This window comes from Vogesella sp. AC12 (genome assembly GCF_024437575.1).
In the GTDB taxonomy this organism is placed as follows: Bacteria; Pseudomonadota; Gammaproteobacteria; order Burkholderiales; family Chromobacteriaceae; genus Vogesella; species Vogesella indigofera.
The window spans coordinates 1-55,579 of the sequence record NZ_JANFNU010000011.1; the positions used below are offsets into that span (position 1 = coordinate 1).

Consider the following 55,579-nt stretch of genomic DNA (forward strand, 5'->3'; position numbering starts at 1 on the left):
GTAGGACACCGCCAGACGCCCCTTAAACAAAGCCCAGCTTGAGACATCAAGCTGGGCTTTGTGCTTTGTGTGCGGCAGACGCAGCAAACGTTGCTGCCACCATTCAATCTCCCGTCTTCTCATACAGCTGATCCAACGGGGTCGCCCGCGATGCGCGTGGCCGAGGCCTGCACAACGCCGCTGCGGCCAACCTTGATGGCCTGGTCGACTGAACGCCGTCACCGCGTTCAGCGGTTGAACAGTCCCTTGGCGAGGTCCAGCCCTTTGATTGCTCGTGATGAGCTTTACCTGCCAAGCCTCCTCTTGGGGTTAGGGGGAATCCGCCTGAGCTGCGTGCTAGCTGTCGCACCGCAACCGCCTGTCGGAGCCAGGCCGCGCTTGTCGGCCGCTATGGTTGCGGCTTGGTGAGCAGCAGCCTGTCCATCTCGTTCTCATTGAATACGCTAATGCCGTGCCCTTGCAGCAGGGCAGCCGTCACGCCGCTGCCGGGCTGTAACTGTTGGTCGAAGCGGCCGCTATGGATCTGCCGGTTGCCGCAGGACGGGCTATTGGCCTTGAGCAGTGCCTGCCGGCAGCCGTGGCGGATGGCGCTGTCGAGAGCCTGTCGCGCGCCGTCGATGAAGGCGCGGCTGACATCCTGCCCTGTCTGTGTGATAACGCGGGCGCGGCCGTCGAGTACGTCACCACCGTCACCGCCACTGATTTCGGCCGCTGGACGTGGCGTCGGCAAGCCGCCCTGGCACTCCGGGCAGATGCTGAGCAGCTGATAGCGACGGGCCAATTCGAATAGCAGCGGTGATGGCATGGCCTTGCCGTGGCCGTCATACCGTACCGGTTGTCCCAGCAGGCAGGCGCTGACCAGAAGTGGCGGCTTGTTCATCATTTTTTCCCTTGTTCCTGAAGCAGGCTGGCCAGTACCTGTGTGCCATGCCGGATCGCCTGCTGGTCGACGCCGGCGTAGCCCAGTACCAGGCCTTGCTGCTGCGGCGTCGCCAGATAGTGGTGCGCCAGTGGCCGCAGCCAGACGCCCTGTGTCGCGGCAGCCTGACTCAGTGCCTGCTCCTGCACGCCGGCTGGCAGGCTGGCCACCAGGTGCATGCCGGCTTCGCCGGGCGACAAAGCCAGCCGCTCGGCAGCGGAGTCGGCCAGTGCCTGGCGCAGTAGCTGTTGCCTCTCACGATACAGTTCGCGCATGCGGCGCACGTGGCGGGCGAAGTGTCCGGCGGCGATAAAGTCGGCCAGCGCCGCCTGCACCGGATACGGCCCTTCCCGGTACAGGCGGGCATTGGCGCTGCGAAAGGCGTCGATCAACGCATCCGGCACCACCAGATAGCCAATGCGCAGGCTGGGGTACATTACCTTGCTGAAGGTGCCGACGTAGATCACCCGCTCGTCCGGTGCCATGCCCTGCAGCGCCGGCAGCGGTTGCGAGCGGTAGCGGAATTCGCTGTCGTAGTCGTCCTCTATGATCCAGGCCTGTGCCTGTTCGGCGTGCTGCAGCAGGGTCAGTCGCCGCGACAGGCTCATCACCACCCCGGACGGATACTGGTGCGACGGTGTGGTGTAGATCAGGCGTGGCGGGCGCGGATCGGCGACTAGCTGCGGCGCCAGACCTTCGGCGTCGACCGGTGCCGGCAGCAGCGTCAGGCCGGCGCCGCGGAACGCGGCATGGGCGCCAGCATAGCCGGGCTCTTCCACCCAGGCGATGTCGCCAGGGTCGGCCAGCATCCGGGCTGTCAGTTCCAGCCCTTGCTGCGCGCCGTGGGTGATCAGGATCTGTTCCGGCCGGCAGCGCACCGAACGCGACAGCTGCAGGTACTCCGCCAGTACCTCGCGCAGTGCCGGCAGGCCGCCGTCGGCGGTGTAGTTGAGCATGGCCGGATGAGCTTGCCGCTGGTGGCGCGACAGCAGCTGCTGCCAGCAGTGATGCGGGAACTGGCGGATCTCCGGCACCCCCGGGGCGAAGGCACCGCTCAGCCCCTGTGGCAGGCGGCAGCTGGCGAACAGGCTGGCGCCGCGCGCCGACAGTCCCAGGGGCAGGCGTCGTGCCGGCAGTGGCGTCTGCTGCCGCTGGCAGAACAGGTCGGTGACATAGGTGCCGGCCCCGTGGCGCGTGCTCAGGTAGCCTTCTGCCTGCAGCTGTTCATAGGCGTTCAGCACCGTGTTGCGGCCAACCTTGAGGCTGGCCGCCAGCTCGCGACTGGCCGGTAGCAGCGTGTCGCCGGCCAGGCGCCCGTCGCTGATCCATTGTCGCAGCAGCCGCATCAGCTGCCGTGACAGCCCTTCCTTGCTGTGCCGCTCCAGGCTGGCGGCCAGTGCCTCGCTGATCCATGCTGCTTGCAAAGTGGTTCCCCTTCACTGTCATAAACTGGCCCTTGGACGGGGCCGTGAATGTTTTTACCATGAAGTGGTCGGGATACCAACGGAGCGGAAGCAGAATGGATCAAATCGCGTTTTATCAGGCCAAACTGGCGTACGAGATCGATAGCTGGGATGTGGCGGAGCAGCAGAAGCAGGGCAAGGCGCTGCTGCTGGTGGATGGCCGCTCGCCGGCGGCCTATGCTGCCGAAACCCTGCCCGGTGCCATCAGCCTGCCGCATCGCGGCATCGATGCCGCCAGCACCGCACAGTTGCCGCGCGACGTGCTGCTGGTGGCCTTCTGCGACGGCATCGGCTGCAATGCCTCCACCAAAACCGCGCTGAAGCTGGCCGAGCTGGGCTTTATGGTGAAGGAGCTGCAGGGCGGGCTGGACTGGTGGAAGCGTGACGGCTACCCCACGGTGGCTGGCGGTGCCAGCTGCGACATCAACACGGCCGCCGATTGCGGCTGCGGAGGCTGAACATGAGCATGAAATACGACCAATACGGCCGCGCGCTGGGCGTGACGGTGGACAACTGGCAGGGTGCCACCCCGCCGCAGCGCGTCACCCTGCAGGGGCGCAGTTGCCGCGTGGAGCCGTTCAGCCGCCAGCAACATGGTGCCGGGCTGCGCGCGGCGCTGGAGCTGGATGTGGACGGCCGCGACTGGGCCTACCTGATGCTGCGCCCGCAAAGCGATGCCGACTGGGATAACTGGTTCGGCATGATGGAAGACAGCCGCGACCCGCTGTTTTTCGCCATCGTCGATCAGGCCAGCGGCCAGGCGATCGGCAGCTGCAGCTATCTGCGCATCGACGCGGCGGGCGGGGTGATCGAAATTGGCTGGCTGCGTTACTCGCCGCTGCTGCAGCGTAGCGTGGCGGCCACCGAGGCGATGTACCTGCTGATGCGGCAGGCGTTCGACTGGGGCTACCGTCGCTACGAATGGAAATGCAACGCGCTGAATGCGCCGTCGATGCGTGCCGCGCCGCGGCTGGGCTTTACCTTCGAGGGTATCTTCCGTCAGGCGCGGGTGAACTGGGGGCTGAACCGCGACACCGCCTGGTTCAGCCTGCTGGACAGCGAGTGGCCGGCCAATCGTGCCGTGCTGGAAGCGTGGCTGGATGCGGCCAACTTCGACGCCGACGGCAAACAGCGCCGCAGCCTGGACGAGTGCCGCCGCAGCCTGGCCGCGCAGACACAGCAGGACGGCGTGCGGCTGGCGACGCTGGCGGATCTGCCGCAGCTGGCTAGCCTGTTCGACGGCTACCGCCAGTTCTACGGTCGCCATGCCGAGGCCGAGCTGTCGCATGCCTTTATCCGCCAGCGGCTGCTGCAGGGCGATACCACCATTCTGGTGTACCAGCGCGCCGGTGAATTGCTGGGCTTCACCCAGCTTTGTCCGCTGTTCAGTTCGGTTTCGGCGGCGCGGGTGTGGTTGCTGAACGACCTGTATGTGGCCGAGCACGCGCGACGCAGTGGCGCGGGGCGGGCGCTGTTGCAGGCGGCGGCCAGCGTGGCCGCGGCACAGGGCGTGGTCAGGCTGGATCTGGTGACCGCCGTCGACAATGCCGCGGCACAGGCGCTGTACGCCAGCATGGGCTGGCAGCGCGATGTGGTGTTCCAGCGTTACCAGCTGGCACTAAATTAGCCTAACTGTTAGCTATGCTTCTGGCGTCGGAGTAAAATCGGCGGTTTTACAAGGCAGTATCGACGCCAGACGCATGAAATCCCATCCGCGCAATGTCCCGATCAAGGGCGATCCATTCATTCCCAGCCGTTTCATCTTTGGTGACGCCGTCGAAGAGAAGGGGCTGGAACCTTACGAATACGTGATTCATACCCAGGAACCGGTGTTCGTCTGTCGTCTGGTGGGCATGGACCTGACGCCGTTTGACGGCCGCGACCAGGACGGCTTCCGCAGCGTGGTGCTGTACGACGAAAGCCATCACCTGACGCACTACGTCACCAACTCCGGTTTCCGCCTGTTCGATTTCAACTTCTGGGGCGAGATCCCGACCGCCGCGCAATTGCAGAAGATCTGCGACGAGGCGATGCAGGTCTACCAGCGACTGCAGAAAGCCTATATCGACCGCGAGGTAGCACCGAAGGAGCGTGATTTCCGCCTGGTGCCGACCGAGCCGCTGCCGCCGGCGGAGCGGCAGGCGCGTATCGCCGAGCTGGTCGCCCTCAGTCGCGACGCGGTGCAGAACCCGGTGAAGCGCATCCAGCTGGCGGCCCTGGTACAGCAGGCGCTGTCCGGTGGCGACCAGGCGGTGTTTACCGAGTCGCAGCTGGCGCTGCAGGCCGAGCCACCGGCGCGCAAGCTGCTGCTGGATTGCGCCCACGACACCATCGCCTTTCCCGAGGTGATGCGGCCGGACGGCAATGTCGCCTCCTACGAGCTGTGGGCATTCCCGGTGGTGTTCTCGCGGGCGCAGGGCGGGGTGTGGTGGCACTTTCCGTTGCTGGAGCAGGTGGAGCCGCAGCTGGCCGAGGCGCTGACGCTGGCGCCGGAAACCATCCTGTGGATGTCGCCGACCATCTTCACCGTCGACAGCCTGGCCGAGCGCAGCTGCCAGTCGCTGGTGCATCTGGCGCCGACCATGGACGCCGGTTGCGACCTGGCGCTGCACGATGTCGCCGCCTCGCGCGCCAGTTTCGAGGCCGCCTCCACCGTCAACGAGCCGCAGCTGGTGCTGGCGTGGCTGCCTTTCATCGTCGAGCGTGGCAAGTTGCCGCTGGCGCAGGTGCGTCGCCACGCGCGCGAGGCGCTGGACGCCACCATGCCGCTGGTGCAGCAGGCGCTGTCGGCGGAAATGGTGTACGGCGAGGCCGAGCTGTTCATGCCGCTGCCGTGGTGGGAGGCGCTGGCCGCCGGTACCGCCGCCTACAACCGCAAGCGTTTCGCGCTGACCATGGCGGTGCTCTCCGGTAGTGAACTGCCGGACGGGCTGCACGCCGAGGCGGAATACCAGCCGGAACACCAGGCCTACGATGTGCGCCTGCTGGGCGGCTCGCAACAGCTGCTGGCCCATACACCGTGGCTGCTGACGCCGGACCTGAGCCCAGATCGCAGCCTGGTGTGGCAGGACCTGCAGTCCTGCCTGCAGCAGGCCGGGATTCCGGTCACCGAGCACGCGCCGAAGCTGCATTGAGCGGCGCCGCCGCCTGCCATCGCCAACCGTTGCCGAGGGGTATCGAGCCGGGTCATGTTCAAGAGTGTGCTGTTGTCGACGCTGCGCCTGCGCCTGCTGGTGCTGGGCGGCCTGTTCCTGGCGCTGCTGCTGCTGCTGGCCGGCGGCAGTGCCTATGTGCAGAGCCGCAGCGCGCTGCGCGAGGTGCAGGCGCGCAGCCTGGAAGCCTTGGCCGCAAGGTTGGCCGCCGATGTCGACGACCGCGTGCGCACGCGGCAGGTGCTGCTGGAGCAAGCTGCGGCCAACTTGCAGCTGGCGCCAGAGCAGTTCGAGCAGCAGGGTGCAGAGCTGATTGCCCGCTTCCGCTACCTGAAAGGCATGTTCAACAGCGTGCTGCTGTACGACCGCAAGGGCAACGTCATCGCCGACTATCCAGGGTTGCCGGGACGGCTCGGCCTCAATGTCGCCGATCAGGACTACTTCCGTGCCACCCGCGACTCCCTGCGGCCGCAGGTGTCGGAGCCGGTGCCGATGAGTGGCGGGCTGAAGCGCACCGTGATCGTGTTCACCGCCCCGGTGTTCAGCGCCGAGGGCCAGCTCGCCGGGGTGCTCGGCGGCAGCCTGGAATTGTATTCGCCGGAGTTCTTCGGCGAACTGAAAAACATCGCCATCGGGCAGGGCGGTTTCCTGACCATCCATAGTGTACGCAGCCAGCTCGCCATCCTGCACGCCGATGCCGGCGACAGCATGCCGGTGGCGACGGCCGAACCGTTGCTGCAGCGTGCCCTCGGCGGCGCCGCTGGCCAGGCCGCGGTGGGCGACAGCCATGGCGTGCCGGCGCTACAGGTCTACCAGCGGCTGCGCAATGTGCCGTGGCTGCTCGGGGTGGTGCTGCCGCTGCACGAGGTGATGCAGCCAGCGCGCGTGCTGGGTGGTCACTACCTGTTGCTGCTGCTGGTCGCGCTGCTGCTGTCGCTGCCGCTGGCGTGGTGGGGCATGCGCCGCCTGCTGCGGCCGCTGGGCCGGTTGCAGAACCAGCTCACGGTACTGCAGCGTGACCCGTACGCCACGACAGTGGCGCTGGGCTGCAGTGAGCTGCAGCGCATCGCGCACGAGGTGGCGGCCGCCAGCCGTCGCCGCGCCGACTGCGAGCAGCAGCTCGCCGCGCGCGACGCCCTGTTCAGCACCCTGAACGAGGTGTCGCCGATGGGGGTGCTGGTGGTGGATGCGCAGGCGCGCCTGCAATCGCTCAATCCGGCCAGCATGCGTGTCGCCGGCTTGCCGGCGGCGGAGATCGGCAACTGGCTCGGCCGCCACTGGCTGGACGAGATCCACCCAGACAGCCTGCCGCAGGTGGCTGGGCAGTGGCAGCAATTGCTGGCCACCGGCAGCGGCTTCGAGCTGCTGTGCCGGCTGCGGCATCGCGACGGCTGCCGGGTGATGGTGGAGCTGCGCTTCAGCGAGCTGGCCACCAGCGGCGGCGAACGCCGCTTCCTCGGCCTGGTCAGCGACGTCAGCGCCCGCGAGGAGGCGCGCGGCCACCTGCAGGCCGAGCGCGAGCGCAGCCTGCTGCTGCTGGGCTCGATCAGCGACGCGGTGGTGCTGACCAACCGCATGGACGAGGTGGAGTACGCCAACCCGCCGGCACTGGCGCTGTTCGGGGTGCCGGCCTCGGATGTGCTTGGCCGCCTGCTGGGCGTGTTCATGAATCTGGTCAGCCCGGAGACCGGACTGGCGGTGCCGCTGCGCGACATCGAGCGCGACGCCGCCGGCAAGACGCTGGCGCTGGATCTGCTCAGCCGCGACATGCGGGTGCAGCCGGTGCTGCTGACGCTGTCGGTGATGGCCGGCAGCGGCGCGCTGCAGGGTTACAAGGTGGTGGTGCTGCGCGACGACGGCGAGCGGCAGCAGCGCATGCAGCAGCAGCGCTGGGAGGCCAGCCACGACGTGCTGACCGGGTTGCGCAACCGCCGCGGTTTCCTTGCCGCGCTGGGCGAGGTGCTCGACGACAACCGCGTGCACTACCAGCCGCACGTGCTGGCGATGATCGATCTCGACCACTTCAAGGCGGTCAACGACAGCGCCGGCCAGCAGGGCGGCGACCTGCTGTTGCAGGATGTGGCGCGCATCATGCAGCAGCAGGTGCGCAGCAGCGACATCGTCGCCCGCCTCGGCGGCGACGAGTTCGCCATCCTGCTGTGCCACTGCGAGCTGGAAGTCGCCGAGCGCATGCTGCGCGAGCTGCTGCAGGCGATCGACGCCCACATCGTCTACCTGGGCGAGCGCGCGTTCCGCATCAGCGCCAGCATCGGCGTGACCATGATCCAGCCGCAGGACGAGCGGGCGCAGCCGGTACTGTCCCGTGCCGACGACGGCTGCTACCAGGCCAAGCAGCGCGGCCGTAACTGTCTGGTGCTGCACGCCGGCAAGCTCTGACGCCGGCGCCGCGGGTTTGCGGCGCACCAATGACAAAGCCGGTGTCACGGACACCGGCTTTGTTGTGCACAAGGTTGGCCGCAAGCGGCCAGCCCGTTTACGCCTTACTGGTCGATGCCGCCCAGCAGCACGTACTTGATTTCGAGGTAGTCTTCGATGCCGTACTTGGAGCCTTCGCGGCCGAGGCCGGACTGCTTCACGCCGCCGAACGGTGCCGCCTCGTTGGACAGGATGCCGCTGTTGACGGCGACCATGCCGTACTCCAGGCCTTCGGACACGCGGAAGATGCGGCCGATGTCGCGGGCGTAGAAGTAGGACGCCAGGCCGAACTCGGTATCGTTGGCCATCTGGATTGCTTCGGCTTCGGTCTTGAAGCGGAACACCGGTGCCAGTGGGCCGAAGGTCTCTTCCCTGGCGACCTTCATCGCCGGCGTCACGCCGGTGATCACCGTCGGTTCGAAGAAGCTGTGACCCAGCGCATGGCGCTTGCCACCGGTCACCAGCGTGCCGCCCTTGGCCAGCGCGTCGGCGATGTGCTCTTCCACCTTGCTCACCGCGTTCTGGTCGATCATCGGACCTTGGGTGATGCCGGCTTCCAGGCCGTTACCGACGTTGAGCTTGGCCACCGCGGCGGCGAATTTCTCGGCGAAGGCGTCGTACACGCCGTCCTGCACCAGGATGCGGTTGGCGCAGACGCAGGTCTGGCCGGCGTTGCGGTACTTGGAGATCATCGCGCCCTCGACGGCGGCGTCGAGATCGGCGTCGTCAAACACGATGAACGGCGCGTTGCCGCCCAGTTCCATCGACACCTTTTTCACCGTTTCGGCACACTGGCTGATTAGCTTGCGGCCAACCTCGGTGGAGCCGGTGAAGGAGAATTTCTTCACCGTGTCGCTGCCGGTGAGCACGCCGCCGATTTCGGTGGAGCCGCCGGTCAGTACCGAGAACACGCCGGCCGGAATGCCGGCACGTTCGGCCAGCACCGCGATCGCCAGTGCCGACAGCGGGGTCTGGCTGGCCGGGCGTACCACCATCGGGCAGCCGGCGGCCAGTGCCGGGGCGGCCTTGCGGGTGATCATCGCGTTGGGGAAGTTCCACGGCGTGATCGCGGCGGTGACGCCGATCGGCTCCTTGCTCACCAGGATGCGCTTGTCGGCACCGGTGGACGGGATGGTGTCGCCGTAGATGCGCTTGCCTTCTTCGGCGTACCACTCGATGTAGCTGGCGCCGTAGGCGATTTCGCCCTTGGCTTCCGCCAGCGGCTTGCCCTGTTCCGAGGTCAGGATCACCGCCAGGTCGTCCTGGTTGGCCATCATCAGGTCGAACCACTTGCGCAGGGTGGTGGCGCGTTCCTTGGCCGATTTCTTCTTCCAGCTCTTGAAGGCTTCGGCGGCACCGGCCACCGCGCGTTCGGCTTCGGCACGGCCCATTTTCGGTACGTGGGCGATGATTTCGCCGGTGGCCGGGTTGCTTACCGCGATGGTCTGGCCGTTGTCGGCATCCAGCCACTCGCCGTTGATATAGCACTGCTGGCGTAGCAGCGACGGGTCTTTCAGGTTCAGCATGGTGTGGTGTCCTTGTAGGCGATGCGGCCAACGTTGCGTGTCGCAAGGTTGGCCGCAGGCTATTTCAACGAGTGCGATCAGGCCTTGATGGCGGCAACCAGTTTCTGCAGCGCTTCATCGAAGATAGCGTCTTCGATGGTCAGCGGGAACAGGAAGCGCACCACGTTACCGTATACGCCGCAAGTCAGCAGGATCAGGCCGGCTTCCAGTGCCTTGGTCTGTACCTTCTTGGTGAAGTCAGCATCCGGCTCGTGACTGCCAGCCTTGTTGAATTCCACCGCGATCATCGCGCCGAGGCCGCGTACATCGGCGATCTGCGGGATGTCGGCCTTCAGGCCGTTCAGCACTTCCTTCAGCTGGCTGCCCAGCTTGTTGGCGCGTTCCAGCAGTTTTTCTTCCTGGATGGCATCGATCACCGCCTTGGCCGCGGCCAGGGCCAGCGGGCTGCCGGCGTAGGTGCCGCCGAGGCCGCCCGGTGCCGGGGCGTCCATGATCTCGGCCTTGCCGACCACGGCGGACAGCGGGAAGCCGCCGGCCAGCGATTTCGCCAGCGTGGTCAGGTCCGGGGCAACATCGTAGTGGTCCATGGCGAAAAACTTGCCGGTACGGGCAAAACCGGCCTGCACTTCGTCGGCGATCATCAGGATGCCGTGCTGGTCACAGATGCGGCGGATTTCACGCACCCACTCGGCCGGGGCGGAATAGAAGCCGCCTTCGCCTTGTACCGGTTCGAAGATGATGGCCGCCACGCGGCTGGCTTCGATGTCGTACTTGAACAGTTTTTCGATGCTGGCGATGGAGTCGGCCACCGACACGCCGTGCAGTTCATTCGGGAACACGCCGTGGTACACGTCGGACGGGAACGGGCCGAAACCGATCTTGTACGGCGCGACCTTGCCGGTCAGTGCCATGCCCATCAGCGTGCGGCCGTGGAAGCCACCGCCGAAGGCGATGATGCCGGGACGGCCGGTGGCGGCGCGGGCAATCTTCACCGCGTTTTCCACGGCTTCGGCACCGGTGGTGTAGAACGCGGTTTTCTTGGCATGGCTGCCAGGGGTCATCGCATTCAGTTTTTCTGCCAGCTCGATATACAGCTCGTAAGGCACCACCTGGTAGCAGGTGTGGCTGAACTTGTTCAGCTGTTCGGCAACGGCCGCTTGCACCTTGTCATGCAGGTGGCCGGTATTGAGTACGCCGATGCCGCCGGCGAAGTCGATGTAGCGCTTGCCTTCGGTGTCCCAGATCTCGGCGTTCTTCGCGCGCTCGGCGAAGAAAGAACACATCACGCCCACACCGCGCGGGGTGGCATTGGCTTTACGCTGCATCAGTTCTTGCGGACTCATGAATTTCTCCTTTAGACGGCCCTGCCTTATCTGCTGGAGATGAGCTCGCCCAGCACTGGCTAGAGTATTGGCTCATTCTATGCTGGTGTTTAGTAAAAAGCTACGGGTGATCGATAAGTTAAACATGTGTCGTCGCAAAATTACCAATCGCGCCTGGCGCAAGGCGGAGTGACGCCGCGCGCCACACTGCGGCCAACTTGTTGCGATACCTCCTTCTGATTTTTAATGCCAATTAAAAATCATATGGCATTATTTGTTGAGGATTAGCCGAGGAGGGGGCAGACATGTCGCGGGTTGGTGGCTTTTCACTATTGCAACTATTGATGACGCTGCTGCTCGGCGGCATCGTGCTGTCGTTTGCCATTCCGGCGTGGAGCGGCATGGTGCGGGACCGGGTGCTGCAGGCTTATATCAGCCGCCTGAACGTGCTGCTGTTGCGCGCCAGGAACGATGCCCTGCTGCGGCAGCAGCCGGTGCATGTCTGTGCCGTCAACATGAAGCTGAATCAGGATCCGCAGGGCTGTTTTGCCAACCCGCCGCTTAGCGCCGGTGAGCGGCTCTGGAGCGAGGGGGTGCTGCTGTACCAGGACCGGGCGGGTGGCCGGCTGGCGCTCTACGACTCCAAGGAGGCGTTGCAGGTGCTGCCGCTGAAGGCCACACCGGCGGCGCCACAGCTGCTGGTATCGGTGCCGCGCTTCGAAGTCGGGGAGTGGGGCGGACTGAAGAACGTGCAGTCGGTGCGCTTCACGGTGCAGGATCAGCACGGCGGCTGCCAGCAACTGCTGGTGTCGGTGCCGATGCGCATCCGCGCACTACCATGCTAGTGCGGCACGGTTTCACCCTGCCCGAGTTGCTGCTGGTGCTGGCATTACTCGGCATCCTGTCGGCGGCCGCCTTGCCGGCGTATCAGGGCTATGTGCAGCGCAGCCAGCGGGCGCAGGCGATCGCCCTGCTGCAGGAAAATGCGATCTTTCTGGAAGAGTTTTATCATCGCCACGGCAGCTACAAGCTGACGTCGACGCGCTGGCCGACGCTACCGGCCCCGGTTTCGCCACCCGGCGGGGTAGCGCAGTACCAGCTGGCATTCGGCTCCTTGCCACGCAACACCGACGACGGTTACTACGTGCTCCGCGCCACGCGCTTGCAAGTGATGGATGAAACGGAGGTGATTTCCCTGACGCAAACCGGGATCATCAAGCGGTGTGTCCGACGTGACGGCGTGGAGCAGTGCGAGCTGGTGCACTAGGTCGCGGCAAGTGATGGTGGCTCGCTACCGGGTTGGGGGGCGTGATGTTGAATTGGCGATGAGCGCCTGTCCGCAGCTTGCAGCCGTAGCGCGGCAGACAGGCTGGGCTGGATTAGTGGGACGTGCGGGTGTTTGCCGCTTGCTCTGCGTGCGGAGCGGCGAGGCGGCTCAGTGCGCGTGCTGCTGGAACAGCGGATAGTCCGGCGCTAGGCTGCGGCCAACGTGGCAGATGTGCGCCCACTCCGGGCGGTGCGCCAGTTTGGTCTGCAATTTCGCGGCCAGCTGGCAGTAGTCGTGGCTGCTTTCCAGCAGGAAGTAGGTGTGCAGTAGCAGGATGTGCGCCGGCAGGTTGTCCGGCTCGGTCCGGATGGTGTGGCGCAGCACTTGCCGTGCCCGTTTGTAGCGCTGGTAGGTGAGATACACCTCGGCTTCGCCGACCGGATCAATGCCGCGCTGCCGTGGCGGCACGAAGCGCAACTGATGCATCAGCTCGCCCGGATGGGCAATGTCGGCAACGGTATCAAAGGCTTTGGCGACATCGGCAAGTAGGCGCAGCATGGTGATCTCTCCTTGTTGGAGCGACCATTTTGCAGTGCGCTACCGGCCGCGACAATTCGTAGAAATGCGTAGTGGTATTTACGGGGTGCTGCCGACAAAACGGCTGTTCAGGGTTTGCTCCAGGATTGCGGCAGGCAGCTTTGCGACAACAGCATGGCCCAGCGACTGCAGCAGCACGAAACGGATCTCGCCGCCTTCCACTTTTTTGTCATGGCCCATCAGCTCGATCCAGCGTGCGGTGCCCAGCGCCGGCGCGATGGTTGGCAAGCCGGCCTGCTGCAGTACCGCCTCCACCCGCGAGACCTGCGCTTGATCCAGCCAGCCCAGTTGCTGTGACGCTTCAGCCGCCAGCAGCATGCCGGCACCGACGGCTTCACCGTGCAGCCAGGTGCCGAAGCCGAGGCCGGCCTCGATGGCGTGGCCAAAGGTGTGGCCAAGGTTGAGCAGGGCGCGCATGCCCTGTTCTTTCTCGTCCTGCGCCACGATATCGGCTTTCATCTTGCAGGAGTGTTCCACCGCGTAGGCCAGCGCCTGCTTGTTGCGCTTGCGCAGCGCGGACATGTTCTGTTCCAGCCAGCCCAGAAACTGCTCGTCGCCCAGCAGGCCGTATTTGATGATCTCGGCCAGGCCCGCCGACAGTTCGCGTTCCGGCAGTGTGTCCAGCAAGTCCATGTCGGCAATCACCGCTTGCGGCTGGTAGAACGCACCAATCATGTTCTTGCCTTGCGGATGATTGATCGCGGTCTTGCCGCCAACGGAAGAGTCGACCTGTGCCAGCAGGGTGGTCGGAATCTGGATGAAGGGCACGCCGCGCTGGTAACAGGCGGCGGCAAAACCGGTCATGTCGCCAATGACGCCACCACCCAGTGCGATCAGCGTGGTGCTGCGCTCGCAGCGGTGCGACAGCAGCGCGTCAAAAATCTGGTTCAGGGTGTCCCAGGTCTTGAAGTCCTCCCCGTCCGGCAGTACCACCGGCAGGCAGCTGATGCCGGCCTGCTCCAGGCTGCGCAGCAGTGGCTCAAGATACAGCGCCGCCACCGTGGTGTTTGTGACGATGGCCACGCGGGCTTGCTTGAGGTGGGGAGTAATCAGCTCGACCTTGCCGAGTAACTGCTGACCGATGTGAATGGGGTAACGGGTATCGGGAAGAACAAGATCAAGCGTTTTCATGGTCAGTTGGACTTTTGGCAGGTCAGGATCTCGGCCAACTGCTGTTCCAGGCGGGCAATCAGCACGTTAACGTTTTGATGGGAGGTGTCGATGGTCAGGTCGGCTACTTCGCGATACAGCGGGTCGCGCTGGGCAAACAGCTCTTCCAGCTTGGCGCGCGGGTTGCCGGTCTGCAGCAGCGGGCGGCTCTTGTCGTGCAGGGTGCGGGCCAGAATGTCGTCGATCTGGGCGCGCAGATAGATCACCGTACCGTGGCTGCGCAGCGCCAGCCGGTTTTCCGGCGCCAGAATGGCGCCACCACCGGTGGCCAACACGATGTTGTCCATTGCGCACAGCTCGGCAATGGTGTCGCGTTCCCGCTCGCGAAAGCGCTGCTCACCCTCGATGTCGAAGATGGTGGTGATGCGAACACCGGTGCGTTTTTCGATTTCGTGATCCGAGTCGAAAAATTGTTTGCCGGTGTGGCGGGCAAGGGTGCGGCCAACCGTGGTTTTGCCGGCACCCATCAAGCCAACCAGAAAGATATTGCCTGCCAGTTTCATGCCCAGCATTGTAAAGGAAGTGTTGGCACGCTGTCGCCTGCCCTTAGCGGGCAATCAGTTCGTTTTCGACAATCCGCGGCGTGATGAAAATCAGCAGTTCGCGGCGGTTGTTGGTGACGGATTTGTTGCGGAACAGGACGCCAAGCAAAGGGATATCGGCCAGCAAAGGCACTTTGTTTTCGACATTGTTTTCTTCCTGCACATAAATGCCGCCAATCACGACGGTGCCGCCATTTTCGACGCGAACCTGGGTTTCTACCGTCTTGTTGTCGATAGCCGGGCCGGCATCGAGCGCCAGTTTCAGGTTCGGCGTGTCCTTGGTGATGTTGAGTTGCATGATGATGTCGTCCTCCGGCGTCACCTGCGGCGTCACCGACAGACTCAGGTTCGCTTTCTTGAAGGTGGTGGTCGACTTGCCGTTGTCGTCGATGGACTGGTAGGGAATCTCGGTCCCTTCGGTGATGGTTGCCTTGGTGCGGTCTGCGGTCAGGATGCGCGGGCTGGACACCACCTTGCCATTGTCCTCGGCCTGCATCGCGGACAGCTCAAGCCCGATCAGGCTGCTTGCACTACGGTAAATGGTGGCGATGGACGCCCCACTAAGCGATGCAGGCAGATCAACGATCGGTTTCAGGGTGCTATTCGAGGTGGCTGATCCGGGAAGAGCCTCGCGAACCAGCGTATCGCCACCGACCTTCTGGAAGGCCAGTCGCACGCCCAGATCGCGCTGGAAGTTGTCCTTGGCCTCGACGATACGCGCCTCGATCAGCACCTGGCGCAGCGGTACGTCCAGAATCTCGATGACCTTGCGAATTTCCTCGATCATGGAGACGCCTGCCCGCACGATCATCCGGTTAGAGCGGCTGTCGACCATGATGGCCATGCTTTTGCTGACGGTGGTTGCCGCCCGGGTATTGGAACTGGTATCACTGTCGTTGCTTTCCCGTTCACTCTGCGCAACGCTACTGAAGCGCTCCAGATCCTTGATGGCCTCCTTGATTTCTTCGGCGGCACGATAGCGGATGGCGAAGGTCTCGGTGATGAGGGGTTCCGAGGTTTTCTTGATGCGGTTGGCTTCGGCGATCTGGCGTTCGATGCTGACCAGCTCGTTGTGCGGCGCGATGCGGATGACGTTGCCGACCTGGCGTTTTTCCAGGTTTTTCTGGGTCAGGATCAGGTCCAGTGCCTGGTCCCAGGGGACGTCGTTAAGGCGCAGGCTGAGGCTGCCGGTCACGCTGTCGCTGGTGATGATGTTCAGACCGGTGAACTCGGCGATGACCTGCAGCAGCGAGCGCACGTCGACGGTCTGGAAGTTGAGCGACAGGCGTTGCCCTTTGTAATTGGTCTTGCCCTGCGCCAGCAGATTGGCCTCGGCCTCTTCCTGCGACACGGCGCGAATCTCGACCACCAGTTGGCGTTCGGTCTGGTAGGAGGAATACTCCCAGTTGCCGCCAGACTGGATGGCAATCCGGCTGCCGCTGTTCTGGTTGACGGCATCGATGCGGCTGCTCGGGGTGGCAAAGTCGGTGACATCCAGGCGCCGCTCGAGGTGGCGCGGCAGCTTGATGCCAGCCAGGTCCACGATCAGGCTGTTGCCTTCGCGCTTGATGTCCACCGGGCTGTTGCTGGTCGGCAGGTCGACGATGATGCGTGCCTCGCCTTTGCTGCCGCGGCGGAAGTCGACATTGGCCACCTGGCGGGCCATGCCAAGGTTGGCCGCAGCGGGACTGGCAAGCGGGCTGTTGTCGGCGGCGAGCGGCTTGTCGGCGGCGTTGAAGCTCACCAGCAACTGCTTGCCGTCAATACGGGTGCTGTGCGCGCTGCTCTTGTTGAGGTTGAGCACCAGCCGCGTGCGGTCGCTGCTTTCGACGATGGTGGCGGCGTTGAGCAGTTCGCTGTTGAATGGCAGCAGGTTCTTGCCGGTCTGGTTCTTGGTGTCCTTGAAGTCGAAGGCGATGCGCGGCGGGTTGATGATGGAAAAGCTGGCCGGCGTGGTCGGTGCCGCGGCAAAACTGATGGCCAGCACCGGTTCGTTCTGGCTGTTGTTGACGAGATCGATGGCGGTGATGGCATTGGCGGCGAGCAGGGCCGGGGAGAGACCGGCCAGGAGCAGGCTGCTGGCCAGTGTTTTCAGGTAGTGCTTGTTCATGGTTTTGCCCCTTGTTCCTGCTGTAGCAGGTACAACGTGTTTTCTTGTTGTACCCACTCCCCATTGATGTTTTCCACGGTTTCTTCCAGTACCACTTCGGTCTCGCTGACTTTGCGCACGATGCCAAAGTTGGGGCCGACAAAACTGCCGGGCCGCACGCGGTATATGCCGTTGTCGGGGGTCTGGATCAGCCCGAAATACTGCTTGTTGATGCGTAGGGTGCCGGTCAGCTTGAGCTGGCTCAGCTCGTAGTTTTCCAGTACCTCGCGTGGCCGGTTGTTGTTGAACAGCCCCTTGACCTTGTTGCGCGCCAGCTGCAGCCGTGTCGGATCAAACGGCGAGCCCAGCTGGGCGCTTTGAAACTGGTAAGGCTCATAGGGCTGCAGCGGTGGCAAGGGCTCGACCTTGCCGTGCAGATCCTTGCCGGCGTGTTGCATCCATTGTTCGATACTTTCCGGCTCGGCGCCGCAGGCGGTCAGCGCGAGCAGGCAGGGCAGGATGATGATGCATTGGCGGGCTGTTTTCATCATGGTTTACCGGCCTTGGCCGTCTGTTCGCCGGCCTCCAGGGCACGATAGGTTTTAGCAGTGGCCTGCAGCTGCAGGCGGTCTTCCTTGGCGCCGCCGTTCGGACTCAGGGTAATGTCGCCGATGGTCACGATGCGTGACAGCTGCGCCACGTCATTGACGAAGGTCGCCAGCTCACCATAGCTGCCGCTGAGGCGGATCTGGATCGGCAGGGTGGCGATTTGTGCCGCCTTGGTTTCGCTGCCGGGACGGAACAGCTCGAACAGCAGGCCGCGGCCAACCCCAGCCTGGTTGATTTCGGTGAGCAGGGTTGGCATTTCGGCTCTGGTTGGCAACTGCCTGAGCAGGGCGCTAAAGGAAGATTCGATCTCCTTCAGCTGCTGTTGCAAGGCGGCAAGGTTGGCGACCTGGCGCTTCTTGTCGACAAAGCTTTCCTTTAGCTGTACTTCTTTGGCTTGCTGGCGCTCGATCTGCTCCTGCAGGTCGGCAAATACGAAGTAGTAGGCCAAGCCCAAGATGGCGGCGATCATGACGACCAGACTGGCGATCTGCGGCCCGATTGGCAAATCCGGCAGGTTCTTGAGATCGAGTTGACGAAATTCATCCATTGTCATGATGGTTTCCCCTTCTGGCCAGGCTTGCCGTCGCCTGGCTTGGTTTCGGCTCCTCGCAGAGTGATACGGAGGCTGAAGTCATTGGCCCGGATGTTGTCGGCCAGGGTCGATTTGACTTCGACCAGAACCGGGGTGCTGAACACGGTGGACTGTTCCAGATTGCGCATCAGGGCGGCGATGCGTGCGCTGGACAAGGAGATGCCACTGACGGAAATGGCTGGGCCGGTTTGTTTGAAACTCTTGATGAATACCCCTTCCGGCAGGGTCTTGATCAGCTCGTCAAAGATCCGGGTCGCTTCGGTGCGGCTGTGCTGCAGCCGCTCTACCAGCTCCTTGCGAGTCAGCATGTCCAGACGCTGGCGTCGCAGTGTCTCGATATTGCTCAATTCCTTGTCCAGTTTGGCAATGGCGGTCTGCAGCTGCTGGTTGCGGCGTTGCTGTTCGCTGAGGGTGCTGTCCAGCCAGCTGTAGCCGGCGTAGGACAGCCCCAGTCCGGCGAGGAGCGCCGCGGCCAGCATGTTCTGGAAGCGCTTGCGGTGGGCCGCCTTTTTCAGTTCGCGGTGGGGGAGCAGGTTGATCCGGATCATGGTTCAGTCGAATCTCCGCAGGGCCAGTCCGCACGCGACCAGTAACGATGGCGCATCCAGCAGCAGGTTTTTCAGCTCGACATGCGAGGAATGCGTCATGGTGGTAAACGGGTTGGCGATCATGGTGCTGATCTGGGTACGGCCAAGCACGGCATCGTCCAGTCCGGCCAGCATGCTGGAGCCGCCGGCAAGCAGGATGTAGTCGACCCGCAGGTACTGCGACACGCTGACGCTGGTGTAGAAAAACTGCAGCGCGCGCTGAATTTCCTGTGCCAGCGAATCGACGAACGGGCGCAGCAGCTCGTTCTCGTAGCCTTCCGGCAGCATCATGGTGCGCTTGCCGTGCTCCGATTCTTCGTGGCTGTAGCCGTAGCGGCGCTGGATGTCGCGGGTGAGCTGGCTGCCGCCGAAGGCCTGTTCGCGGTAGTACAGCTGCTGGCCGTTGCGGATCACCGAGCAGTGGATGGCGGTGGCGCCGATGTCGAACAGGGCGAAGGTCTGGTTGATGCCCTGGTCAGGCAGCTGCTGTTGCAGCTGCTCGAAGGCGGTCAGCATGGCGAAGGCATCAATGTCGACCACATCGACCTTCAGTCCCGCCATTTCGGCCACCGCCACGCGTTCCTCGACTTTTTCCTTGCGTGCGGCGCAGATCATCACGTCGAGGTCATTGCCGCTGTTGGCGGACGGGCCGAGCACCTGGTAGTCGAGGTTGACCTCGTCCAGCGGGAACGGGATGTACTGGTTGGATTCGGTTTCCACCAGCATGGCCAGGTCGTCGGGGTTCTGCGCCGCCGGCACCAGGATTTTCTTGTAGATCGCCATCGCGGTGGGCAGGGCGATGGCCACCCGCTTGCAGGACGAGCCGAGATGGCGGCGGGCGTGGCGGATGGCCTCGGCGACGGCTTCCATGTTCTGGATATTGCCTTCCACCACCGCGTCCTTGGGCAGCGGCTCGACAACGTAGCGCTCCAGTTGCGGGCCGCGGCCGGCGCTGCTGAGCTCGACCAGCTTGATGGCGCTGGAGCTGATGTCCATGCCGAGCAGGCCGTGCTCGGTGGTGCTCAGCAGCGGCGCCAACGCTTTTTTCAGTCTGGAAACATCCAGTGAGGGTTTCTTGTCAAACATCGTTTTCAAGCCGCGCCTGTCGTGACTGCTGACTGGGCGCGGCCAACCTCCGGTCTTGTGGCCATTGATCGGCTGGTGGTCATCCGCGGCGCGGCTGCGATGACCGGCTGAGGCGCCGTTACGTATCGTCGCTATCTGAAAAAGGTATAATGCGCCATCCTTCTGAAAGGCAAGAGCTTCACTACCCACTTATGTTGCCACGCATTCTTTCCGTGACCGCCGGCATTATTGCCGGCCTGACCATCCTGGTGCTGGGCCTGGCCGTGATCGCCATTCTGGTGACCTATCCGCGCCTGCCGAGTCTGGATGTCCTGACCGATTACCGCCCGAAAATCCCGTTGCGCGTCTATACCCAGGACAAGGTATTAATCGGTGAATTTGGCGAGGAACGGCGTTCTTTTACCAAAATCGGCGATGTGCCACAGTTGATGAAACAGGCGGTTTTGTCGGCGGAAGATGAGCGTTTCTACCAGCATGGCGGCATTGATTACATTGGCGTAATGCGTGCCGCAGTCGGCAACATAGTATCCGGTCGCACGCATTCCGGTGCAAGCACGATCACCATGCAGGTGGCCAAAAACTTCTTCCTGTCCAGCGAGAAAACCTTTACCCGCAAATTCAATGAAGCGCTGCTCGCGTTCAAGATTGAGCACACTTTATCGAAAGACCAGATTCTCGAGCTCTATTTCAATCAAATCTATCTGGGGCAGCGTGCCTACGGCTTCTCCGCCGCGGCGCAAACCTATTTCGGTCGCCCGCTGCAAAGCCTGAGCGTGGCCGAGATGGCGATGCTGGCCGGTCTGCCGAAGGCGCCATCCAGCTACAATCCCGTTGTCAATCCAGAGCGGGCAAAATTACGCCAAGCCTATGTTTTACGTCGTATGCATGAGCTGCGCTACATCACCGCCGAGCAGTACGAGGCGGCCAGAAGCGAGCCGTTGCGCCTTGCCATTGCCAATCCGGACACCTCGCTGCCGGCACAGTACGTGGCGGAAATGGTGCGCCAGGCGATGTACGAGCGTTACAAGGACGGCGCCTACACCGAAGGGTTTCGCGTTTTTACCACAATCGACAGCCGCCACCAGCAGTGGGCATTTGACGCGCTGCGTGCCGGCTTGATGGACTACGACAGCCGCCAGCCGTACCGCGGCCCGGAGTCGTTTGTCGACCTCAGCAAGGTAGAAGATGCCGATGTTGAGGAAACGCTGGATGAAACGCTGGCCGCGGTGCGCGACAGCGGCAATATGCAGCCGGGCGTGGTGCTGTCGGCCTCGCCGTCGGCGGTGACCGCTTATCTGCGTGGCGGCCGCAAGCTGCAGATCCGCGGCCGTGGCCTGACCTTCGCCCGCAGTGCGCTGTCGGAACGGGTGACCCCGGTGCAGCGCATCCGCCGTGGCGCGGTGATCCGCATCGTGGAGCAGGGCAATAACGTCAGCATCGTGCAGATGCCGACGGTGGAGGGCGCCTTCGTGGCGATGGATCCGGCCAATGGCGCGATCCGCTCGCTGGTCGGCGGCTTCGATTTCAACCGCAGCAGCTTCAACCACGTGACCCAGGCCATGCGCCAGCCGGGTTCCACCTTCAAGCCCTTCGTCTACTCTGCTGCGCTCGACCGCGGTTTCACGCCGTCGACCATGATCAACGACGCGCCGATCACGGTTGATCCGCAGACCATCGGCGGCCAAAGCTGGGATCCGAAGAACGATGACGGCAAATATGCCGGCATGATCACGATGCGCCGTGCGCTGGCGCTGTCGAAAAACCTGGTGTCGATCCGCATCCTGATGTCGATCGGCACCGACTTCGGCCAGCAGTACGTGCAGCGCTTCGGCTTCGAGTCGAAGAACATCCCGGCCTACCTGACCATGGCGCTGGGCGCCGGCCAGGCCTCGCCGCTGCAGATGGCGGAAGGCTATGCCGTGTTCGCCAACGGCGGCTACCGCACCCGCGCCTACTTCATCGACCGCATCGAGGATGCCGGCGGCCGCCTGCTGGCGCGCACCGAGCCGGCAGTGGCGGGGCGCAACGCGGCGCAGGCGATTGACCCGCGCAATGCCTACATCGTCAGCAACATGCTGAAGGACGTGGTGCGCTACGGCACCGCCAACCGCGCCACCGCGCTGGGGCGCGGCGACATCTCCGGCAAGACCGGTACCACGAACAACTTCCGCGATGCCTGGTTTGCCGGTTTCACTCCGTCGCTGGTGGCGGTGACCTGGGTCGGCTTCGACCAGCCGCGCAGCCTGGGCCGTTACGGCTACGGCGGCACCGCGGCGCTGCCGATCTGGATCAACTACATGAACAATGCGCTGAAGGGCGTGCCGGACATCGAGCTGCCGCCACCTCCGGGCATCGTGGTGCGGCCGGGCGCCGCGCTGCGGGGCAACGACGAGTACTATATGGAAGAGTTCCAGCGTACCAATCCGCAGTTGAGCATCAACAACCGCGGCACGGTGCCGGGTAGTGGCAACGTGACGCCGGACGAGACGGCGCCGGCCGAGGAAGCGGCGCCGGCGGGCGACGCGGTGGAAAACGTGAAGGAACTGCTGTTCTGAACGTTGGCCGCAGCGGATAAACACAAGGCCAGCGTCTGCTGGCCTTGTCGTTTTGCGGGGCGGCGCCGTTACAGCAGCGACAGCACCTGTTCCGGCGGCCGGCCGATCACGGCGCGGTCGCCGAGCAGCGCGATCGGGCGCTCCAGCAGCTGCGGATGGGTGTGGATCGCCTGCAGCAGGTGCTTGTCTTCCAGCGACACGTCGTCCAGGTGCAGGCGGACGTAATCGTCCTCCTTGCTGCGCATCATCTGGCGTGGGCTGACGCCCAGCGCCTGGCACAGCTGCTGCAGCTCCTCGATGCTGGGCGGGGTCTTCAGGTATTCCACGATCTCGAGCGGGGCGGAGCGCTCCTGTAACAGTTTTAATGCTTCTCTGGATTTCGAGCAGCGCGGGTTGTGATAAAAACGGATCATGAATCGCTACTTTCTGCTATGTCTTGGGAGTTCTTGAACACACTGTTGTTCGTCAGTGCCGCCGTGGCGTGCTACGGTGCCGATTATATTTCCTAGCCCGTTCTTTGCCGACTATGCCCGAATCCTCCCGCCAGCGCCACGCGGTGCTGGCCCTGCTGCTTGCCGCACTGGCCACCCTCGGCCCGTTCTCCATCGACACCTTCCTGCCGGCGATGGCCGACATCGGCGTGGCGCTGTCCGCCTCGCCGCTGCAGATGCAGCAGGCGCTGTCGGTGTACCTGTTCTGCTATGCACTGATGATGCTGTGGCATGGCGCCATTTCCGACAGCGTCGGGCGGCGGCCGGTGATCCTGGTGTCGTGCCTGTGCTTTGCCATCGCCTCGGTCGGCTGCGCGATGGCCAGCGACCTGTCGACGCTGCTGCTGTTCCGCGGCATGCAGGGGCTGTGCGGCGGTGCCGGGCTGGTGGTCGGCCGCGCCATCATCCGCGACCGTTTCCACGGCCACGACGCGCAACGCATGATGTCGCAGGTGACGATGCTGTTCTCGGTGTCGCCGGCGATTGCGCCGGTGGTCGGCGGCCTGCTGTTCGGCAGTTTCGGCTGGCGCTCGATCTTCGTGTTCATGGCACTGCTGGGCCTGCTGCTGTTTGCCGCCTGCTGGCACAGCCTGCCGGAAACGCTGGCGCGCGAGGTGCGCCCGCCGTTCGCCTGGCGGCAGCTGGCACGTAACTATCTGGAGGTTGGCCGCAAGCGCGAATTCCAGCTGCTGGCGCTGGCGGTGTCGTTCAACTTTGCCGGCTTCTTCCTCTATATCCCGTCGGCGCCGGTGTTCGTGATGCAGCATCTGGGGCTGGGCCACGACCAGTTCATCTGGATGTTCGGCCCGGCGGTGGGGGGCATCATGCTCGGCGCCTTCCTGTCCGGGCGGCTGGCCGGGCGGCGCAATGCGCGGCAGCTGGTGTCGCTGGGCTACGGCCTGATGTTCGGCGCCGCGGCGCTCAACGTGCTGTCGGCGTGGCTGCTGCCGCCGTCGGTGTGGAGCAGCGTGCCGCCGCTGGCGCTGTATTCGACCGGGATGTCGCTGTCGGCGCCGTCGATCACCATCGTGCTGATGGACCAGTTCCCGCACCTGCGCGGCACGGTGTCGTCGATGCAGGGCTTTACCCAGACCATGTTCTCCAGCCTGATCGCCGGGGTGATCGCACCGCTGGTGTGGACGTCGACGCTGTCGCTGGCGCTGACCATGAGCGGCCTGCTGCTGGTCGGCTTCCTGCTGCGCAGCGCCTACCGTCGCCGCGTCAGCCGCACGGCGTAAACAGCGCTCCGCGAGCCGCTGCGCCGGCGTGATCCTGCGTGGCCATCGGTCAAAACGGGCGGACTGATATCGACAGCCACGGCGCGTTGTTGGCCAATGCTGGCTGCTCTGATGTTGGCGTGAGAGAACGTGAACCGCTCGCTCAGCTGGCGGCGGCCTGCACCAGCACCGGCTGCAGCACGCGGATCACCTCCTGCGGCGACAGGCCGAGCAGGAAGCCGCGCTTGCCGCCGTTGATGTAGATCTTGTCCAGCGCGGCGATGCTGGCTTCCATGTACACCGGCATGCTGGCGCGAGTGCCGAACGGGCTGGTGCCGCCGACCTGGTAGCCGCTGTGCTTGTCGGCGGTCTTGGCGTCGCAGGGGCTGATCTTCTTGACGCCGGCCTGCTTGGCCAGCATGCCGGTGCCAACCTCGCGGTCGCCGTGCATCAGCACGATCAGCGGCTTCTTGTGCTCGTCTTCCATGATCAGGGTCTTGATCACGCAGTGCTCGTCGACACCCAGCTCGCGCGCCGAGACGCGGGTGCCGCCTTTTTCCTCGTACTTGTACAGATGTTCGCTGTAGCTGACCTGATGCTGACGCAGCAGGCGGATGGCCTGGGTGACCGGGGCTTTCTCTTTCGACATGATGCTGGGTCCAGTGCAAGACGCCGGCTATTTTACCCGTGCGGCCAACGTTGGCCGCAAGTATCGCCACACCCGCCACAGCAGCAGCACGGCGAGGATGGCGGCATAGATCAGCGGCGACTGGAGGTCGCGCTTTACCAGCCACAGGTAGTGCAGCACCCCCAGCGGGGCGATGACGTAGACCAGGCGGTGCAGCTTGCCCCAGTTGCGCTTCAGGCGGCGGATCCAGCCGTCGCTGGAGGTGATCGCCAGCGGCAGCAGCAGCCCGAAGGCGAGCATGCCGACGGTGATGAACGGCCGCTTGACGATGTCGCGCACGATGGCGGCCCAGTCGAAGAACTGGTCCAGCCACAGATAGGTCAGCAGGTGCAGGCAGGCGTAGAAGAACGCGTACAGCCCCAGCATGCGGCGCAGGCGCAGCAGCCAGCCCGGCGCCCCCAGCGCCCGCAGTGGCGACACGCACAGCGTGATCAGCAGGAAGCGCAGCGTCCAGGTGCCGAGACCGCGGGTCAGGTCCTCGATCGGGTTGACCGCATGGCCTGCCAGCGCGTGCCACAGCAGCTGCGCCAGTGGCAACAGGCAGATCAGGAACAGCAGCCCCTTGATGGCGGCGAACAGGCGCGGGCCGGGTTGTTGCCAGTGCAGGGCCAGCGGCTTGGCGAGGATGGTGCTGTCGGCCATGTCAGAAGTTCCGTCGCAGGTCCATGCCGCGGTACAGGCCGGCGACCTGTTCGCCGTAGCCGTTGAATGGCAGCGTCTTGCGCTTGAAGAATTCGCCGATGCGGCGCTCGGTGGCCTGGCTCCAGCGCGGGTGGTCCACCGCCGGATTGACGTTAGAGTAGAAGCCGTACTCGTTTGGCGCCGCCATGTTCCAGCTGGTCGGCGGCTGCTTTTCCAGCAGGTGGATGCGGCTGATCGACTTGATGCTCTTGAAGCCGTACTTCCACGGCACCACCAGCCGCACCGGCGCGCCGTTCTGGTTCGGCAGCAGCTCGCCGTAGAGGCCGACGGCGAGGATGGTCAGCGGGTGCATCGCCTCGTCGATGCGCAGCCCTTCGCGGTACGGCCAGTCCAGCACCCGCCGCGCCACACCCGGCATCTCGCCGGGGCGCAGTGCGGTTTCGAACGCCACGTACTTGGCGCGCGAGGTCGGCTGTACCTGTTTCAGCAAGTCGGCCAGCGGGAAGCCAATCCACGGGATCACCATGCTCCAGCCCTCGACGCAGCGCAGGCGGTAGATGCGCTCCTGCAGCTTCATCTTCAGCAGGCTGTCGATGTCAAACGTGCGCGCGCGGGTCACCTCGCCGTCCACGGTCACCGTCCACGGCCGCGTCTTCAGCCGCCGCGCGTACAGCGCCGGCTCTTCCTTGCCGGTGCCGAATTCGTAGTAGTTGTTGTAGCTGGTGATGTCGTCGCGGCTGTTCGGCTTTTCGCTGGTCGACAGCGGGCTTTTCGTCGCCGGCAACGCGGCGATGGCCGACACCGGCAGCAGCAGCCCGGCGCTGCCGGCCATGAACTGGCGGCGGTTGAGGTAGACCGCCTGCGGGGTGATGTCGGCTTCGGACAGGCGGTCGGTCAGGGTCTTGATGAGCATGGCAGTGATCTCGCGGGGCAACAGGCCTTAGTCGCAGTATTCCGCCTGATCTGACAGCCGCCGGCAAAAACAGTTGCGCGCCGCGGTTTACCCTGCCATCCACGGGCGGCCGAGCGCACTGCCTTGCGGCCCGCTGGCGGCCAGCGCGGCGGCAATCGCCTGCAGCGCCGGCCAGCGCGGGCCCCACCAGTCCGGGGCGATCAGCGTCGGCGCCTGCGCGGTGGCGGATATGCGGTGGTAGACCACCTCGGGCGGGGTGTGGCGGATCAGCTCGGCTGCCAGCGCGGCGTAGTGCGCTTGCGTCAGCGGGGCGATCTCGCCGCGACGGTACTGGGCCGCCATGCGGCTGCCGCGCACGATCATCAGCGGGTGCAGCTTGAGCCCCTCCACGCCAATGTCCAGCACCGTGTCCAGCGTCTGCCGCACGTGGCGGTCGTCTTCGCCGGGCAGGCCGGCGATCAGGTGGGTGCAGACCTGCAGCCCGCGCCGATGCGCGCGCTGCACCGCGTCGCGGTAGTCGGCGAGGCCGTGGCCGCGCCGGATCAGCGCCTGGGTGGCGTCGTGGGCAGTTTGCAGGCCCAGCTCCAGCCAGACTTCGTAGCCGCGCTGCTGGTAGCCGGCGAGCAGGTCGAGTGCGGCATCCGGCACGCAGTCGGGGCGGGTGCCGACGCATAGACCGACGACATCGCGCTGGCTCGCGGCCTCGTCGTACAGCGCCTTGAGCGTGGCCACCTCGGCGTAGGTGCTGGTATAGGCCTGGAAGTAGGCCAGATAACGGCGGGCACGGTCGGTCTTGGGTTTTTCGCGGGCGATCTGCTCGGCGATGGACAGCGTACCGCCCTCGCGGCCGAAGCTTTTCACGTTGCAGAAGGTGCAGCCGCCGCGGTCCAGCGTGCCGTCGCGGTTGGGACAGGTGAAGTCGCCGGCCAGCGACAGCTTGTGCACCTTTTCCCCGAAACGGGTTTTCAGGTAGTGGCCGAAGGTATGAAGGTGGCGGGTCAGGTCCATGCGCAGCCAGGGCTCGTCGGCAGAAAAGCCGGCAGTCTAGCGCCTTGGCCGCCGCGGCGGAGTGAGCGGGATCAAGGCTGTCGACTACAGCCGCACGCCGGCCAGACTCAGCAGCAGGAACAGCAGCGAGCTGCCCAGCAGCGCGATGGCGAGAGTGTGGATGAACTCGCGGACGGTCTGACGCTGTTCGCGGCTGAACAGCCAGCGGATCAGCAGGAAAGCGGTGACAAACAGCAGGGCAAGCCGGAACAGGCGACCGATCATGGCGAAAAACCGCGAAAATTTGCAGGGAATGATTATTGGCGGCGTTGGCAGGCCTGTGCAAGCGTGCGTCGGCAAGCTAAGCTCTGTCCTTGCTCAGGAGCAGCCTTGAACGGGGACGGGCAGAGCCGAAAAGGCCGCCATTCCTGCCCCCGCCGCCGATTACAAGAGGCAGTTATGTCCAATCTTTCGTCATCCGTCGGCATCGTGACGCCACAGCATGCGGATTTTGCCACGCCGCTGCCGCTCAATAGCGGCCATGTGCTGGCGTCGTATCGCCTGACTTTTGAAACCTACGGCACGCTGAATGCCGCGCGCAGCAATGGCATTCTGATCTGCCACGCGCTGTCCGGCCATCACCACGTTGCCGGCCGCTACAGCGCCGACGACAAGGCCGCCGGCTGGTGGGACAACATGGTCGGCCCCGGCAAGCCGATCGACACCAACCGCTTCTTCGTGGTCGGGGTCAACAACCTTGGCGGCTGCCACGGCAGCAGCGGCCCGTCCAGCATCGATCCGGATTGCGGCCAACCCTGGGGCTCGCGCTTTCCGGTGGTGACGGTGCCGGACTGGGTCACCGCGCAGGCGCGCCTCGCCGACCGCCTCGGCATCGACCGCTGGGCGGCGGTGATCGGCGGCAGCCTCGGCGGCATGCAGGCGCTGCAGTGGAGCATCGATTACCCGGAACGCATCGCCCACGCGCTGGTGATCGCCTCGGCGCCCAAGCTGTCGGCGCAGAACATCGCCTTCAACGACGTGGCGCGGCAGGCGATCATTACCGATCCCGATTTCCTCGGCGGCGATTTCTACGCCCACGGCACCATCCCGCGCCGCGGCCTGCGCCTGGCGCGCATGCTGGGCCACATCACCTACCTGTCCGATGACGGCATGGGCGAGAAATTCGGCCGCATGCTGCGCTCCGGCGAATACCAGTTCGGCTACGACGTCGAGTTCGAGATCGAGAGCTACCTGCGCTATCAGGGCGACAAGTTCTCCGACTACTTCGACGCCAACACCTATCTGCTGATGACCAAGGCGCTGGACTACTTCGACCCGGCCAAGGACTACGGCGGCGACCTGGTGGCGGCGCTGAAAAAGGCCAGCGCCAGCTTCCTGGTGGCCAGCTTCACCAGCGACTGGCGCTTCTCGCCGGAACGCTCGCGCGAGACGGTGAAGGCGCTGATCGCCGCCGGCAAGCGCGTCTGCTACGGCGAGATCGAATCGGTGCACGGCCACGACGCCTTCCTGATGACCGACCAACCCTATGTCGACCTGATGCAGGCTTATCTGGATCGCGTGGCAGAGGAGGTGAACGCATGACGACACTGACAACATTGCGCCCCGACCTGCAGCTGATCGCCGACTGGGTGGCCCCGGCCAGCCGCGTACTGGACCTCGGTTGCGGCGAGGGCGAGCTGCTGGCCTGGCTGCAGCAGCACAAGCAGGTCAACGGCTACGGCGTCGATTTCGACGTTAATAACGTGGTCAGCTGCGTCAAGGCCGGCGTCAATGCCATCCAGGGCGACCTCGAGGCCGGCCTCGCCGAATTCGAGGACCAGCGCTTCGAGCACGTGGTGCTGTCGCAGACCATCCAGGCGATGCAGCACACCGAAGAGATCCTGCTGGAGATGCTCAGGGTTGGCCGCGAGGCCATCGTCACCTTCCCCAACTTCGGCTACTGGCAGAACCGCTGGCAGATCATGCAGGGCCACATGCCGGTGTCCGACGACATGCCCTACCAGTGGTACAACACCCCCAACATCCACTGGTGCATGCTGGGCGACTTCGAGAACCTGTGCGCCAAGAACCACATCCGCGTGCTGGAGCGGGTGGTGATGGCGCACGGTCGGCGGGTGAGCTTCCTGCCCAATCTGCGCGGCAGCCTGGCATTTTACCGGGTCGGCCGTGGCTGACGCAGTGCTGGCCGGGGCCCGGCCCCGGCGGCTTCAGGGCGCGTGATCCGCGCTCTTTTTATTTTGCAGTGACAGGAACGAGTAGATGGCTGATTTTCGCAAGAGCGGCGCGTGGCGCATGGTCATGATCGGGGTGCTGGGTTTTGCCAGTGGCCTGCCGCTGGCGCTGTCCGGCACCGCGATGCAGGCGTGGCTGACGGTGGATGGCCTCGACATCGCCACCATCGGCTTTCTGAGCCTGGTCGGGCTGCCGTACACCTTCAAGTTCCTGTGGGCACCGCTGATGGATCGCTTCGAGCCGCCGCTGCTGGGGCGCCGCCGCGGCTGGCTGGTGCTGTCGCAGCTGGGCATCGCCGCCACGCTGGCGCTGATGTCCCGCACCTCGCCGGCACACGGCATCCAGGCGTTTGCGCTGCTGGCGGTGTTGCTGTCCTTTTTGTCGGCGTCGCAGGACGTGGTGATCGACGCCTACCGCACTGACGTGCTGGCGCCACAGGAACGCGGCCTCGGCTCCTCGCTGGGGGTGTTCGGCTACCGGCTGGCGATGATCCTGTCCGGCGGCATCGCCATGGTGTGGGCCGACCCGGTCAGCGGCAGCGGCCTGAACTGGAACGGCATTTACCTGCTGATGGCGGGGCTGATGCTGGCGGCGGCGCTGGTGTCGCTCTTGCTGGTGCCGCCGGTGCCGGCCGGCAATGTCGCGCCGCACAGCAACGCGCGCAACGACCTGAAAGGCTTTGTCGCGGTGCTGCTGGCGGTGGTGGTCGGCTACCAGTTCACCACCCGCGTCGGCGCGCCGCTGGCCGACGCCGTGCTGTCGCCGCTGTTCGGCAACGCGGCGCCGGCTGCGGCCAACCTTGTGCCGCCGGTCAATCCGGAGCAGAAAAAATGGGTCGACCTGCTGACGCTGCTGATCGGCATGGCGGTGACCATTCCGCTGGCGTGGTGGGCGGCGCGGCGCGCGCGCTTCGAGACGCTGAACCGCTCGCTGGGCAACTATTTCAGCATGGAGGCGGCCGGCGCCTTCCTGGCGCTGATCATCCTCTACAAGCTGGGCGACGCCTTTGCCGGTGCGCTGACCACCACCTTTTTGCTCAAGGGCGTCGGCTTTGCCCAGGCCGAGATCGGCGTGGTCAACAAGGTGATCGGCATCTGGCTGACCATCGTCGGCGCGCTGGCCGGCGGCGCCCTGATGATGAAGCTGGGGCTGTTCCGCTCGCTGCTGCTGTTCGGCGTGCTGCAGCTGTTGTCCAACCTTGGCTTCTGGCTGGTGGCGGTGTCGGGCAAGGGCGCCTGGGGCGGCTTCTGGCTGCCACCGTTCGACTGGGGGCTGGTGGCGCTGCACGAGGCCACCGCCGTCGACAATCTGCTGCTGTTCGCGGTCAGCATCGAGAACCTGACCGCCGGCATGGGCACCGCCGCCTTCGTCGCCTTCCTGATGGCGCTGTGCAACCAGAAATTCACCGCCACCCAGTTCGCGCTGCTGTCGGCGTTTTCCGCCATCGGCCGCGTCTGGGTCGGACCGATGTCCGGGGTGCTGGCCGAAAGCGTCGGCTGGCCGGTGTTCTTCCTGTTCTCGACGGTGATGGCGCTGCCGGGACTGATGATGCTGTGCTATCTGCGCGAGCGCATCCAGGCGCTGGACGTGCCGCGCGGCGCGCTGCCGGCGGACGATTGAGCCACACCGCAAACCGATTCAAGGAGTCCGAAACATGAAAGGCAAGACCATGGCACTGGCGCTGCTGCTGGCGGCGGCAACGCTGCAGGCGCAGACGGTGGATCAGCAACTGCTGGCGGCGCAGATGGCGTACCAGAGCGCCGACAGCCGCCTCGATGGCGCACGGCGGCAGAAACAGCAGGCGGAGGCGGAGCAAAGGTTGGCCGCACAGCGGCTGGAGCAGGCGCAGCAGCAGCTGGCGCAGGCCAATCTGCAGCTGCAGCACGCCGACAGCCAGTTGCTGGCGGCGGAGAGCGGCCTGCAGCAGGCGCAGCAGGTATTGAAGGACGCCTGGCAGCAGAAGGAAGCCGCGCAGCAGTAAGCGCCGCGCACGACACCGCTGATCCGGCATTGCGCCGCCTTGTCGTGCGCCCGGTCCGGCCTGTGTCGATGCGCCAGGGTTCGGCTACGCGGTGCGGTGTGCTTGGCCGCGCCGGGCCAGTTTAGGGCGCGCTGGTGCCGAGCAGCTGGCGCAGGCGCTGGCTGTCCTGTTCCGCCTTCTGGCGCAGCGTCTCGATCTCGTTGCTGCGCAATTGCAGCTGGGCGCTGGTGCCGTCCAGCAGGCGCTGCTGCACCGCGATCTGGCTGGGCAGCCCCTGCAGCGGCTTGCCGGCCTGCTGCAGCCTGTTCGCCTCGGCCTGCAGGCTGGCCAGATGCTGGCGCTCGTGCTGTTGCTGGCGTTGCAATTGCAGCAGACCCGGCTGCAGCCGTTGCAGCTCGGCGTCACGTTGCCGCTCGATGTCGCGCACGCTGTCGTAACGCTCGCGCAGCAGCCGGTCCTGGCGCTGCTGCTCGCGGCGTAGCGCCTGCTGCTGTTTCTGTTGGGCGGCGGCGGCGAGGCGGGCCGCTTGCTGTGCCGCCGATTCGCCCGCTTCCAGCAGCACGCCCTGCGGATTCAGGCGGCTGACGCCGGCGGCCTGTTCCTGCGTCGGCCGCTGGTCGCTGTAGTGCACCGCGCCGTGCTGGTCCTGCCACTTGTATAGCCCGCCGGCCGTGGCCGGCACGGTGACGAGACAGCAGAGCAGGACGGCACGGCGGGCCATGTCAGGCGCTGACGCCGTACTGGGCGCGGTAGGCACGCACCGCTTCCAGATTGTCGGCCAGCTCCGGGCTGCCTTCGAGGAAGCCGAGCAGGTCGTGCAGGTTGGCAATCGCCACCACCGGCAGGTTGAAGTCGCGGGCCACTTCCTGCACCGCCGACAGCTCGCCCGTGCCGCGTTCCATGCGGTCCAGCGCGATGGCGACGCCGGCCGGCTCGGCGCCGGCGGCACGGATCAGCTGCACCGATTCGCGCACCGAGGTGCCGGCGGAGATCACGTCGTCGATGATAAGTACCTTACCCTTGAGCGGCGCGCCGACCAGAGTGCCGCCTTCGCCGTGGTCCTTGGCTTCCTTGCGGTTGTAGGCGAACGGCACGTTGCGCCCCTGTTCCGCCAGCGCCATCGACGCGGCGGCGGCGAGGATGATGCCCTTGTAGGCCGGCCCGAAAATCATGTCAAACTCTACGGCGCTGCTGCTGATGGATTTTGCATAAAAACGTGACAGCTGCAGTACGCTGTCGCCGTCATTGAACAGGCCGGCGTTGAAGAAGTACGGCGAGGTGCGTCCGGCTTTGGTGACGAATGCGCCAAAACGCAATACCTGCTTGCTCAGCGCAAAACGAATAAAATCCTGACGAAAATCGCTCATTTCCATATGCCTCTTTAATGATTAACACTTTGACGTGCCTGAAAAATTGCCGGCAAGGATACCACGGGAGACCCCATGCTTCGAATCGTTTCCGCCAACCTCAACGGCATCCGCTCTGCCGACAAGAAGGGTTTTTTTGACTGGCTGGCCGGGCATCACGCCGATTTTGTCTGCGTGCAGGAGCTGAAGGCGCAGGCCGGCGATCTGTCGCCGCGGATGCAGAATCCGGACGGCCTGACCGGCTACTTTCATTACGCCGACAAGAAGGGCTACAGCGGCGTCGGCATCTACACCCGCCAGCAGCCGGATGCGGTCACCATCGGTCTCGGCGTGGACTGGATCGACGCCGAAGGCCGCTATCTGCAGGTCGATGCCGGCAACCTGTCGGTGATCTCGCTGTACCTGCCGTCCGGCTCCAGCAGCGACGAGCGCCAGGATGTGAAATTCCGCTTCCTCGAGGTGTTCAAGCCGCACCTCGACCAGCTGCGCGCGCAGGGCCGCGACGTGGTGATCTGCGGCGACTGGAACATCGCCCACCAGGAGATCGACCTCAAGAACTGGAAGGGCAACGTCAAGAACTCCGGCTTCCTGCCGGAAGAGCGCGCGTGGATGACGCAACTGCTCGGCGACGGCTGGTGCGACGTGTGGCGCCGCCTGTACCCGGACGCGCCGGGCTATAGTTGGTGGAGCAACCGCGGCCAGGCCTACGCCAAGGATGTCGGCTGGCGCATCGATTACCACATCGTGACGCCGTCGCTGATGGCGCAGGCGCGCACGGCCAGCGTCTATAAAGACGAGAAGTTCTCCGACCACGCACCGTTGACGGTGGACTACGACAGGAGTGAGTGATGCTGGACGATGACGACGTGTTTCTGATTACCGTCCCCGGCTGGGGCAACTCCGGCGCCAGCCACTGGCAGAGCTACTGGGAGGTGCTGTATCCGCTGGCGCGGCGGGTGGAGCAGGACGACTGGCTGTACCCGACGCGCGACGCCTGGGTGCAAAGGTTGGCCGCGACGGTGGCGGACTGCGACGGCAAGGTGGTGATCGCCGCGCACAGTCTCGGCTGTCACGCCACGGTGGAGTGGCTGGGCCAGGCCAGTCTGCTGGAGCAGAAAAAGGTGAAGGGGGTGCTGCTGGTGGCGCCACCGGCGCTGCCGATCACGCCGCAGCGCGCTGCCGCCAGTGGCGAGCTGCCAGCGGGGGCGCCGCTGCCGGATTTTGCCGGCTTTGCCGCGCCGCGCGAACTGCGCCTGCCGGTGCCGGCACGGCTGGTGGCCAGCCGCGACGACCTGTTCTGCGACTGGACGGAGGCGGAAGCGCTGGCGGCGTGCTGGCAGGTACCGTTGCTCAGCGCCGGCAACAGCGGCCACATGGGCAGCAACAGCGGCCTTGGCGACTGGAAGGCCGGCCAGCGCCTGATCCAGCAGCTGATCCTTGACTGAACGAGCTCGTGTCTTGCGGCCAACCTTGCAATGAAAACCCCCGCCGAGGCGGGGGTTTTTGTTGCCGTGCTCAGAATCTGTCCAAGGTCTCGCGAGCAAGAGCGAGACAAGGCGAAAACGGCTGGGGAAGCGGCGTTGAGCTGGAGATAAACCAGCATGCCGAAGGTGTTTTCAACGCCGTATCGCCCCATTTGCGATCACGTCGCAGCAGACATTGAACCGCTGCTCAGGCGCCGGTGGCGACCGGGCGCGTCGGGTCGCTGCACCACTCGCTCCACGAGCCGGCGTACAGCCGCGCACCGCTGAGACCGGCGTATTCCAGCGCCAGCTTGTTGTGGCAGGCGGTGACGCCGCTGCCGCAGGACAGGATCACCTGTCCGGCGGGGGTGCCGTCCAGCAGTGCCAGCCATTCGCTGCGCAGCTGTGCGGCCGGCTTGAAGCGGCCGTCGCTGCCGAGGTTGTCCATGAAGAAGCGGTTCTTGGCGCCGGGGATGTGGCCGCCGACCGGGTCCAGCGTCTCGTTTTCGCCGGCAAAGCGGTCCGGCGCGCGGGCGTCGATCAGCTGGTACTGCGGCGTGCACAGGTTGGCCGCAATCTCGTCAAGCAGTACCACGCTTTCCTGCGGCGTGCCCATGCTGAAACGGGTGGCGTCGCGTTCCGGTATGCCGGTGTCCAGCTCGCCGCCGGCCTGCTGCCACGCCTGGATGCCGCCATCGAGCACCGCCACTGCCTCGTGGCCCAGCCAGCGCAGCAGCCACCAGGCACGGGCAGCGTACATGCCGCCGGCGTCGTCGTAGGCCACCACCTGGCTGTCGGCGCCGATGCCGAGCGCGCCGAGGCTGACCGCCAGGCGCTGGCCGTCCGGCAGCGGGTGGCGGCCATTGCTGCCGTTCTTGAGGCCGGACAGGTGGTAGTCCAGGTGCAGGTAGTGCGCGCCGGGCAGGTGACCCTCGTCGTAGGCGGCGCGGCCGAAATCGGGGTCATTGAGGCGGAAACGGCAGTCGAGCAGCACGGTGTGGCGGTTGCCCAGTTGTTGCAGTTCGCTGGCGGAAATCAGGGTAGTAAACATCAACGCTCCTTGGTCAGTGGCTGACGGAGCCGCTTCAGAGCCGGTCTGGGCGGCGGGCAAGACCGGCTGGGAAGTGGTTCCTGTTTGAAATCTTAAACGCGATTCACCTTACCACCCGCCTGCCATGGCGGCAATGCCGTCGCGGCATTCAGCCGGCCTGCAGCGCGTGGCGCAGCTGTGCGGCCAACGTTGGCGAGCCGTGCGCCACGCCGTCGCGCATCGCCGCACCCCACAGCGGATTGGGAAAGTGCTTGTCATCGGCAAAGCGCGGGATCACGTGCCAGTGCAGGTGCGGCACCATATTGCCGAAGCTGGCGAGGTTGATCTTGTCCGGATTCAGCACCGCGCGCAATGCCTGCTCGGTACGCAGCACCCAGTCCAGCACATGGGCGCGGTCAGCGCGGTCCAGGTCGGTCATTTCCTTGACGTGGGCGTGCCAGATCACGCGGCAGAACGCCGGGTAGTCGGCGTCGGCGACCAGGATCACGCGCAGCTTGTCGTCGCGGTAGAGGATATCGCCACCGTCCTGGTGGCACAGTTCGCATTGCATGTGTTGTTCCTTTGCTGGCCTAGCGTTTGCCGCGGCCTTCCCAGTTTTCGTAGTCGAAGTCGGCCAGGTTGATCAGGCCAAAATAGCGTGGCGGGCGATAACGACGTGACTTGCCATTGTCTGGATCGCTGGTATGAAAGCTCTCGGTATCCACTTCCACCAGTTGCCAGGTTTGATCCCGGCGTGACCAGGCAAAGCGGATGTCCAGGCGCCAGCGCCAGTTGCTGCCGCCGTAGTGCAGGAGGGTGAAGCCGCCTGCCTGAAAATTCATCCCCTCATACGGATCACCGAAAATGCCGCCGCATCTGCGACACAGGATGGCCTTGTCGTTGCGGCTGGCAAGTGTCAGTTTGCCTGCCGGTGTACGGCTGAACAGGAGCAGGCTGCGTGGACCTTCGTCGTTTGTCGTGTCGTCGGCCTCGATGACCAGAACGGTCTCCTTGCGACCATCCCGGTTGAGGTCTACCTCATCAAGGCTGAGTACGCTGTAACCTTTCGGGACAAAAGGGCGCAGTTCTGCTGGCAGTGTCTCAGCGGCGTAACTGCCTGTTGCCAACAGTAAGGCCAGCAGCGCCGCCATGCGGGACAAGGTTGGCCGCAACAGGCTCATACCCACTCCCGTACCGGCAGGAAGTCGCTGTACAGCGCCGCTTCCGGGCTGCCGGCTTCCGGCTGGTAGCCGTACTCCCAGCGCACCAGCGGCGGCATCGACATCAGGATCGATTCGGTGCGGCCGCCGGTCTGTAGCCCGAACAGCGTGCCACGGTCCCACACCAGGTTAAATTCGACGTAACGGCCACGGCGGTAGAGCTGGAACTGGCGCTCGCGCTCGCCCCACTGTGTGTCCTTGCGCCGCGCGACGATCGGCAGGTAGGCATCGTTGAAGCCGTTGCCGACCGCCTGCATGAAGGCGAAGCTGGTGGCGAAATCCGGCTGGTTGAGGTCGTCGAAGAACAGGCCGCCGACGCCGCGCGCCTCGTCGCGGTGTTTAAGATAGAAGTACTCGTCGCACCATTTCTTGTATTTCGGGTAGCTGTCCTCGCCGAACGGTGCGCACAAGTCGCGGGCCACGGTGTGCCAGTGCACCACGTCCTCGACATTGCCGTAGTAGGGGGTAAGGTCGAAGCCGCCACCAAACCACCACACCGGCGCCTCGCCGTCTTTCTCGGCGATGAAGAAGCGCACATTGGCGTGGCTGGTCGGCACGTAGGGGTTTTCCGGGTGGATGACCAGCGACACGCCCATCGCCTCGAAGCGGCGGCCGGCCAGCTCCGGGCGGTGCGCGGTGGCGGAGGCCGGCAGCGCCGGGCCGGTGACGTGCGAGAAGTTGACGCCGGCCTGCTCGAACACCGCGCCGCCGGTGAGTACCCGGCTGATGCCGCCACCGCCGAGACCGGTGTCGCCGCGCTGCCAGCTGTCGGCGATGAAGCGGGCGCCGCCGTCGGCGCCTTCCAGCCCGGCGCAGATGCGGTCTTGCAGCTCGAGCAGGAAAGCCTTCACTTGATTGGCGTGGGGGTGGCTCATCGCAGTATCCTGAATTCATCAACAAGCGCTGATTGTAGCAAAACCGCCTGACGGGGCTGGCAATGATCGATCTCCACAGCTGGGATACGCCGAACGGCAAGACGGTCGCCATCGCCCGGTATCCGTGGCGGCGCGTCACGAGTGGCATCCTGCGCGACCTCGCGCTGCTGTCGCAGGTGCCGCGCTGGCTTGCCGAGGTCGGCGTGCGCTTGTCACATCACTCACGGCAGCCGGCGGGCTGCCTTTTTGTCGCCGCTGCCGGCGCGTGGCAGCCGGTTGAGGCATGAATTTAATTCATGAGACGACCGGATAATTCATTTGCCGGCCACGGCGGCAGTTCTTAAGCTGAACTCACCATAACAAGCGCCGTGCCGTGTTTTCTGGCGGCCAACCCTGCTTGCCCCCTTACCGATGAGTGTCCGCCGATCATGAAAAAAATACTTGCCCTGAGCTGTCTGTTTGCCGCCTTTCATCTCCAGGCGCTGCCGCTGCGCATCGCCACCGATGTCAGCTACCCACCGTTTTCCAAGCAGAACCCGGATGGCAGCATTGTCGGCTTCGATGCCGACATCGCCCGCGCACTGTGCGACAAGATGAAGGCGGAGTGTGAGCTGAGCGCGCACGACTTTGACGGCATTATCCCTGGCCTGCAGGCGAAGAAGTACGAGCTGGCAATTGCCTCGATGAACATCTCGCCGGACCGCGCCAAGGTGGTCAGCTTCAGCGACATGTACTTCAACATTCCGGGGCGGTTGATCGCCAAGGAGGGCACGCCGGTGAGCGGTGACTGGTTCAAGGGCAAGCGCATCGGCGTGCTGCGCGGCGCAATCCAGATGAAGGAATCGTCGGAGAAGTGGGGTCGCAACGGCGCGCAGATCAAGGGCTACGGCAAGATCACCGACGCCTTCCTCGACCTGAAGGGCGGCCGTCTGGATTACGTCTACGTTGATGCCACCATCGGCGAGGCCGACTTCCTGAAGACGCCGTTCGGCAAGGGCTTCGCCTTCGTTGGCCCGGTGTTCAACGATCCGAAGTACTACATGGGCTCCGGCATCGCCATCCAGAAAGGCAACAAGGAGTTGCTGGCCAAGGTCAACGCCGCGCTGAAGGCGATCCTGGCCGACGGCACCTACCGCAGCATCGAGCGCCGCTACTTCAGCTACGACATCTACCCGCACAAGCACTGAGCCAGGGTTACGGTTACCACCGACCCCGCCGCGCGCGGGGCCGGCGGTCGTGTCGTGATTCCCCGTGTGTGCCAGGGTTGGCCGCGGCGCCGGCACGGCTTGACTGGTGCGGCTGGCTGCCAGGCTGGACTCTGTTGTCGCCGCTAGCGATGCTGGTGGCGACATAAAAAAACCCGCCATGAAGGCGGGCAAATGCACACGAGGACTAATACAGAACAGCAGGAAATCAGAAGCGGTAACCCAGGCCGACTTTCAGCGCGCCGACCGGCGCGGTATCGGTGATGTCTTTGTGGCCGATGTTGCCGATACCTTCATATTCGACACGGGCGGACAGGTTCTTGTCGAGGTGGTAGGCGGCGCCCACGCCCAGCCCCATGCCGAAGCTGCTGTCCTTGCTGCTGGCCAGCGCGGCCGAGCTGCTGTTGAACTTGCTGCGGATGTGGTTGGCGGATACCTTGCCGTAGACTTCAAATTGCTGGGTTACCGGGATGATGCCAAGTGCAGCGACACGAAAAGTGTCGTAGTCCAGGCTGCCGGCACCGTTCAGGCCGGTGGCGTCGCCGTGGCGCAGATAGCTACCCTCGACCGCGAAGTTGTCGTTGATACGCTGGCCGACGCCGATCTCGACCATGCCGGAGGTGGCATCGTCGTCGTTGACCTTGCGGTCGCTGACGCCGGCGCGGTTGGCGGCGCCGTCTTTTAGTGTCCACTGGTTGGCGGAGATGCCGACATTACCGAACACGTAGTTGCCGGTTTCTGCGGCGAAGGCGGTGCTGGCGGTAGCGGCAAACAGGGTAGCGACAAGCAGTTTCTTCATGATGGACTCCGTTTCACGGTGAGTGAGGTTGATGAGTCCATTCTGCGTGCCGCCGCCGCGCAACACTATGGCGCTTGCGTACGCCGACTGTGTGGCTGCTGTGCGTTTATGTGACGCTTTGTGACGGCGCGCCGCCGGCCGGGTGCAGCGGCAGCGTCAGCCCGAAGCGGGCGCCGCCTTGTGGCGACTGGGCAATCCACGCCTTGCCGCCGTGGTGGTGGGCGATCAGACGCACGAAGGACAGGCCGAGGCCGTAGCCGCCGGTGGCGCGGTCACGCGAGCGGTCGAGGCGCTGGAACGGATCGAAGATGCGCTCGCGCTCCTTTTCCGGGATGCCCGGCCCGTCGTCGTCGACGGTGATGATCAGCTGGCCGTGTTCGACCGCCACCGTCATGCACACCTGCTGCCGCGCGTACTTGAAGGCGTTCAGCAGCAGGTTGCGGGTGGCGACGTACACCAGGCGGCGGTCGAAGGTGGCTTCGCCGCGCGCGCAGTCCAGTGTCAGCTGCAGCAAGGTTGGCCGCAGCGGCTGCACCAGCTCGATCAGGTCCTCGAACCACTCTTCCAGGTCGATGGTGTCGTACTCCAGCGGCACTTCGCCGCGATCGAGCTTGGAGTAGCTGAGGCTGACGTTGATCAGCTCGTCCAGCTCCTGCATGTCGCGCTCCATGCCGTCACGGTAGCCGCGGCGTTCGTCGTCGGATTCCGCCTCGTCCATCATGGTCAGCCCGAAGCGCAGCCGTGCCACCGGCGTGCGCAGCTCGTGGGCGATGGCGTGCGCCAGCGCCTGCCGCGTCTCCATCTGCGTTTCCAGCTTTTCCGCCATGCTGTTGAGCTGGCGCTGCAGCGGCGAGAACAGCGGGCTGCGCGCCGCCGGCGCCCGCGCGCCGAGATCGCCCTCCGCCAGCCGCAGCGAGGTGTCGCGCAGCGCGGCCAGATCGTGCCAGTGCGGGCGCAGGTTGAGGTAGATCAGCAGCGCCAGCGGCACGCCGAAGAAGGCGAACCACAGCACGAACAAGCCCAGCTCGCTGTGCAGCCAGCCGCCGCCGCTGCCCTGGCTGTCCAGCGGGCCGATCACCAGCAGCTGGCTGGTGCCGGGCAGCGGTGCGTACAGGTTCTGCTGGCTGCTGTCGAGCCAGCTCTGGCCACTGGCCAGTCGTGCGCGCGCCTCTTCGCCGAGGCTGGCCGGCGGCAGCCTGACCAGCGCCAGCGGATAGGCGAACAGCGGCTGCAGCTCGCGCAGGCTGGCGTCGCGCCGTGCCGGCGGCTGGCGCAGCAGCTCGCGCTGGATCAGGCGCACGGTGCCGTCCATCTGCTTCTGCAGCCGTTCGCGCTCGCTGTTGGCGGACAGCACGATCAGCAGCAGCACAAAGCCGAGCAGCAGCACGAACTGCAGCAGCATGGTCTGCGCGAAGTAGCGCGCGAACATGCGCGCCATGCTCAGCGGCGCTCTCACTCCCAGTCGCTCCGCGAGAACAGGTAGCCCTTGCCGCGCACGGTCTTGATGCGGGTCGGTGTTTCCGGGTTGTCGTCCAGCTTCTTGCGCAGGCGCGAGATGCGGGCGTCGATGGAGCGGTCGAGGCCGTCGAAGCCGATGCCGCGCAGCTGGTTCATGATGTCGTCACGCGACAGGATTTCGCCGGCGTGGCTGGCCAGCAGCCACAGCAGGTCGAATTCGGCGGTGGTCAGCTCCAGCGACTGCGCGTTGAGTACCGCCTCGCGCGTGCTCTGGCAGATGCTGAAACGGCCGAAGCCGAGCTTGTCCTGGTCGCCGTTGTCGTCGCCGCCGCTGTCGCTGCGGCGCAGCAGGGCGCGGATGCGCGCCAGCAGGCGACGCGGCTCCACCGGCTTGGCCAGATAGTCGTCGGCACCCAGCTCCAGGCCGAGGATCTCGTCGATCTCCTCGTCGCGGGCGGTCATCATCAGGATGCGCCCCGGGTAGCGGTGGCGTACCGCGCGGCAGACTTCAAAGCCGTCCTTGCCCGGCAGCATCACGTCGAGGATCACCAGATCGGGCATGATCTCGATGATGCGTTCGGCAGCGCCGTCGCCATGGGCATGGTGCTGGATGTCGTAGCCGTTCTTGCGCAGGTAGCTGCTGACGAGGTCGGCCAGGCGCTGATCGTCCTCGATCAGCAACAGACGTTGGTTCATGGCAGATCCTTGTGGGGTGACTGGCCGGTTATACCGCAATTCCGCCAGCAGGCAAAACAGCCCGCGGGGTGCGGGCTGTGCGGTGGCGGATGGCTGGCGCAGGCTGGGACGGCCGCCGGCGCCGGGCTGGCGCGGTACGCGTTACAGCCAGAAGTCCTGGCGCACGCGGTGCGCTTCCAGCAGGCGCTGGAACACGCCGGGGTCCTTGGTGTAGGTCATCTCGCCGCTGGCCGGACGGTAGAAGTCGAGCAGGCGCGATACCCAGAAACGCAGTGCCGCGGCGCGCAGCATCACCGGCCATGCCTTGTGTTCCTCCGCGGTCAGCGGCCGGATGCTCTGGTAGCCGGCGATGATGGCACGCGCCAGTTCGGCGTCGATCTCGCCCTGCGCATCGCGCGCCCAGTCGTTGAGCGCGATGGCGAGGTCGTACAGCAGCACGTCGTTGCAGGCGTAGTAGAAGTCGATGAAGCCGGCGATCTTGTCGCCGTCCATCAGCACGTTGTCCTTGAACAGGTCGGCGTGGATCACCCCCTGCGGCAGGAAATCAAAGCGGTGACTGTCCTGGAACGCGACTTCGCTGCGCAGGCTGGCGGCGTCCGCGGCCGGCAGTTGCGGATACAGCGAGGTGGCGGTGCGGCTCCACCATTCCGGGCCGCGCGGGTTGTGCATGCGGCGCGGGAAGGTGCTGCTGGCCTTGTGCATCTGCGCCAGCATCTCGCCGATGGCGTGGCACTGCGCCGCGTTCGGCTGCTCGATGTCGTGGCCGTCGAGGCAGCTGACCAGGCAGGCCGGCTTGCCGGCCAGCAGCGAGGCAAACTGGTCGTTGTGGTCGGCAATCGGCGCCGGACAGGCAACACCGTGTCGCGCCAGGTGGCTCTTCAGCTCCAGGAAGTAGGGCAGCTCGTCCAGCTGCAGCACCTCGAACAGCGTCAGCACATAGCGGCCGTGGGTGGTGGTGACAAAGTAGTTGGTGTTGGTGACACCGGCCACAATGCCTTTCAGCTCGACCAGCTCGCCCAGCGCATAGCGCTGCAGCCACTGTGCCAGCTCTGCGGTCGAGACCGAGGTATAAACCGACATGCCCGCTCCTCAGAAGGTCAGCAGGACCCACTGCGGCACCACCAGGCGCTGCGACGGGTCGATGCGTTTCATCTGGCCGTTACCCTCGTCGTCACGCAGGTAGTACGGTGGCGCGTTTTTCGGCGTCACTTTCAGCAGGTAGAGGCGGCCGTTGAGACGGTATTCCTCGATGCTGTTGTCGCCGTCCTGGATGATGCGGATTTCCGGCTCTGCCATGGCATCGGCGGCAATGGTCGGCGGTGGCGGCAGCACCGCGGCGGGGGTATCGGCCAGCGCCGGCAGGGCGATGGCGGCCAGCACGGCCAGAATCAGGCGGGACATGGTGTTTCCTTGGTTGTCGGCGCTGGCGGGCAGCGCCGGTCGGCAAATATTACAGATTGAGCAACTGTTCGCGTTCTTCCGGCAGGGCCTCGAAGCCGCGGGTTTCGTAAAAGGTGAAGATGGTTTCCACGATCTGCTGCGGGTCGTCGATCAGCTGCAGCAGGTCGAGGTCATCGGCGTTGATCAGGCCGTCGCCGATCAGGCGTTCGCGCACCCAGTCGAGCAGGCCACTCCAGAATTCGATGCCGCACAGAATGATCGGCATCTTGCGCGTCTTGCCGGTCTGGATCAGCGTCAGCGCCTCGAACATTTCGTCCAGTGTACCAAAGCCGCCGGGCATCACCACATAGGCCAGTGCATGTTTGACGAACATCACCTTGCGGCTGAAGAAGTGGTCGAACTTCAGGCTCAGGTCCTGGTACTCGTTGGGGCGCTGCTCGTGCGGCAGCACGATGTTGAGGCCGACCGACGGGCTGTTGCCGTAATAGGCGCCCTTGTTGGCCGCCTCCATGATGCCGGGGCCGCCGCCGGAAATCACCGCAAAGCCGGCGTCGGATAACAGGCGGGCAATGTCCTCGGTCAGCTTATAATAGCGATGATCGCGCGGCGTCCGTGCGCTGCCAAAAATACTTACAGCTGGACTGATCTGTTGCAGTTCTTCTGCCGATTCAACAAATTCCGACAGAATTTTCATCACATGCCAGGCTTCGCGCGAGCGGAAACGCTGCATCATCGCGTAGCGGTCGCTGGTTTGCGGTAATTTATCGGACAAGCTCATATCTGCCCCTTTTCTTATGAAAACCTTGTTATTGATTGACGGCTCTTCTTATTTGTACCGAGCCTTCCATGCGATGCCCGACTTGCGCTCACCCACCGGCGATCCGACCGGTGCCATCTACGGCATGGTCAACATGCTGCGCCGGCTGGAGAAGGAAGTGCAGTTCGATTATAGCGCCTGCATTTTCGATGCTAAAGGTAAGACTTTCCGCGACGAGCTGTACCCGGAGTACAAGGCCAACCGGCCGTCGATGCCGAGCGACCTCGCCGCGCAGGTCGTCACCGTGCACGAGGTGGTGCGTGCCAGCGGCTGGCCGCTGTTGATGGTGGACGGGGTGGAGGCCGACGACGTGATCGGCACGCTGGCCCGTACCGCCGAGGCCGCCGGCATGCGGGTGATCGTGTCCACCGGCGACAAGGACATGGCGCAGCTGGTGACGCCGGCGGTGACGCTGGTCAACACCATGACCAACGAGCTGCTGGACGAGGCCGGGGTAAAGGAAAAATTCGGCGTGCCACCGAGCCTGATCATCGACTACCTGACGCTGATCGGCGACAAGGTCGACAACGTGCCCGGCGTCGACAAGTGCGGCCCGAAGACGGCGGTGAAGTGGCTGGAAGAGTACGGCACGCTGGCCGGGGTCATCGCACAGGCGGACAAGGTCGGCGGCAAGGTCGGCGACAACCTGCGCGCGGCGCTGGCGTGGCTGCCCAAGGGACGCGAGCTGATCACCATCAAGTGCGACGTGCCACTGGCGGACGAGATGCCGCAGGGCATGGCCAGCCTGCTGCACGGCAGCAAGGACAAGGCGCGGCTGGCGGAACTGTTCGCCGCCTGCGGCTTCCGTACCTTCCTGCGCGAAGTCAGCGAGCCGGCGGCCGATACCGCCACGCCGGTCGCAACGCGGGCGCAGCCGGCGCTGCATCATAGCGGCGACCTGTTCGGTGACGACAGCGCGGCGGTGCCGGATGCCGTTGCCGGTCACGAACCCGCCGCCGCCATCGCGCGCCACTACGACACCATCCTCAGTAGCGAGCAACTGGACGAGTGGCTGCAAAGCTTGGCCGCGGCCGAGGTGGTGTCGCTGGATACCGAGACCACCAGCCTCGACCAGATGCAGGCACAACTGGTCGGCATCAGCTTCTCGGTGGCGGCGGGGCAGGCCGCCTACCTGCCGCTGGCGCACCGCGGCCCGGACGCGCCGCAGCAGCTGGACTTCGACGCCACCCTGGCCAGACTCAAGCCGTGGCTGGAAGACGCCGGCAAGAAAAAGCTGGGGCAGAACCTGAAGTACGACCGCCACGTGTTTGCCAACCACGGCATCACCCTGCGCGGCGTGGCCGACGACACGCTGCTGGCCTCCTACGTGATCGAGAGCCACGAACGCCACGGCATGGACGAGCTGGCGCGTCGTCACCTGAACGAAACCACGGTCAGCTACGAGGAAATCTGCGGCAAGGGCGCCAAGCAGATCGGCTTTGCCGAGGTGGCGGTGGACGTTGCGGCCAACTACGCGGCCGAGGACGCCGACATCACCCTGCGCCTGGCGGAGCACTTTGCGCCGCTGCTGCGTGGCAAGCTGGCCGAGGTCTACCGTGACATCGAGCTGCCGGTGGCGGAGGTGTTGTTCGCGATGGAGCGCAACGGCGTGCTGATCGACCGCGAGCAGCTGGCGGCGCAGAGCCACCAGCTGGGCAGCGAGATGCTGCGCCTGGAGCAGCAGGCCTACGCGCAGGCCGGCCAGCCGTTCAACCTCAATTCGCCGAAGCAGCTGCAGGAAATCCTGTTCGGCAAGCTCGGCATCGCCACCAAGGGCGTGCGCAAGACGCCGAGCGGCGGCTTCTCCACCGACGAGGAGGTGCTGGAAAAACTGGCGCTGGATCACCCGCTGCCGAAGCTGATCCTGCAGTACCGTGGCCTGGCCAAGCTGAAGTCGACCTACACCGACAAGCTGCCGACGCTGATTAATCCACAGACCGGCCGTGTGCACACCACTTATGCACAGGCGGTGGCGATTACCGGTCGTCTGGCCAGCTCCGACCCCAACCTGCAGAACATCCCGGTGCGCACCGCCGAGGGCCGCCGCGTGCGCGAGGCCTTCATCGCCGCGCCCGGCCACGTGATCGTTTCCGCCGACTATTCGCAGATCGAGCTGCGCATCATGGCGCACCTGTCCGGTGATGCCGGCATGCTGGCGGCGTTTGCCAGCGGCGAGGACATCCACAAGGCCACCGCCGCCGAGGTGTTCAGCACGCCGCTGGCGGAAGTCAGTACCGAGCAGCGCCGCGCCGCCAAGGCCATCAATTTCGGCCTGATCTACGGCATGGGCGAATTCGGCCTCGCCTCGCAGCTGGACATCAGCCGCGACGCCGCCAAGCTGTACATCGACAGCTACTTCCGCAAATACCCCGGTGTCGCGGAATACATGCAGCAGACGCGCGATGCGGCGCGCGAGCAGGGCTATGTCGAGACCGTGTTCGGCCGCCGCCTGTACCTGCCGGAGATCCGCGCCGCCAACCAGGCGCGCCGCGCCGGCGCCGAGCGTGCCGCGATCAACGCGCCGATGCAGGGCACCGCCGCCGACCTGATCAAGCTGGCGATGATCGCGGTGCAGGACTGGCTGCTGGCCGAGCGGCTGCAGAGCAAGCTGATCATGCAGGTGCACGATGAACTGGTGCTGGAAGTGGCGGAAAGCGAACTGGCGCTGGTGCGGGAAAAACTGCCGCAGCTGATGGCCGGCGTCGCCGCGCTGAAGGTGCCGCTGCTGGCGGAAGTCGGCGTCGGCAGCAGCTGGGAGAGCGCACACTAGACGCGCGCAGGTCTTCCCCGCATGGCAAAAGGTTGGCCGCAACAGCGTGCGCTGTTGCGGCCAACCTTTTTTGCAATCGCGCCGCTTAGCGCGTGTTCACGAGCTCGCGCGCTCACGCGAGACAAGGCGAAAACGGCTGGGGAAGCGGCGTTTATCCAGATATAAACAAGCATGCTGAAGCCGGTTTAAGCCAGTATCGCCCCCGTAGAGATCAGTTGCAGCCGATCGTGAACAGGCGCTTACAGCGACTCGGCGACGCAAACGCGGTTGCGGCCCTTGGCCTTGGCCTGGTACAGCGCCTGGTCGGCGTGACGGATCAGCTCGCTCAGCTCGCGGCAGGCCGGCGACAGCGAGGCGACGCCGATGCTGACCGTGATCGGGATGGGGTGGTCCTGGTGCGCGATCGGCAGCGCGGCGATGGCGTTGCGCAGTCGTTTCGCCACCACCAGCGCCTCGCTGGCCGGGGTGTCGGGCAGGATGGCGGCAAACTCCTCGCCGCCCATGCGGCACACCAGGTCGCTGGCGCGCAGCGTGCTCTTCACGCACTGGGCGAAGGCCTGCAGCACCACGTCGCCGCCCTCGTGGCCGTGGCCGTCGTTGACGCGCTTGAAGTGGTCGATGTCCATCATCAGCAGGCTGAACGGCTTGCCGAGGTAGCGCGCCTCCTTGAAACGCTGCGAGGCGAGGTCGAGGAAGTGGCGGCGGTTGGCGAGACCGGTCAGGCCGTCCTGCGTCGCCAGCCGGTACAGCGCGGTGGCGCGCTGCTCCTGCTGGATGGCAATCGCCATCAGGTGCGAGGTGCGGCGCACGATGTCCAGTGCTTGTGAATCCGGCGCGCAGGGGCGGTCGTGGTAGAGGCCGAAGGTGCCGAGCACCTTGCCGTCCTGCGCCAGGATGGGCAGCGACCAGCAGGCGTGCAGCCGGTGAGCGGCGGCCAGCTCGCGGTAGTCCTGCCACAGCGGATCGCTGGCGATGTCGCTGACGATCACCATCTCGCCGCGCTGCGCGGCGGTGCCGCAGGAGCCGATGCCTTCACCAATGCGCAGGCCGTCGATCGCCTCCTTGTATTCGCTGGCCAGAGACGGCGCCGCCGCCAGGTACAGCCGTTCGCCGGCCTCGTCCAGCAGCATGATGCTGCACATCGCGCCACTGAGCTGGTTCTCGATCATCTGGCAGGTCCAGCCCATCACTTCCTGCAGCGGCCGGTCGTTGGCAATCATCTCCAGCAGCCGGTTTTCGTCGGCTTCCCACAGCCGGGTGGCGTGCTGCTCGCTGATGTCGCGGTCGATGCTGAGCAGCGATTGCAGCTGGCCGGCGTCGTCGAACTCCGGTAGCAGCCTCGACTCGAACACGTAGAGCCGCTGCGGCAGGCTCAGCTCGCTGATGAAGCGCTGCGGCTTACCGCTGGCGATCACCTGCTGCGCATTGTGGCGGATGGCATCCTTCAGCTGCGCGGGCAGGCGCCGTTCTTCCAGCGTGCGGCCGATGTGTTCCGCTGCCGGTGTCGGCGAGAAGTTGCTCAGCGTGTTGTTGATGAAGCGGCAGCGCAGCTCGAGGTCGTAGCGGGTGATGATGTCCGGCGAGTTGTCGACCAGGGTGCGGAAGGCGTGGCGGTCCTCGCGCACGCTGATCAGCCAGCCGTCGCGCAGCGGCGTGACCAGCCACTCCAGCAGCAGGCCGTGCGCCGGCAGCGTCAGCCCCTTGTTGTCGGGCTGATCGAGGCGCTGCTGCACCGCTTGCGGCAGCAGCGTGGCCGGCAGTGGGCTGCCGACGGTGGGCAGCGGGCTGCCGTGACAGGCGATGCTGAAACGCTCGCTGACGAAGACGACCTGTCGCGACAGGTCAAGCAGCAGGTAACCGGCCGGCAGCGCGCTGAGGATGGTTTCGAGAGTGGCTTGGGCGAACACGTTGTGCTCCTGCGAGCCATGGCCGCGCTGCGGGCAATGGCAAATCCGGAATAATGTTTGAAGCATAGTACCTGAATGCCATGGCCGGTGATATCCGCTGCAGGGCGTAGTGCCGAGGGCGGGCATCGCCAACCGGCGCCGGCTGGAGTATTCTGCCATGGTCAGCTACAGGAGCATTCCGTGGAGTATTTTCCGATTTTCATGCGCCTTGCCGGCGAGCCGTGCCTGCTGGTCGGCGGCGGCGAGGTGGCGGTGCGCAAGGCGCGCCTGCTGCAATCGGCCGGCGCCCGGCTGACGGTGGTGGCGCCGCAGCTGGTGCCGGAGCTGGCCGCGATGGCGGCCGCCGGTGAGGTGTGCCATATCGACGCCTGTTTCCAGCCGGCACAGGTCGGCGGCCAGCGGCTGGTGGTGGCTGCCACCAACGAGCGCGAGGTCAACCGCCTGGTGTCGCAGACGGCGCAGGCGCTGGGCATTCCGGTCAATGTGGTGGACGACCCCGAGCTGTCCAGCTACATCACGCCGGCCATCGTCGACCGCTCGCCGCTGGTGATCGCGGTATCGACCGGCGGCGGCGTGCCGGTGCTGGCGCGGCTGATCCGCGCGCGGCTGGAAAGCCTGATCCCGGCCGGCTTCGGCCGCCTGGCGCAGTTTGCCGCGCGTTTCCGCGACCAGGTCAAGGCGCGCTTCGGCAATGTCGAGGAGCGGCGGGCGTTCTGGGAGGCGGTGCTGGAAGGGCCGCTGGCGGAGCAGGTGATGAACGGCGACGAGCGCGCCGCCGAGGCCGACCTGCTGCAAAGGTTGGCCGCAGGCGACAGCACGCCGTCCGGTGCGGTGTACCTGGTCGGTGCCGGCCCCGGCAACCCCGACTTGCTCACCTTCCGCGCCCTGCGTCTGATGCAGCAGGCCGACGTGGTGCTGTACGACAATCTGGTGGCGCCGGAGCTGATGGAGCTGGTGCGCCGCGACGCGGAACGCATCTTCGTCGGCAAGCAGCGCGCCAACCACACCATGGCGCAGGAAGAGATCAACACTCTGTTGGTGCGGCTGGCACAAGAGGGTAAGCGCGTGCTGCGGCTGAAGGGCGGCGATCCGTTCACCTTCGGCCGTGGCGGCGAGGAAATCGAGCTGCTGGCCGAGCACCGCATCCCGTTTGAGGTGGTGCCCGGCATCACCTCGGCCAGCGGTGCCGCCGCCTACGCCGGCATCCCGCTGACCCATCGCGATCACGCGCAGGCGGTGGTGTTTGTTACAGGTCATAAAAAAGACGGTAGCATTCAGCTAGACTGGCCGGCACTGACGCGCCCGGATCAGACGGTAGTGGTATACATGGGGCTGGCGATGGCGGCCGAGATCTGCGACGCCTTCATCGCGCACGGCAAGGCGGCGACCACGCCGGCGGCGGCGGTGCACCGTGCCACCACCGCGCAGCAGCGTACCGTGGTCGGCACGCTGGCCAGCCTGCCGGCCAAGATCGCGCAGAGCGGCATCGCCTCGCCGGCGCTGATCATCGTCGGCGACGTGGTGGCGCTGTCGTCGCGGCTGGGCTGGTTTCGTAGCGTCGAGGAAGTGGCGGTAACTCCCGACGCGCAGCAGTGAATCCAGGGCGGTGACGGCGCGGTACCGTCACCACGTCATAACGAGGGCAATACCGGCTCGTCCGGAGCAAGACAATCATGGTAGGTGTACTGATCATTTCGCATGGCGAGCTGGGCTTGTGCCTGGCCGACTGTGCACGGCACGTGCTGGGGCGCGTGCCGGACAATCTGGCCATCCTCGGCGTCGAGAAACAGGACAATCCTGACGCGCGGCTGCTGGACGCGCAGGCATTGATCGACAAGATCAATGACGGCAGCGGCGTGCTGGTGTTAAGCGACATGCTCGGCGGGACGCCTTGCAATATTGCCAGCCGCTTGCGTCAGCGCGGCGTGGTGGAGGTCGTTGCCGGCGTCAATCTGCCGATGCTGGTGCGTGCGCTGAGCTACAGTGCGCAGCCGCTGGAGGTGGTGGTCAGCAAGGCGATTACAGGGGGACTGGAAGGCGTGTACTACGTCATTCCCGAGGGAAAAGAATGAAAACACAGCAAATCGAGATCATCAACAAGCTGGGCCTGCACGCGCGCGCCTCCAGCAAGTTCACCCAGACCGCCAGCCGTTTCAAGGCCGAAGTCTGGATCGCGCGCAACGGCCGCCGTGTCAACGGCAAGAGCATCATGGGGGTGATGATGCTGGCGGCAGCGAAAGGTTCGCAAATCGAGCTGGAAACCAATGGCGAGGACGAAGACCTAGCCATGGCGGCCTTGGTCGAACTGATCAACAACCGCTTTGACGAGGCGGAATAACCGCCCGTAACAAGAACAGGTACCGGACAGGGGAGAGGGCGCAACATGAGCATCGTTTTGCACGGGGTACCGATCGGTGGCGGCATCGCCATCGGCCGTGCCCACTTGCTGTCGCAAAGCATGGATGACGTGGTGCATTACAGTATCGATGACCACGAAATCGCGGCAGAACAGCAGCGTTTCGACCAGGCGGTGCGGGCCACGCGCAAGCAGCTGGAAATGCTGTGGGGCAGCATCCCGGAGAACGCCCCGGCCGAGCTGGGGGCGTTCCTGTCGCTGCACATCATGCTGCTGTCGGACGTGACCCTGACGCGCGACCCGCGCGAACTGATTGCCAGCCTGCGCTGCAACGCGGAGTGGGCGCTGAAACAGCAGTGCGACACCCTGATCGAGCAGTTCGACGCCATCGAGGAAGACTACCTGCGCGAACGCAAGCATGACGTGCTGCAGGTGGTGGAGCGGGTGTTCAAGAACCTCGGCGGTCACACCACCGAGCTGCAGCTGTCGGAAGGGCTGGACGGCGACGCCATCCTGGTGGCGCACGACCTGTCGCCGGCCGACATGGTCTATTTCAAGGATTCCAACGTCGCCGCCTTCGTCACCGATGTCGGCGGCGCCACCAGCCATACCGCCATTCTCGGCCGCAGCCTGGACCTGCCGTCGGTGATCGCGCTGCACCACGCGCGCGAGCTGGTGCGCGAGGACGAGCTGATCATCGTCGACGGCCAGCAGGGTGTGCTGCTGATCAACCCGGAACCGACGGTGCTGGCCGAGTACCGCCGCCGGCAGCGGGCCTGCGTCGAGGCGCGGCGCAAGCTGTCCAGCATCCGCAACACCGATGCCATCACCGAGGACGGCACCCCGATCGAGCTGCTGGCCAATATCGAGCTGCCGCAGGATGCGGCCAACGTGTTGCAAGCCGGCGCCGTCGGCGTCGGCCTGTTCCGCAGCGAATTCCTGTTCCTTGGCCGCGACAACCTGCCGTCGGAGGACGAGCAGTTCGAGGCCTACCGCATGGTGGCGGAGCTGACCAGCGGTGCGCCGGTAACGGTGCGCACCATGGACCTCGGCGCCGACAAGAGTCCGCGCTGGCTCAATCACCAGCTGGCGGAAAACCCGGCACTGGGGCTGACCGGCATCCGCCTGTGTCTGGCCGAGCCGCTGATGTTCCGCGCCCAGCTGCGCGCATTGCTGCGCGCCTCGGCCTTCGGCAAGATCCGCATCCTGTTCCCGATGATCAACAGCCTGGGCGAGCTGAAGCAGTCGCTGACCCAGCTGGAGTACGCCAAGGCCGAGCTGCGCGCCGAAGGCATCGCCTTTGCCGAGGCGGTGGAAGTCGGCGCCATGATCGAGATTCCGTCGGCGGCGCTGGTGGTGGGCAGCTTCATCAAGCATGTCGACTTCCTCTCCATCGGCACCAACGACCTGATCCAGTACACGCTGGCGATCGACCGCAACGACGACACCGTCAGCCACCTGTACGATCCGATCCATCCGGCGGTGCTGAAGCTGATCTCCTACACCATCAAGACCGCCAGCAAGGCCGGGGTGCCGGTATCGGTGTGCGGCGAGATGGCCGGTGACGCGCGCCTGACCCGGCTGCTGCTGGGCATGGGCTTGCGCCGCTTCTCGATGCACCCGGCCAACCTGCTGGACGTGAAGCAGCAGGTGCTGTCCAGCCACCTCGACGAAGTCGGGCCGCACGTCGCGCGCATGCTTCGCAGCGAAGACCCTGATAGAATCGCCGATCTTCTGCAACAACTGAATGCCGGGCCGGACGCCTGATCCGGCTTTTTTCTTTTCTATGCTCAAAGACGCTATCGATCTGTCCGCCGTGCGCCGCGTGCTTGTCATCAAGCTGCGCCACCACGGCGACGTGCTGTTGTCGTCACCGGTGCTGTCGGTGCTGAAGACGCACGCGCCGCATGCCGAGATCGACGCGCTGGTGTATCACGACACCCGCGACATGCTGTCCGGCCATCCGGCGCTGTCGCAGCTGTTCACCATCGACCGGCAGTGGAAAAAGCTCGGTCTGCGCGGGCAGCTGGCCGCCGAGTGGCAGTTGCTGGCCGGGCTGAAAGCCCGCCACTACGATCTGGTGATCCAGCTGACCGAACACAAGCGTGGTGCCTGGCTGAGCCGTTTGCTGCGGCCGCGCTGGGCGGTGGCGCCGGGCGGCAATTTCGGCAAGTTCTTTGCCAACAGTTTCAGCCACCGTTACCCGGTGATCAGCGGCAATCGCCGCCATACCGTCGAAATTCACCTCGATGCCTTGCGCCGCCTCGGCATCTATCCGGCAGCCGACGAGCGCCGGCTGCGGCTGGTGGCGGGCGAAGCGGCACAGCAGAGCGTGCGCCAGAAGCTGGCGGCGCAGGGTGTCAGCGGCCGTTATCTGGTCATCCATCCGACCTCGCGCTGGCTGTTCAAAACCTGGCCTGCCGCGCGCATGGCGGCATTGATCGAGCAGCTGCGCGCGCAGGGCGAAACGGTGGTGCTGTCGGCGGCACCGGATCCGGCGGAACTGGCGCTGCTGGCCGATATCACCGGCCGGCTATCGCAACCGGTGGCTTCGCTGGCCGGCCAGCTGAGCCTGAAGGAGCTGGCGGCGCTGATCGACGGCGCGCAGGCCTTCATCGGCATGGATTCGGTGCCGATGCACATCGCCGCGGCGATGCAGACGCCGTGCGTGGCGCTGTTCGGCCCCTCCGGCGACATCGAGTGGGGGCCGTGGCAGGTGCCGCACCGCCTGCTGCGCACCGAGCTGCCCTGCCGCCCGTGTGGCAAGGACGGTTGTGGCGGCGGCAAGCGCAGCGAATGCCTGGAGCTGATCACCGAAACACAGGTACTGGCAGCCTTCAACAGCCTGATGGCCGAGGTCGGCGCATGACGCGACTGGTGATCGTGCGGCAGAAATACAATCCGGCCGGCGGCGCCGAGCGTTTTGTCAGCCGTGCGCTGTCGGCGCTGTCGGCGCAAGGTGGACTGGAAGTGAACCTGATCGCGCGCAAGTGGGAATCGCTTTCCGGCGTGCGCGCCATTGCGGCCAACCCTTTCTATCTCGGCAGTGTCTGGCGCGACTGGGGCTTTGCCTGTGCCGCGCGCCGGATCTGGCAGCGCGAAGGCTTCGAGCTGGTGCAGTCGCACGAGCGCATCGCCGGCTGCGACATCTACCGCGCCGGCGACGGCGTGCACCGCCACTGGCTGCAACTGCGTCGCCGGGTGCTGTCGCGCTGGGGCCGCATTGCCTTGCAACTGAATCCCTACCACCACTACGTGCAGTGGATGGAGCGGCGCATGTTCCTGCATCCGCGCCTGAAAACGGTGATCTGCAATTCGCAGATGGTGAAGCGCGAGATCCAGCACTACTTCGGCTTGCCGGACGCGCGTTTTGCCGTGATTTACAATGGCGTCGATACCGCGGCTTTCCATCCGTCGCTGCGCGAACACCGTGCCACGATGCGTGCACAGTGGCAGATTCCGCCAGCGGCACCGTTGCTGCTGTACGTTGGCTCCGGTTTCGAGCGCAAGGGCGTGGCGCGTGCGCTGCAGGCCATCGTGCCGCACCCCGAGGTGCAGCTGCTGATTGTCGGCAAGGACAAGCACGCCGCGCAGTACCAAAGGTTGGCCGCAACGCTGGGCATCGCGTCGCGTGTACGTTTTGCCGGCGCGCAAAACGACGTCAAGCCGTTTTACGGCATGGCCGACGCCTTCATCCTGCCGACCTTGTATGACCCGTTTCCCAATGTCTGTGTTGAGGCGCTGGCCTGCGGTTTGCCGGTGTTCACCACGCAGCAGTGCGGTGCCGCCGAGCTGATCCGCGATGGCGACAACGGCTGGGTGGCCGATGCGCTGGACGGCGCCACCCTGCGCCAGCAGCTCGGCCAATGGCTGGCCAGTCGTGCCGAGTGGCCAAGCTTGGCCGCGGCGGCGCGGGCCAGTACCGCCGACCTCACGCTGGAGCAGATGGCCGGCCGTTTGCTGGCTTGCTACCAGCGCTTGCTGTGACAGGGCCCGGCTGGCGCCGGGCTGGTTTATAATCGTTTGTTTTATCGTTGGTTTTTCGCATGACAACTCCTTCTGCGGTCAGCAGTTTTGCGCTTTACAAGCGGGTGCTCGGCTACCTGAAGCCTTACTGGAAGGTGTTCATGGTGTCGCTGCTGTCGATGAGCATCGCCGCGGCCACCGAGCCGGCGTTTGCCCGGCTGATGAAACCGCTGATCGACGGCGGCTTCGTCAACAAGGACGGCTCGTCGCTGATCTGGGCGCCGCTCGCCATTGTCGGCCTGTTCCTGGTGCGTGGGCTGACCAGCTACATCAACGAATACTCCACCAGCTGGCTGACCGGCCATCTGGTGCAGACGCTGCGCGAAGAGATGTTTGCCAAGCTGGTGCGCCTGCCGGTGAACTACTACGACGACCATCCGTCCGGACGGCTGCTGTCGCGCATCGCCTTTGACGTCAATCTGGTGACCGAAGCCGGTTTCAACGTGATCACCGTCACCGTCAAGGACGGCATCACCATCATCGGCCTGCTCGGCCTGCTGTTCTATACCGACTGGCAGCTGACGCTGATCTGCCTCGCGGTACTGCCGGTGGTGTCGCTGTGCGTGCGCCTGGTCAGCAAGCGCCTGCGCGGCCTGTCGCGGCAGAACCAGCAGAACATCGCGCAGCTGACCCAGGTGCTGGGCGAAACCATCGATTGCCACCGCGTGGTCAAGGTTTATGGCGGCGAAGGTTACGAGGCGCAGCGCTTCCAGCGCACGGCCGAAGCCATCCGTCACAACGGCGTCAAGCAAAGCGCCACCTCGTCGGCCAATACCGGCGTCACCCAGCTGTTCATCGCCTGCGCGCTGGCGGCGATCCTGTATTTCGCCGCGCTGCGTGCCCACAGCGGCAGTTTCACCGCCGGCGATTTCATGTCTTTCCTCACCGCGATGCTGATGCTGTTCGCACCGGTCAAGCGCATCACCAGTATTTCGCAGTCGCTGCAGAAAGGTCTTGCCGCCGCCGAAAGCGTGTTCGGCTTCCTCGACGAGCAGGGCGAACCGGACAACGGCACCCGCCGCCTGCAGGGCACGCGTGGCGAGCTGGCATTCGACAATGTGCAGTTCAGCTACCCCAATGCCGAGCGTCCGGCACTGCAGGACAT

Annotated in this window: 55 protein-coding genes (1 of these 55 cut by a window edge); 24 read left to right on the top strand and 31 right to left on the bottom strand. The window is 65.1% G+C overall.

Features of this window, described 5'->3' with window-relative positions:
* Positions 1-388: 388 nt before the first annotated feature.
* Both NOM55_RS14310 and NOM55_RS14315 read right to left on the bottom strand, forming a co-directional pair.
* Entirely contained in the window at positions 389-883 is a 495-nt protein-coding gene (locus NOM55_RS14310) for a DUF523 domain-containing protein (RefSeq protein ID WP_255909211.1), read from the bottom strand.
* A complete protein-coding gene (locus NOM55_RS14315; RefSeq protein ID WP_255909212.1) occupies positions 880-2,343 on the bottom strand; it encodes a PLP-dependent aminotransferase family protein in 1,464 nt (487 codons plus the stop codon). Before NOM55_RS14315 ends, NOM55_RS14310 begins: the two co-directional genes overlap by 4 nt.
* A 95-nt stretch (positions 2,344-2,438) precedes the next feature.
* Here NOM55_RS14315 and NOM55_RS14320 point away from each other — a divergent pair, with 95 nt between their 5' ends.
* From NOM55_RS14320 to NOM55_RS14335, 4 genes are all read left to right on the top strand, one after another.
* A complete protein-coding gene (locus NOM55_RS14320; protein ID WP_255909213.1) occupies positions 2,439-2,840 on the top strand; it encodes a rhodanese-like domain-containing protein in 402 nt (133 codons plus the stop codon).
* 2 nt (positions 2,841-2,842) lie between these two features.
* Positions 2,843-4,009: a GNAT family N-acetyltransferase gene (locus NOM55_RS14325; protein WP_255909214.1), complete on the top strand. Its 1,167-nt coding sequence runs from the start codon at positions 2,843-2,845 to the stop codon at positions 4,007-4,009.
* Between the two features lie 73 nt (positions 4,010-4,082).
* The gene (locus NOM55_RS14330) at positions 4,083-5,516 is read left to right on the top strand and encodes a hypothetical protein (RefSeq protein ID WP_047968266.1); all 1,434 of its coding nucleotides are present in this window, start codon (positions 4,083-4,085) and stop codon (positions 5,514-5,516) included.
* A gap of 54 nt (positions 5,517-5,570) precedes the next feature.
* On the top strand, positions 5,571-7,931 hold the full coding sequence (locus tag NOM55_RS14335; protein ID WP_255909215.1) for a diguanylate cyclase domain-containing protein: 2,361 nt from the start codon (positions 5,571-5,573) through the stop codon (positions 7,929-7,931).
* A gap of 104 nt (positions 7,932-8,035) precedes the next feature.
* Here the strand turns inward: NOM55_RS14335 and gabD are convergent, their stop codons facing one another.
* Positions 8,036-9,496 (bottom strand): NADP-dependent succinate-semialdehyde dehydrogenase, encoded by a 1,461-nt coding sequence (gene gabD / locus NOM55_RS14340; RefSeq protein WP_255909216.1) that lies wholly within the window; start codon positions 9,494-9,496, stop codon positions 8,036-8,038.
* A 77-nt stretch (positions 9,497-9,573) separates the two neighbouring features.
* Entirely contained in the window at positions 9,574-10,839 is a 1,266-nt protein-coding gene (gabT, locus tag NOM55_RS14345) for a 4-aminobutyrate--2-oxoglutarate transaminase (RefSeq protein ID WP_120809350.1), read from the bottom strand.
* A 284-nt stretch (positions 10,840-11,123) separates the two neighbouring features.
* Between gabT and NOM55_RS14350 the strand changes: the two genes are divergently transcribed.
* Complete coding sequence (locus NOM55_RS14350; protein WP_255909217.1) at positions 11,124-11,663, top strand: Tfp pilus assembly protein FimT/FimU; 540 nt, start codon at positions 11,124-11,126, stop codon at positions 11,661-11,663.
* Positions 11,657-12,085 (top strand): type IV pilin protein, encoded by a 429-nt coding sequence (locus tag NOM55_RS14355; protein WP_255909218.1) that lies wholly within the window; start codon positions 11,657-11,659, stop codon positions 12,083-12,085. The genes NOM55_RS14350 and NOM55_RS14355 overlap by 7 nt, the downstream gene beginning before the upstream one ends.
* 168 nt (positions 12,086-12,253) lie before the next feature.
* On the opposite strand, the gene NOM55_RS14360 is transcribed toward NOM55_RS14355, so the two are convergent.
* The 8 genes from NOM55_RS14360 to NOM55_RS14395 form a co-directional block, all read right to left on the bottom strand.
* Complete coding sequence (locus NOM55_RS14360; protein ID WP_255909221.1) at positions 12,254-12,643, bottom strand: FimV family protein; 390 nt, start codon at positions 12,641-12,643, stop codon at positions 12,254-12,256.
* Positions 12,644-12,721: 78 nt separating this feature from the next.
* Positions 12,722-13,813 (bottom strand): 3-dehydroquinate synthase, encoded by a 1,092-nt coding sequence (gene aroB, locus NOM55_RS14365; protein WP_255909223.1) that lies wholly within the window; start codon positions 13,811-13,813, stop codon positions 12,722-12,724.
* 2 nt (positions 13,814-13,815) lie between these two features.
* Positions 13,816-14,355 (bottom strand): shikimate kinase AroK, encoded by a 540-nt coding sequence (aroK, locus tag NOM55_RS14370; protein WP_369793047.1) that lies wholly within the window; start codon positions 14,353-14,355, stop codon positions 13,816-13,818.
* A 43-nt stretch (positions 14,356-14,398) separates the two neighbouring features.
* Entirely contained in the window at positions 14,399-16,504 is a 2,106-nt protein-coding gene (pilQ, locus tag NOM55_RS14375) for a type IV pilus secretin PilQ (protein WP_255909225.1), read from the bottom strand.
* A complete protein-coding gene (locus NOM55_RS14380; RefSeq protein ID WP_255909227.1) occupies positions 16,501-17,034 on the bottom strand; it encodes a pilus assembly protein PilP in 534 nt (177 codons plus the stop codon). The genes pilQ and NOM55_RS14380 overlap by 4 nt, the downstream gene beginning before the upstream one ends.
* On the bottom strand, positions 17,031-17,645 hold the full coding sequence (locus NOM55_RS14385) for a type 4a pilus biogenesis protein PilO (RefSeq protein ID WP_255909228.1): 615 nt from the start codon (positions 17,643-17,645) through the stop codon (positions 17,031-17,033). The genes NOM55_RS14380 and NOM55_RS14385 overlap by 4 nt, the downstream gene beginning before the upstream one ends.
* The gene (locus tag NOM55_RS14390) at positions 17,642-18,232 is read right to left on the bottom strand and encodes a PilN domain-containing protein (RefSeq protein ID WP_255909229.1); all 591 of its coding nucleotides are present in this window, start codon (positions 18,230-18,232) and stop codon (positions 17,642-17,644) included. Before NOM55_RS14390 ends, NOM55_RS14385 begins: the two co-directional genes overlap by 4 nt.
* A 3-nt stretch (positions 18,233-18,235) precedes the next feature.
* Positions 18,236-19,357 (bottom strand): pilus assembly protein PilM, encoded by a 1,122-nt coding sequence (locus tag NOM55_RS14395; RefSeq protein WP_082133826.1) that lies wholly within the window; start codon positions 19,355-19,357, stop codon positions 18,236-18,238.
* A gap of 191 nt (positions 19,358-19,548) precedes the next feature.
* On the opposite strand from NOM55_RS14395, the gene NOM55_RS14400 reads away from it, so the two are divergent.
* Complete coding sequence (locus tag NOM55_RS14400; RefSeq protein WP_047968256.1) at positions 19,549-21,912, top strand: penicillin-binding protein 1A; 2,364 nt, start codon at positions 19,549-19,551, stop codon at positions 21,910-21,912.
* A gap of 68 nt (positions 21,913-21,980) precedes the next feature.
* Here the strand turns inward: NOM55_RS14400 and arsC are convergent, their stop codons facing one another.
* A complete protein-coding gene (gene arsC, locus NOM55_RS14405) occupies positions 21,981-22,325 on the bottom strand; it encodes an arsenate reductase (glutaredoxin) (RefSeq protein ID WP_255909230.1) in 345 nt (114 codons plus the stop codon).
* A gap of 113 nt (positions 22,326-22,438) precedes the next feature.
* On the opposite strand from arsC, the gene NOM55_RS14410 reads away from it, so the two are divergent.
* On the top strand, positions 22,439-23,641 hold the full coding sequence (locus NOM55_RS14410; RefSeq protein WP_255909232.1) for a multidrug effflux MFS transporter: 1,203 nt from the start codon (positions 22,439-22,441) through the stop codon (positions 23,639-23,641).
* Between the two features lie 142 nt (positions 23,642-23,783).
* Here the strand turns inward: NOM55_RS14410 and ybaK are convergent, their stop codons facing one another.
* From ybaK to NOM55_RS14435, 5 genes are all read right to left on the bottom strand, one after another.
* A complete protein-coding gene (ybaK, locus tag NOM55_RS14415; RefSeq protein ID WP_120809339.1) occupies positions 23,784-24,269 on the bottom strand; it encodes a Cys-tRNA(Pro) deacylase in 486 nt (161 codons plus the stop codon).
* Between the two features lie 27 nt (positions 24,270-24,296).
* Entirely contained in the window at positions 24,297-24,950 is a 654-nt protein-coding gene (locus tag NOM55_RS14420; protein WP_255909233.1) for a sulfite oxidase heme-binding subunit YedZ, read from the bottom strand.
* 1 nt (position 24,951) lies between these two features.
* On the bottom strand, positions 24,952-25,863 hold the full coding sequence (gene msrP, locus NOM55_RS14425) for a protein-methionine-sulfoxide reductase catalytic subunit MsrP (protein ID WP_255909234.1): 912 nt from the start codon (positions 25,861-25,863) through the stop codon (positions 24,952-24,954).
* 87 nt (positions 25,864-25,950) lie between these two features.
* A complete protein-coding gene (locus tag NOM55_RS14430) occupies positions 25,951-26,871 on the bottom strand; it encodes a TIGR01212 family radical SAM protein (protein ID WP_255909236.1) in 921 nt (306 codons plus the stop codon).
* Between the two features lie 84 nt (positions 26,872-26,955).
* The gene (locus NOM55_RS14435; RefSeq protein ID WP_255909238.1) at positions 26,956-27,135 is read right to left on the bottom strand and encodes a hypothetical protein; all 180 of its coding nucleotides are present in this window, start codon (positions 27,133-27,135) and stop codon (positions 26,956-26,958) included.
* A gap of 174 nt (positions 27,136-27,309) precedes the next feature.
* Between NOM55_RS14435 and NOM55_RS14440 the strand changes: the two genes are divergently transcribed.
* From NOM55_RS14440 to NOM55_RS14455, 4 genes are all read left to right on the top strand, one after another.
* Positions 27,310-28,452 carry a homoserine O-acetyltransferase gene (locus NOM55_RS14440; RefSeq protein ID WP_255909240.1) on the top strand — a complete coding sequence of 381 codons (1,143 nt, stop codon included), beginning with the start codon at positions 27,310-27,312 and terminating at the stop codon, positions 28,450-28,452.
* Positions 28,449-29,045, top strand: coding sequence for a methionine biosynthesis protein MetW (metW, locus tag NOM55_RS14445; protein ID WP_047967935.1), 597 nt, complete (start codon positions 28,449-28,451; stop codon positions 29,043-29,045). Before NOM55_RS14440 ends, metW begins: the two co-directional genes overlap by 4 nt.
* 85 nt (positions 29,046-29,130) lie before the next feature.
* The gene (locus NOM55_RS14450; protein ID WP_120809333.1) at positions 29,131-30,723 is read left to right on the top strand and encodes an MFS transporter; all 1,593 of its coding nucleotides are present in this window, start codon (positions 29,131-29,133) and stop codon (positions 30,721-30,723) included.
* A gap of 34 nt (positions 30,724-30,757) precedes the next feature.
* Positions 30,758-31,084, top strand: a complete 327-nt coding sequence (locus NOM55_RS14455; protein ID WP_047967933.1) for a hypothetical protein — start codon at positions 30,758-30,760, stop codon at positions 31,082-31,084.
* A 121-nt stretch (positions 31,085-31,205) separates the two neighbouring features.
* Here the strand turns inward: NOM55_RS14455 and NOM55_RS14460 are convergent, their stop codons facing one another.
* A complete protein-coding gene (locus tag NOM55_RS14460) occupies positions 31,206-31,805 on the bottom strand; it encodes a DUF4124 domain-containing protein (protein ID WP_255909242.1) in 600 nt (199 codons plus the stop codon).
* Position 31,806: 1 nt separating this feature from the next.
* A complete protein-coding gene (gene pyrE / locus NOM55_RS14465) occupies positions 31,807-32,451 on the bottom strand; it encodes an orotate phosphoribosyltransferase (protein ID WP_255909244.1) in 645 nt (214 codons plus the stop codon).
* 75 nt (positions 32,452-32,526) lie between these two features.
* Here pyrE and NOM55_RS14470 point away from each other — a divergent pair, with 75 nt between their 5' ends.
* Both NOM55_RS14470 and NOM55_RS14475 read left to right on the top strand, forming a co-directional pair.
* Positions 32,527-33,300 carry an exodeoxyribonuclease III gene (locus tag NOM55_RS14470; RefSeq protein WP_255909246.1) on the top strand — a complete coding sequence of 258 codons (774 nt, stop codon included), beginning with the start codon at positions 32,527-32,529 and terminating at the stop codon, positions 33,298-33,300.
* Entirely contained in the window at positions 33,300-33,896 is a 597-nt protein-coding gene (locus NOM55_RS14475) for an alpha/beta hydrolase (protein ID WP_047967930.1), read from the top strand. The genes NOM55_RS14470 and NOM55_RS14475 overlap by 1 nt, the downstream gene beginning before the upstream one ends.
* Positions 33,897-34,122: 226 nt before the next feature.
* Here NOM55_RS14475 and NOM55_RS14480 read toward each other — a convergent pair whose 3' ends face one another.
* The 4 genes from NOM55_RS14480 to hemF form a co-directional block, all read right to left on the bottom strand.
* On the bottom strand, positions 34,123-34,965 hold the full coding sequence (locus NOM55_RS14480; RefSeq protein WP_255909248.1) for a sulfurtransferase: 843 nt from the start codon (positions 34,963-34,965) through the stop codon (positions 34,123-34,125).
* 148 nt (positions 34,966-35,113) lie between these two features.
* The gene (locus NOM55_RS14485) at positions 35,114-35,515 is read right to left on the bottom strand and encodes an HIT family protein (protein WP_255909250.1); all 402 of its coding nucleotides are present in this window, start codon (positions 35,513-35,515) and stop codon (positions 35,114-35,116) included.
* Between the two features lie 19 nt (positions 35,516-35,534).
* Positions 35,535-36,125 carry a hypothetical protein gene (locus NOM55_RS14490; protein WP_255909252.1) on the bottom strand — a complete coding sequence of 197 codons (591 nt, stop codon included), beginning with the start codon at positions 36,123-36,125 and terminating at the stop codon, positions 35,535-35,537.
* Positions 36,122-37,039 carry an oxygen-dependent coproporphyrinogen oxidase gene (hemF, locus tag NOM55_RS14495; RefSeq protein ID WP_255909254.1) on the bottom strand — a complete coding sequence of 306 codons (918 nt, stop codon included), beginning with the start codon at positions 37,037-37,039 and terminating at the stop codon, positions 36,122-36,124. The genes NOM55_RS14490 and hemF overlap by 4 nt, the downstream gene beginning before the upstream one ends.
* A 62-nt stretch (positions 37,040-37,101) precedes the next feature.
* Between hemF and NOM55_RS14500 the strand changes: the two genes are divergently transcribed.
* A complete protein-coding gene (locus tag NOM55_RS14500) occupies positions 37,102-37,326 on the top strand; it encodes a hypothetical protein (protein WP_255909255.1) in 225 nt (74 codons plus the stop codon).
* 141 nt (positions 37,327-37,467) lie between these two features.
* The gene (locus tag NOM55_RS14505; protein ID WP_255909257.1) at positions 37,468-38,226 is read left to right on the top strand and encodes a transporter substrate-binding domain-containing protein; all 759 of its coding nucleotides are present in this window, start codon (positions 37,468-37,470) and stop codon (positions 38,224-38,226) included.
* A gap of 226 nt (positions 38,227-38,452) precedes the next feature.
* Here NOM55_RS14505 and NOM55_RS14510 read toward each other — a convergent pair whose 3' ends face one another.
* The 6 genes from NOM55_RS14510 to NOM55_RS14535 form a co-directional block, all read right to left on the bottom strand.
* On the bottom strand, positions 38,453-39,043 hold the full coding sequence (locus NOM55_RS14510) for a porin family protein (RefSeq protein ID WP_156168049.1): 591 nt from the start codon (positions 39,041-39,043) through the stop codon (positions 38,453-38,455).
* 106 nt (positions 39,044-39,149) lie between these two features.
* Positions 39,150-40,499: an ATP-binding protein gene (locus NOM55_RS17460; protein ID WP_255909259.1), complete on the bottom strand. Its 1,350-nt coding sequence runs from the start codon at positions 40,497-40,499 to the stop codon at positions 39,150-39,152.
* Positions 40,496-41,197, bottom strand: a complete 702-nt coding sequence (locus NOM55_RS14520) for a winged helix-turn-helix domain-containing protein (protein WP_047967922.1) — start codon at positions 41,195-41,197, stop codon at positions 40,496-40,498. The genes NOM55_RS17460 and NOM55_RS14520 overlap by 4 nt, the downstream gene beginning before the upstream one ends.
* A 141-nt stretch (positions 41,198-41,338) precedes the next feature.
* Positions 41,339-42,277, bottom strand: a complete 939-nt coding sequence (thrB, locus tag NOM55_RS14525; RefSeq protein WP_255909261.1) for a homoserine kinase — start codon at positions 42,275-42,277, stop codon at positions 41,339-41,341.
* A 9-nt stretch (positions 42,278-42,286) separates the two neighbouring features.
* Positions 42,287-42,598 carry a DUF2782 domain-containing protein gene (locus NOM55_RS14530; RefSeq protein ID WP_047967920.1) on the bottom strand — a complete coding sequence of 104 codons (312 nt, stop codon included), beginning with the start codon at positions 42,596-42,598 and terminating at the stop codon, positions 42,287-42,289.
* A 49-nt stretch (positions 42,599-42,647) separates the two neighbouring features.
* Entirely contained in the window at positions 42,648-43,376 is a 729-nt protein-coding gene (locus NOM55_RS14535) for a TIGR00730 family Rossman fold protein (protein WP_047967919.1), read from the bottom strand.
* 16 nt (positions 43,377-43,392) lie between these two features.
* On the opposite strand from NOM55_RS14535, the gene polA reads away from it, so the two are divergent.
* Complete coding sequence (gene polA, locus NOM55_RS14540; protein ID WP_255909263.1) at positions 43,393-46,185, top strand: DNA polymerase I; 2,793 nt, start codon at positions 43,393-43,395, stop codon at positions 46,183-46,185.
* Between the two features lie 239 nt (positions 46,186-46,424).
* Here the strand turns inward: polA and NOM55_RS14545 are convergent, their stop codons facing one another.
* A complete protein-coding gene (locus NOM55_RS14545; protein ID WP_255909265.1) occupies positions 46,425-48,092 on the bottom strand; it encodes a diguanylate cyclase in 1,668 nt (555 codons plus the stop codon).
* Positions 48,093-48,272: 180 nt separating this feature from the next.
* Here NOM55_RS14545 and cysG point away from each other — a divergent pair, with 180 nt between their 5' ends.
* The 7 genes from cysG to msbA all read left to right on the top strand — a co-directional run.
* Positions 48,273-49,688, top strand: a complete 1,416-nt coding sequence (cysG, locus tag NOM55_RS14550) for a siroheme synthase CysG (protein ID WP_255909267.1) — start codon at positions 48,273-48,275, stop codon at positions 49,686-49,688.
* 77 nt (positions 49,689-49,765) lie between these two features.
* Positions 49,766-50,164 (top strand): PTS sugar transporter subunit IIA, encoded by a 399-nt coding sequence (locus tag NOM55_RS14555; RefSeq protein WP_047967916.1) that lies wholly within the window; start codon positions 49,766-49,768, stop codon positions 50,162-50,164.
* Positions 50,161-50,430, top strand: coding sequence for an HPr family phosphocarrier protein (locus tag NOM55_RS14560; RefSeq protein WP_047967915.1), 270 nt, complete (start codon positions 50,161-50,163; stop codon positions 50,428-50,430). Before NOM55_RS14555 ends, NOM55_RS14560 begins: the two co-directional genes overlap by 4 nt.
* Positions 50,431-50,475: 45 nt before the next feature.
* On the top strand, positions 50,476-52,215 hold the full coding sequence (gene ptsP / locus NOM55_RS14565; RefSeq protein WP_255909269.1) for a phosphoenolpyruvate--protein phosphotransferase: 1,740 nt from the start codon (positions 50,476-50,478) through the stop codon (positions 52,213-52,215).
* 19 nt (positions 52,216-52,234) lie between these two features.
* Positions 52,235-53,317 (top strand): putative lipopolysaccharide heptosyltransferase III, encoded by a 1,083-nt coding sequence (gene rfaQ / locus NOM55_RS14570; protein WP_255909271.1) that lies wholly within the window; start codon positions 52,235-52,237, stop codon positions 53,315-53,317.
* Entirely contained in the window at positions 53,314-54,435 is a 1,122-nt protein-coding gene (locus NOM55_RS14575; RefSeq protein WP_255909273.1) for a glycosyltransferase family 4 protein, read from the top strand. Before rfaQ ends, NOM55_RS14575 begins: the two co-directional genes overlap by 4 nt.
* Positions 54,436-54,494: 59 nt before the next feature.
* Positions 54,495-55,579: the 5' portion of a lipid A export permease/ATP-binding protein MsbA gene (gene msbA / locus NOM55_RS14580; RefSeq protein WP_047967911.1), read on the top strand. 676 nt of this gene lie beyond the right edge of the window; only the first 1,085 of its 1,761 coding nucleotides appear in the window; the start codon lies at positions 54,495-54,497; the stop codon falls past the right edge of the window.

Coding starts and splice junctions, on each gene's coding strand:
- NOM55_RS14310 (WP_255909211.1), bottom strand. CDS start 883: ATGATGAACAAGCCGCCACTTCTGGTCAGCGCCTGCCTGCTGGGACAA.
- NOM55_RS14320 (WP_255909213.1), top strand. CDS start 2,439: ATGGATCAAATCGCGTTTTATCAGGCCAAACTGGCGTACGAGATCGAT.
- NOM55_RS14325 (WP_255909214.1), top strand. CDS start 2,843: ATGAGCATGAAATACGACCAATACGGCCGCGCGCTGGGCGTGACGGTG.
- NOM55_RS14330 (WP_047968266.1), top strand. CDS start 4,083: ATGAAATCCCATCCGCGCAATGTCCCGATCAAGGGCGATCCATTCATT.
- NOM55_RS14335 (WP_255909215.1), top strand. CDS start 5,571: ATGTTCAAGAGTGTGCTGTTGTCGACGCTGCGCCTGCGCCTGCTGGTG.
- gabD (WP_255909216.1), bottom strand. CDS start 9,496: ATGCTGAACCTGAAAGACCCGTCGCTGCTACGCCAGCAGTGCTATATC.
- gabT (WP_120809350.1), bottom strand. CDS start 10,839: ATGAGTCCGCAAGAACTGATGCAGCGTAAAGCCAATGCCACCCCGCGC.
- NOM55_RS14350 (WP_255909217.1), top strand. CDS start 11,124: ATGTCGCGGGTTGGTGGCTTTTCACTATTGCAACTATTGATGACGCTG.
- NOM55_RS14355 (WP_255909218.1), top strand. CDS start 11,657: ATGCTAGTGCGGCACGGTTTCACCCTGCCCGAGTTGCTGCTGGTGCTG.
- NOM55_RS14360 (WP_255909221.1), bottom strand. CDS start 12,643: ATGCTGCGCCTACTTGCCGATGTCGCCAAAGCCTTTGATACCGTTGCC.
- aroB (WP_255909223.1), bottom strand. CDS start 13,813: ATGAAAACGCTTGATCTTGTTCTTCCCGATACCCGTTACCCCATTCAC.
- aroK (WP_369793047.1), bottom strand. CDS start 14,355: ATGAAACTGGCAGGCAATATCTTTCTGGTTGGCTTGATGGGTGCCGGC.
- pilQ (WP_255909225.1), bottom strand. CDS start 16,504: ATGAACAAGCACTACCTGAAAACACTGGCCAGCAGCCTGCTCCTGGCC.
- NOM55_RS14380 (WP_255909227.1), bottom strand. CDS start 17,034: ATGATGAAAACAGCCCGCCAATGCATCATCATCCTGCCCTGCCTGCTC.
- NOM55_RS14385 (WP_255909228.1), bottom strand. CDS start 17,645: ATGACAATGGATGAATTTCGTCAACTCGATCTCAAGAACCTGCCGGAT.
- NOM55_RS14390 (WP_255909229.1), bottom strand. CDS start 18,232: ATGATCCGGATCAACCTGCTCCCCCACCGCGAACTGAAAAAGGCGGCC.
- NOM55_RS14395 (WP_082133826.1), bottom strand. CDS start 19,357: ATGTTTGACAAGAAACCCTCACTGGATGTTTCCAGACTGAAAAAAGCG.
- NOM55_RS14400 (WP_047968256.1), top strand. CDS start 19,549: ATGTTGCCACGCATTCTTTCCGTGACCGCCGGCATTATTGCCGGCCTG.
- arsC (WP_255909230.1), bottom strand. CDS start 22,325: ATGATCCGTTTTTATCACAACCCGCGCTGCTCGAAATCCAGAGAAGCA.
- NOM55_RS14410 (WP_255909232.1), top strand. CDS start 22,439: ATGCCCGAATCCTCCCGCCAGCGCCACGCGGTGCTGGCCCTGCTGCTT.
- ybaK (WP_120809339.1), bottom strand. CDS start 24,269: ATGTCGAAAGAGAAAGCCCCGGTCACCCAGGCCATCCGCCTGCTGCGT.
- NOM55_RS14420 (WP_255909233.1), bottom strand. CDS start 24,950: ATGGCCGACAGCACCATCCTCGCCAAGCCGCTGGCCCTGCACTGGCAA.
- msrP (WP_255909234.1), bottom strand. CDS start 25,863: ATGCTCATCAAGACCCTGACCGACCGCCTGTCCGAAGCCGACATCACC.
- NOM55_RS14430 (WP_255909236.1), bottom strand. CDS start 26,871: ATGGACCTGACCCGCCACCTTCATACCTTCGGCCACTACCTGAAAACC.
- NOM55_RS14435 (WP_255909238.1), bottom strand. CDS start 27,135: ATGATCGGTCGCCTGTTCCGGCTTGCCCTGCTGTTTGTCACCGCTTTC.
- NOM55_RS14440 (WP_255909240.1), top strand. CDS start 27,310: ATGTCCAATCTTTCGTCATCCGTCGGCATCGTGACGCCACAGCATGCG.
- metW (WP_047967935.1), top strand. CDS start 28,449: ATGACGACACTGACAACATTGCGCCCCGACCTGCAGCTGATCGCCGAC.
- NOM55_RS14450 (WP_120809333.1), top strand. CDS start 29,131: ATGGCTGATTTTCGCAAGAGCGGCGCGTGGCGCATGGTCATGATCGGG.
- NOM55_RS14455 (WP_047967933.1), top strand. CDS start 30,758: ATGAAAGGCAAGACCATGGCACTGGCGCTGCTGCTGGCGGCGGCAACG.
- NOM55_RS14460 (WP_255909242.1), bottom strand. CDS start 31,805: ATGGCCCGCCGTGCCGTCCTGCTCTGCTGTCTCGTCACCGTGCCGGCC.
- pyrE (WP_255909244.1), bottom strand. CDS start 32,451: ATGAGCGATTTTCGTCAGGATTTTATTCGTTTTGCGCTGAGCAAGCAG.
- NOM55_RS14470 (WP_255909246.1), top strand. CDS start 32,527: ATGCTTCGAATCGTTTCCGCCAACCTCAACGGCATCCGCTCTGCCGAC.
- NOM55_RS14475 (WP_047967930.1), top strand. CDS start 33,300: ATGCTGGACGATGACGACGTGTTTCTGATTACCGTCCCCGGCTGGGGC.
- NOM55_RS14480 (WP_255909248.1), bottom strand. CDS start 34,965: ATGTTTACTACCCTGATTTCCGCCAGCGAACTGCAACAACTGGGCAAC.
- NOM55_RS14485 (WP_255909250.1), bottom strand. CDS start 35,515: ATGCAATGCGAACTGTGCCACCAGGACGGTGGCGATATCCTCTACCGC.
- NOM55_RS14490 (WP_255909252.1), bottom strand. CDS start 36,125: ATGAGCCTGTTGCGGCCAACCTTGTCCCGCATGGCGGCGCTGCTGGCC.
- hemF (WP_255909254.1), bottom strand. CDS start 37,039: ATGAGCCACCCCCACGCCAATCAAGTGAAGGCTTTCCTGCTCGAGCTG.
- NOM55_RS14500 (WP_255909255.1), top strand. CDS start 37,102: ATGATCGATCTCCACAGCTGGGATACGCCGAACGGCAAGACGGTCGCC.
- NOM55_RS14505 (WP_255909257.1), top strand. CDS start 37,468: ATGAAAAAAATACTTGCCCTGAGCTGTCTGTTTGCCGCCTTTCATCTC.
- NOM55_RS14510 (WP_156168049.1), bottom strand. CDS start 39,043: ATGAAGAAACTGCTTGTCGCTACCCTGTTTGCCGCTACCGCCAGCACC.
- NOM55_RS14520 (WP_047967922.1), bottom strand. CDS start 41,197: ATGAACCAACGTCTGTTGCTGATCGAGGACGATCAGCGCCTGGCCGAC.
- thrB (WP_255909261.1), bottom strand. CDS start 42,277: ATGTCGGTTTATACCTCGGTCTCGACCGCAGAGCTGGCACAGTGGCTG.
- NOM55_RS14530 (WP_047967920.1), bottom strand. CDS start 42,598: ATGTCCCGCCTGATTCTGGCCGTGCTGGCCGCCATCGCCCTGCCGGCG.
- NOM55_RS14535 (WP_047967919.1), bottom strand. CDS start 43,376: ATGAGCTTGTCCGATAAATTACCGCAAACCAGCGACCGCTACGCGATG.
- polA (WP_255909263.1), top strand. CDS start 43,393: ATGAAAACCTTGTTATTGATTGACGGCTCTTCTTATTTGTACCGAGCC.
- NOM55_RS14555 (WP_047967916.1), top strand. CDS start 49,766: ATGGTAGGTGTACTGATCATTTCGCATGGCGAGCTGGGCTTGTGCCTG.
- NOM55_RS14560 (WP_047967915.1), top strand. CDS start 50,161: ATGAAAACACAGCAAATCGAGATCATCAACAAGCTGGGCCTGCACGCG.
- ptsP (WP_255909269.1), top strand. CDS start 50,476: ATGAGCATCGTTTTGCACGGGGTACCGATCGGTGGCGGCATCGCCATC.
- rfaQ (WP_255909271.1), top strand. CDS start 52,235: ATGCTCAAAGACGCTATCGATCTGTCCGCCGTGCGCCGCGTGCTTGTC.
- NOM55_RS14575 (WP_255909273.1), top strand. CDS start 53,314: ATGACGCGACTGGTGATCGTGCGGCAGAAATACAATCCGGCCGGCGGC.